At 70.0% G+C, this 45,731-nt stretch carries 42 protein-coding genes and 1 pseudogene; 31 read left to right on the top strand and 12 right to left on the bottom strand.

Annotated elements, in window-relative coordinates; translation table 11 throughout:
• Nucleotides 1-323: 323 nt before the first annotated feature.
• Nucleotides 324-1,514, bottom strand: a complete 1,191-nt coding sequence (locus QMK24_RS31080; RefSeq protein WP_283470172.1) for an FAD-dependent oxidoreductase — start codon at nt 1,512-1,514, stop codon at nt 324-326.
• 77 nt (nt 1,515-1,591) lie between these two features.
• Here QMK24_RS31080 and QMK24_RS31085 point away from each other — a divergent pair, with 77 nt between their 5' ends.
• Both QMK24_RS31085 and QMK24_RS31090 read left to right on the top strand, forming a co-directional pair.
• Nucleotides 1,592-2,170, top strand: a complete 579-nt coding sequence (locus QMK24_RS31085) for a TetR/AcrR family transcriptional regulator (RefSeq protein WP_283470173.1) — start codon at nt 1,592-1,594, stop codon at nt 2,168-2,170.
• 15 nt (nt 2,171-2,185) lie between these two features.
• Entirely contained in the window at nt 2,186-2,359 is a 174-nt protein-coding gene (locus QMK24_RS31090) for a hypothetical protein (RefSeq protein WP_283470174.1), read from the top strand.
• Nucleotides 2,360-2,467: 108 nt separating this feature from the next.
• Here QMK24_RS31090 and QMK24_RS31095 read toward each other — a convergent pair whose 3' ends face one another.
• The 4 genes from QMK24_RS31095 to QMK24_RS31110 form a co-directional block, all read right to left on the bottom strand.
• Entirely contained in the window at nt 2,468-2,905 is a 438-nt protein-coding gene (locus tag QMK24_RS31095) for a hypothetical protein (protein WP_283470175.1), read from the bottom strand.
• A 469-nt stretch (nt 2,906-3,374) separates the two neighbouring features.
• Complete coding sequence (locus QMK24_RS31100; protein WP_502962536.1) at nt 3,375-3,968, bottom strand: hypothetical protein; 594 nt, start codon at nt 3,966-3,968, stop codon at nt 3,375-3,377.
• Between the two features lie 266 nt (nt 3,969-4,234).
• On the bottom strand, nt 4,235-5,278 hold the full coding sequence (locus QMK24_RS31105) for an alcohol dehydrogenase catalytic domain-containing protein (protein WP_283470177.1): 1,044 nt from the start codon (nt 5,276-5,278) through the stop codon (nt 4,235-4,237).
• A 63-nt stretch (nt 5,279-5,341) separates the two neighbouring features.
• Nucleotides 5,342-6,271, bottom strand: a complete 930-nt coding sequence (locus QMK24_RS31110; protein ID WP_283470178.1) for a universal stress protein — start codon at nt 6,269-6,271, stop codon at nt 5,342-5,344.
• A 381-nt stretch (nt 6,272-6,652) separates the two neighbouring features.
• On the opposite strand from QMK24_RS31110, the pseudogene QMK24_RS31115 reads away from it, so the two are divergent.
• The 8 genes and pseudogenes from QMK24_RS31115 to QMK24_RS31150 all read left to right on the top strand — a co-directional run.
• A pseudogene (locus QMK24_RS31115) lies at nt 6,653-6,946 on the top strand (STAS domain-containing protein); the annotation flags it as partial.
• Between the two features lie 124 nt (nt 6,947-7,070).
• Nucleotides 7,071-7,409 carry a cupin domain-containing protein gene (locus QMK24_RS31120; protein WP_283470179.1) on the top strand — a complete coding sequence of 113 codons (339 nt, stop codon included), beginning with the start codon at nt 7,071-7,073 and terminating at the stop codon, nt 7,407-7,409.
• A 186-nt stretch (nt 7,410-7,595) separates the two neighbouring features.
• Nucleotides 7,596-7,949 (top strand): universal stress protein, encoded by a 354-nt coding sequence (locus QMK24_RS41575; RefSeq protein ID WP_349362006.1) that lies wholly within the window; start codon nt 7,596-7,598, stop codon nt 7,947-7,949.
• Between the two features lie 316 nt (nt 7,950-8,265).
• On the top strand, nt 8,266-8,433 hold the full coding sequence (locus QMK24_RS31130; RefSeq protein ID WP_283470180.1) for a hypothetical protein: 168 nt from the start codon (nt 8,266-8,268) through the stop codon (nt 8,431-8,433).
• Between the two features lie 195 nt (nt 8,434-8,628).
• On the top strand, nt 8,629-9,351 hold the full coding sequence (locus QMK24_RS31135; RefSeq protein WP_283470181.1) for a CBS domain-containing protein: 723 nt from the start codon (nt 8,629-8,631) through the stop codon (nt 9,349-9,351).
• 10 nt (nt 9,352-9,361) lie between these two features.
• Nucleotides 9,362-9,871, top strand: coding sequence for a flavodoxin domain-containing protein (locus tag QMK24_RS31140; protein WP_283470182.1), 510 nt, complete (start codon nt 9,362-9,364; stop codon nt 9,869-9,871).
• A gap of 103 nt (nt 9,872-9,974) precedes the next feature.
• The gene (locus QMK24_RS31145) at nt 9,975-10,652 is read left to right on the top strand and encodes a response regulator (RefSeq protein WP_283470183.1); all 678 of its coding nucleotides are present in this window, start codon (nt 9,975-9,977) and stop codon (nt 10,650-10,652) included.
• 131 nt (nt 10,653-10,783) lie between these two features.
• Nucleotides 10,784-11,791, top strand: a complete 1,008-nt coding sequence (locus QMK24_RS31150; RefSeq protein WP_283470184.1) for an Acg family FMN-binding oxidoreductase — start codon at nt 10,784-10,786, stop codon at nt 11,789-11,791.
• Nucleotides 11,792-11,855: 64 nt separating this feature from the next.
• Here QMK24_RS31150 and QMK24_RS31155 read toward each other — a convergent pair whose 3' ends face one another.
• The 3 genes from QMK24_RS31155 to QMK24_RS31165 all read right to left on the bottom strand — a co-directional run bounded on the left by QMK24_RS31155 (nt 11,856) and on the right by QMK24_RS31165 (nt 15,964).
• Complete coding sequence (locus QMK24_RS31155; RefSeq protein ID WP_283470185.1) at nt 11,856-13,463, bottom strand: carboxylesterase/lipase family protein; 1,608 nt, start codon at nt 13,461-13,463, stop codon at nt 11,856-11,858.
• A gap of 196 nt (nt 13,464-13,659) precedes the next feature.
• A complete protein-coding gene (gene surE, locus QMK24_RS31160; RefSeq protein ID WP_283470186.1) occupies nt 13,660-14,565 on the bottom strand; it encodes a 5'/3'-nucleotidase SurE in 906 nt (301 codons plus the stop codon).
• A gap of 151 nt (nt 14,566-14,716) precedes the next feature.
• On the bottom strand, nt 14,717-15,964 hold the full coding sequence (locus QMK24_RS31165) for an MFS transporter (protein ID WP_349307855.1): 1,248 nt from the start codon (nt 15,962-15,964) through the stop codon (nt 14,717-14,719).
• A gap of 853 nt (nt 15,965-16,817) precedes the next feature.
• Between QMK24_RS31165 and QMK24_RS31170 the strand changes: the two genes are divergently transcribed.
• From QMK24_RS31170 to QMK24_RS31180, 3 genes are all read left to right on the top strand, one after another.
• Nucleotides 16,818-17,414 carry a phosphatase PAP2 family protein gene (locus QMK24_RS31170; RefSeq protein WP_283470187.1) on the top strand — a complete coding sequence of 199 codons (597 nt, stop codon included), beginning with the start codon at nt 16,818-16,820 and terminating at the stop codon, nt 17,412-17,414.
• 190 nt (nt 17,415-17,604) lie between these two features.
• Nucleotides 17,605-19,140, top strand: a complete 1,536-nt coding sequence (locus QMK24_RS31175; protein ID WP_283470188.1) for a carboxylesterase/lipase family protein — start codon at nt 17,605-17,607, stop codon at nt 19,138-19,140.
• 162 nt (nt 19,141-19,302) lie between these two features.
• Nucleotides 19,303-20,310 carry a LacI family DNA-binding transcriptional regulator gene (locus QMK24_RS31180; protein ID WP_283470189.1) on the top strand — a complete coding sequence of 336 codons (1,008 nt, stop codon included), beginning with the start codon at nt 19,303-19,305 and terminating at the stop codon, nt 20,308-20,310.
• Between the two features lie 101 nt (nt 20,311-20,411).
• On the opposite strand, the gene QMK24_RS31185 is transcribed toward QMK24_RS31180, so the two are convergent.
• Together QMK24_RS31185 and QMK24_RS31190 are read right to left on the bottom strand one after the other, a co-directional pair.
• Nucleotides 20,412-21,179 carry a phosphatase PAP2 family protein gene (locus QMK24_RS31185; protein WP_283470190.1) on the bottom strand — a complete coding sequence of 256 codons (768 nt, stop codon included), beginning with the start codon at nt 21,177-21,179 and terminating at the stop codon, nt 20,412-20,414.
• Between the two features lie 166 nt (nt 21,180-21,345).
• Nucleotides 21,346-22,284: an alpha/beta hydrolase gene (locus QMK24_RS31190; protein ID WP_283470191.1), complete on the bottom strand. Its 939-nt coding sequence runs from the start codon at nt 22,282-22,284 to the stop codon at nt 21,346-21,348.
• Between the two features lie 316 nt (nt 22,285-22,600).
• On the opposite strand from QMK24_RS31190, the gene QMK24_RS31195 reads away from it, so the two are divergent.
• The 15 genes from QMK24_RS31195 to tpg all read left to right on the top strand — a co-directional run bounded on the left by QMK24_RS31195 (nt 22,601) and on the right by tpg (nt 42,031).
• Nucleotides 22,601-23,125 (top strand): ATP-binding protein, encoded by a 525-nt coding sequence (locus QMK24_RS31195; protein ID WP_283470192.1) that lies wholly within the window; start codon nt 22,601-22,603, stop codon nt 23,123-23,125.
• 105 nt (nt 23,126-23,230) lie between these two features.
• Nucleotides 23,231-24,856 carry a benzoate-CoA ligase family protein gene (locus tag QMK24_RS31200; protein ID WP_283470193.1) on the top strand — a complete coding sequence of 542 codons (1,626 nt, stop codon included), beginning with the start codon at nt 23,231-23,233 and terminating at the stop codon, nt 24,854-24,856.
• A 52-nt stretch (nt 24,857-24,908) separates the two neighbouring features.
• A complete protein-coding gene (locus QMK24_RS31205) occupies nt 24,909-25,391 on the top strand; it encodes an acyl-CoA thioesterase (protein WP_283470194.1) in 483 nt (160 codons plus the stop codon).
• Nucleotides 25,392-25,487: 96 nt separating this feature from the next.
• Entirely contained in the window at nt 25,488-27,884 is a 2,397-nt protein-coding gene (locus QMK24_RS31210) for a bifunctional salicylyl-CoA 5-hydroxylase/oxidoreductase (protein ID WP_283470195.1), read from the top strand.
• A gap of 13 nt (nt 27,885-27,897) precedes the next feature.
• The gene (locus QMK24_RS31215; protein WP_283470196.1) at nt 27,898-28,935 is read left to right on the top strand and encodes a carbon-nitrogen hydrolase family protein; all 1,038 of its coding nucleotides are present in this window, start codon (nt 27,898-27,900) and stop codon (nt 28,933-28,935) included.
• Complete coding sequence (locus QMK24_RS31220) at nt 28,932-30,044, top strand: cupin domain-containing protein (RefSeq protein ID WP_283470198.1); 1,113 nt, start codon at nt 28,932-28,934, stop codon at nt 30,042-30,044. Before QMK24_RS31215 ends, QMK24_RS31220 begins: the two co-directional genes overlap by 4 nt.
• 187 nt (nt 30,045-30,231) lie before the next feature.
• Nucleotides 30,232-31,140: a fumarylacetoacetate hydrolase family protein gene (locus tag QMK24_RS31225; RefSeq protein WP_283470199.1), complete on the top strand. Its 909-nt coding sequence runs from the start codon at nt 30,232-30,234 to the stop codon at nt 31,138-31,140.
• A 101-nt stretch (nt 31,141-31,241) separates the two neighbouring features.
• The gene (locus tag QMK24_RS31230) at nt 31,242-31,982 is read left to right on the top strand and encodes a maleate cis-trans isomerase family protein (RefSeq protein WP_283470216.1); all 741 of its coding nucleotides are present in this window, start codon (nt 31,242-31,244) and stop codon (nt 31,980-31,982) included.
• A 117-nt stretch (nt 31,983-32,099) separates the two neighbouring features.
• Complete coding sequence (locus QMK24_RS31235) at nt 32,100-32,939, top strand: PaaX family transcriptional regulator (RefSeq protein WP_283470200.1); 840 nt, start codon at nt 32,100-32,102, stop codon at nt 32,937-32,939.
• Between the two features lie 567 nt (nt 32,940-33,506).
• Complete coding sequence (locus QMK24_RS31240) at nt 33,507-34,454, top strand: ABC transporter permease (RefSeq protein WP_283470202.1); 948 nt, start codon at nt 33,507-33,509, stop codon at nt 34,452-34,454.
• Nucleotides 34,451-36,448, top strand: a complete 1,998-nt coding sequence (locus QMK24_RS31245) for a dipeptide/oligopeptide/nickel ABC transporter permease/ATP-binding protein (RefSeq protein ID WP_283470203.1) — start codon at nt 34,451-34,453, stop codon at nt 36,446-36,448. The genes QMK24_RS31240 and QMK24_RS31245 overlap by 4 nt, the downstream gene beginning before the upstream one ends.
• Nucleotides 36,445-37,539, top strand: a complete 1,095-nt coding sequence (locus QMK24_RS31250; RefSeq protein ID WP_283470204.1) for an ABC transporter ATP-binding protein — start codon at nt 36,445-36,447, stop codon at nt 37,537-37,539. The genes QMK24_RS31245 and QMK24_RS31250 overlap by 4 nt, the downstream gene beginning before the upstream one ends.
• Nucleotides 37,521-39,077 (top strand): ABC transporter substrate-binding protein, encoded by a 1,557-nt coding sequence (locus QMK24_RS31255; RefSeq protein WP_283470205.1) that lies wholly within the window; start codon nt 37,521-37,523, stop codon nt 39,075-39,077. The genes QMK24_RS31250 and QMK24_RS31255 overlap by 19 nt, the downstream gene beginning before the upstream one ends.
• Nucleotides 39,078-39,253: 176 nt before the next feature.
• Nucleotides 39,254-41,407 carry a telomere-associated protein Tap gene (gene tap, locus QMK24_RS31260; protein WP_283470206.1) on the top strand — a complete coding sequence of 718 codons (2,154 nt, stop codon included), beginning with the start codon at nt 39,254-39,256 and terminating at the stop codon, nt 41,405-41,407.
• 9 nt (nt 41,408-41,416) lie between these two features.
• Nucleotides 41,417-42,031, top strand: coding sequence for a telomere-protecting terminal protein Tpg (gene tpg / locus QMK24_RS31265; protein WP_283470208.1), 615 nt, complete (start codon nt 41,417-41,419; stop codon nt 42,029-42,031).
• A gap of 45 nt (nt 42,032-42,076) precedes the next feature.
• Here the strand turns inward: tpg and QMK24_RS31270 are convergent, their stop codons facing one another.
• A complete protein-coding gene (locus tag QMK24_RS31270; protein WP_283470210.1) occupies nt 42,077-42,526 on the bottom strand; it encodes a hypothetical protein in 450 nt (149 codons plus the stop codon).
• A 127-nt stretch (nt 42,527-42,653) separates the two neighbouring features.
• On the opposite strand from QMK24_RS31270, the gene QMK24_RS31275 reads away from it, so the two are divergent.
• Entirely contained in the window at nt 42,654-43,616 is a 963-nt protein-coding gene (locus QMK24_RS31275) for a helix-turn-helix transcriptional regulator (protein ID WP_283470211.1), read from the top strand.
• 58 nt (nt 43,617-43,674) lie between these two features.
• Here QMK24_RS31275 and QMK24_RS31280 read toward each other — a convergent pair whose 3' ends face one another.
• On the bottom strand, nt 43,675-44,154 hold the full coding sequence (locus tag QMK24_RS31280) for a winged helix-turn-helix transcriptional regulator (RefSeq protein ID WP_283470212.1): 480 nt from the start codon (nt 44,152-44,154) through the stop codon (nt 43,675-43,677).
• 131 nt (nt 44,155-44,285) lie between these two features.
• Between QMK24_RS31280 and QMK24_RS31285 the strand changes: the two genes are divergently transcribed.
• Both QMK24_RS31285 and QMK24_RS31290 read left to right on the top strand, forming a co-directional pair.
• Nucleotides 44,286-44,984 carry an SDR family oxidoreductase gene (locus QMK24_RS31285; RefSeq protein WP_283470213.1) on the top strand — a complete coding sequence of 233 codons (699 nt, stop codon included), beginning with the start codon at nt 44,286-44,288 and terminating at the stop codon, nt 44,982-44,984.
• Nucleotides 44,985-45,118: 134 nt separating this feature from the next.
• Nucleotides 45,119-45,607: a chromate transporter gene (locus QMK24_RS31290; protein ID WP_283470214.1), complete on the top strand. Its 489-nt coding sequence runs from the start codon at nt 45,119-45,121 to the stop codon at nt 45,605-45,607.
• Nucleotides 45,608-45,731 lie beyond the last annotated feature (124 nt).

A 45,731-nucleotide genomic window follows, 5' to 3' on the forward strand; every position in this document is an offset into this window, starting at 1 on the left:
CGGCGCCAGCCTGAGCCTCTACCAAATCGTCCGCGAGTTGCAGACCCTCCTCGCCACCTGGACCGGCGCCTGCCCCACCTGCCACCGCAACATCCCCATACCGGCACCAACCTGACCAAGCACTACTAGGGTTTGTCTCACGATCTTGACCCCTGGGATCTGTCCACTCTGCCTCCCACGGTGGCTTGGAGCAGCGTCTGGCTGCCGTTCCAGAACTACCCCTCGGCGTCGCTGGAGCCGGGTAGCACTGCTGTGCTTGGCTTCGGTGCTGAACGCTCAACAAGCGTCAACGACGAGTCTCACCGATGCTGGCCCTCAGCCTCTCACCGCTGTGTGCGGCCGGGTGTTGCCGTCGCAGCCGGAAGGCTGAAGCCGTTGAAGAGGTCGTCCAGGGCGCGTTGTGTGGTGCGGGCCGGGGTGGCTCGGACGGCGAGGTCGCGGGCGGTCACCGCGACGGGGTGGGTGAGGGCGGCGACACGGCCGGCGCGGCGGGAGCGGATCCGGATGGCGTCGGTGCGCGCGTGGCGGGCTTGGCTGTAGGCGGCCAGGGCGGCCGGTATGTCGTCCCCGTCCAGCAGGTGCGCGAGTACGACGGCGTCCTCGATGGCCTGGCAGCCGCCCTGGCCGAGGTTGGGGGTCATCGCGTGGGCGGCGTCGCCGAGCCAGGCTAGTCGGCCCTGGTGGTAGCGGGGGAGCGGGGCGGCTAGGTCGTACAGGTCGTGCTGGAGGACGGCCGCTGGGGTGATCCGCTCCAGCAGCGCGGGGATCGGGTCGTGCCAGGTGCCGTAGCGGCGCAGGAGTTCGGCGCGAAGATCGGCCGGCTGGTACCCCTCGGGTGCGACGGCGGTGGCGTAGGTGTAGACCCGGCCGTCCGCGAGCGGGACCACGCCGAACCGCTCGCCGCGGCCCCAGGTCTCGGCGGCGACGAGGTCCGGGAGGCCGTCGGCGGGCAGTACGGTGCGCCAGGCGGTCTCCCCGCTGTAGTGCAGGCCGGGATGGTCGGGGAAGTATTGGCGGCGGATCGCACTGTGGATGCCGTCGGCGGCGATCACGACGTCGGCGGTGAGGTCTCCGGCCCGGGTGCGGACCATCGGGCTGCCGTGGCCGTGGGCATCGTCTACGGCGGTGACGGCGGTGCCGTACTGGATCGCGTCTTCGGGGAGCGCGGCGGCCAGACCGGCCGCGAGGGCCGGGCGGTGAACGGCGAGCGGAGGCCGACCGTACCGGACCGCCATCGCGGCGGTGTCGGCGCGGTTCAGCCAGTCGCCGCCGGGGCGCCGCAGGCCCATCGCGGCCGGTACGGCCTGACCCGCCGCGTGGGTGGCGTCGAAGCTGACGGCGTCGAAGGCGCGCAGGGCGTTGGGGGCGAGGACGATGCCGGCGCCGATCGCGGATGGCGCGGGCGCCCGCTCGCAAACGGTGACCTGCCAGCCGCGCCGGTACAGGGCCACCGCCGCCGTCAGCCCGCCGACCCCCGCACCCACCACGACCGCATGACGCGGAATCGTCAACATGGCGCGTTCCTCGTCGCCCTCGACGCCTCTACATTCGTAGAGGCAATGGCTCCACTCTACAGCTGTAGAGTGACGCCATGTCCAGCCCTGATCGCAGAACTCGGATCGCGGACACCGCGATCGACCTCGTGGCTGCCGCCGGGCTGCGCGGTCTGACCCACCGGGCGGTCGATGCCGCGGCGCAGCTGCCGGCGGGCAGCACCTCGTACTACTTCCGTACGAGGACGGCGCTGATCAGCGCCTGCTACCAACGGCTCGCCGAGCTGGACCTCGGCGACCTCGACGGGAACGGCCCGCCACCGGCGCCGGACCGGGACGCGGTGGCGGCGGCGCTCGCCGCCCTGCTGCGCCGCTGGCTGACCACGGGGCGCGCGCGGCAGCTGGCCCGCTTTGAGCTGAGCCTGGAGGCGGCCCGTCATCCGGAGCTGGAGGCGGAGTTCCACCGGGCGGGCCTCGGTGCGCGGGCCCGGGTCGCCGGGATCCTCGGCGGGCTGGGGGCGGATCGGCCCGAGGAGTCCGCAGAGCTCCTGGTCGCCTGGACCGACGGGCTCCTCTACGACCGCCTCGCGGGTGCCCTCGCCCGGTCCCGACCGACCCCGGACCTGGCCGAACTGACCGCCGTCGCCCGCCGCATGGTGGACGCGGCTTTGACCTAGAGGGTGCCTTGGGGCGTGGGATGGGACATCACGGTCTTCGCCGTCGACTGGGAGCGGTTCGAGCAGGTGCCGACCGACGTGTGCATGGACCTGTCCCTGAACGACTCCTACCCGGCCGACAGGGTGTCCTGTCGCAGTGCGTCTCGCAGCCAGTGGGCTGCTGACCTGCTGGGGTGCCATGTCGTTTGAGAACGCTGGCCCCCGGTGTTCTCAAACGACGTGGGTTTCACGGAATTCGCGTTCGCCGTGCTGCCGCACCGTCTGGTGTGGCGTCCGCGTAGCGATGCCCGGGAATCCTCACTTCACCTTGTACTCGCACGACTTGTCGGACTTGCCACCCTGGTTGTCCGCGACCTTCTTCCCATCGACCGTGATGACGCAGGCCGCCGCGTGCAGTGTGCCATCGGAGCTGGGCACGGAGCCGGGGACGACGGACACCAATGTGCCGATCTTCTTCTCAGCGTCGGTCGTCAAGGTGACGGTCGAGGTCTTCTTCCAGGGCAGCTTCACCTTCTCCATCTTGTTGGTGTCGAGGGTGTAGTAGACCTGCGACGTGCCGGTGCCAAGAACTTCGAGGGTGACCTCGCGCTTGACCTCGCCGCTCCCGCTGTCCGGCTTCGGCTTCACGCTCGCGTTCGCGGACTTGTCGGCCCTCGGCGGGCCGTCGTCGCTGCCGCAACCTGTCAGTAGAGCCGCGGTCAGGACCAGAGCCGTCCTACTGATGATCTTGCGCATGCTTCCCCCCTTGCAGATGAGTAAGTGATCTTAGTTCTGCGTACGGCTGCCACACGTGCCGGGTCCTGCCTGCCAGCCTCATGGGCGTGGTCAAGCGTGGAGGGGGTGACGGGGCGCGTCCATGAGTAGTCGAAGCGCAGAACGACGGGCCTCACGCTGTCCGGAGCACCGGCTGTCGAGCCCGCCTGGATGGGCGGATGGACAACCTGGCTCACCCCTGCCCAGAGCGCGGTCAGTGAGAATCTGCCAGCACGGGATGAGATCGCGTGAGAATCCGACAGCTTGAATGCGACAGGACAGGCGTTCGTCCCACTTCCTTGTCCCATGGGCCGGGCAAGGGCCACCCTCAACGAGAAAGGGACGCGTGAAATGCGAACCTACACGCGTGCCGGGACGCGGACACGGCGGCGCACGGCACACCGGCGTCGCGCAGGACGTGCAGCACCCGTCCCGTTCATCCGCAGCGCGGTCAGATCAGCCAGCGGTTGCGATGGACGAAGGGCACCTTGGCCCAGATCCGCCCGAAGCCCCAGGTGTTGCCCGCGCAACCGACCGCGAGGGCGGTCATCACCAGGGCGTAGACGATGTGGTAGTCCACGATCGGGTTGGACGACATGCTCAGCGTCCCGTCCGACAGATGTCTGGCCGGCGGCCATTCGGCCGCCCACATCAGCGCCATCATCGCGGTCCCGGCAGCCGCGGCGAGCCGCAGTGCGACACCGCTCACCATGGCGACTCCGATGCCCAACAGGCCCAGCATGAACAGCCAGTTCGCCCAGCCGGCGCCGGCCAGGTCGTGGAACGCGGACTGGAACGGGCCCGCTGCCACGCCGCTGAGGAAGCCCTTGGTGGGCGAGCCGCCGTCGACCCAGCCTTTGCCCGACCCGGTCGCGTAACTCCAGCCGAACGCCTTGTCCAGGAACGCCCAGAGGAAGATGAAGCCGGTCACGATGCGCACCACGGCGAGGACCCTGGCAGTCATCGACACCCCCGCCGCCTCACCGGCACGGTGCGCCGGGATCTGCGTTCCACTGGTCATACGAGGTTCCTGCTGTACGGCCATGACGGGCCCCTTGTCACTCGGTGGTGCGCGGTGGTTGCTTGCGGCTCCAATGTCCCGCCGTACGCGGCGAATCCGCTGGGGGCCTTCGGTCCGGACCGGTGGGGCCGAACGGGTCCTCCCGGCCGAGCCGACCGGCACATCGTCGGCGTCGGACAGCCGTCTCGGGTGCGGGCGGCGAATGAAGCCGCCGCTGCGCGTCGGCCGCAGGGCATGGCGGAGGCGCGCCGGCCGGTTTCGGTGGCGCGCCTCGCTGTGCCCGGTGCCACTCAGTCCCGGAACAGGGCGACTTTCAGGGCGGCGTTCTGCTCGGCCTGGCTGAAGACGTCATAGGCCTCCTGCATCTCGTCGAGTCCGAAACGGTGGGTGATCAACCCGGCGATGTCCAGTTGGTCCGCGGCGAGCATGTCGAGCAGCAGTGGTGTGGTGCTGGTGTCGACCAGGCCTGTGGTGATGGTGAGGTTCCTGGTCCACAGGTCCTCCAGGTGGAGGGTGACGCTTGTGCCGTGGACGCCGACGTTGGCGACCCGTCCTCCGGGGCGCACCACGCGGGTGCACAGTTCGAAGGAGTCGGGGACGCCGACCGCCTCGATGGCCACCTCCGCTCCCCGTCCGTCCCGGCTCAGGGCGCGGACCGCCTCGTCGGTGGCCTCGGTGAGGCTGAGCGTGACATGGGCGCCGGCGCGCTTGGCGGCGTCCAGGCGGCTGGGTGCCGGGTCGATCGCAATGATCTTTCCGGGGCTGTAGAGCCGCGCGGTGGTGATGACGGCGAGTCCGACCGGCCCGGCGCCGACGACCACGACGGTGTCCCCGGGGCTGACGTTGCCGTTGCGGACCCCGACCTCGAAGGCGGTGGGCAGGGTGTCCGCCAGGAGCAGGGCCGCCTCGTCGCTGACGTGTTGGGGGATCCTGTGCAGGGAGTTGTCGGCGAACGGGGTGCGGACGTACTCGGCCTGAGTGCCGTCGATCAGGTGGCCGAGGATCCAGCCACCGCCACCGGTGCACTGGCCGTAGGTCGCGGTGCGGCAGTAGGAGCACCGTCCGCAGGCGGAGATGCACGAGACCAGCACACGGTCGCCGACGGCCACCGTACGCACGCCGGGTCCGGCGGCGACGACGGTGCCGACGGCCTCGTGGCCCAGGATCCGTCCGTCGGTCACCTCGGGGACGTCACCCTTGAGGATGTGCAGGTCGGTGCCGCAGATGGTGACCGCGTCCACCCGCACCACAGCGTCCTCCGGGTCCTGGACGGCGGGGTCGGGGACGTCACCCCAGGTGCCCTTGCCGGGGCCGTGGTAGGTCAGTGCCTTCATGGCTGCTTGCCTTTCCTGCCGTTGTGAGTGGGTCGGCCGGGCGTGGTTCCTGGGACGGCTCCGTCAGTCGTGGGGTATCACCGCGACGGGGGCCTGGGAGTGGTGCATCACCGCATGCGTGACGGAGCCGATGTGCATGCCGCCCGTATGGGCGCGGATGCGTCGGCCGACGACCACCAGACCGGCGCCGGACGCGGCCGTCACCAGATGGTGGGCGGCCCGGCCGACCAGCGCCTGCGCGGTGACCTCGACACCGGGGAACTTCTCGCGCCAGGGGCGCAGCGCGTCGGCCAGCGCCAGCGCCTTCTGCTCGGCCAGTCCACCGCCGGCATCCTGGTCGGCGGGGATGCCGGGACTCCCGAAGCTGTAGTAGGCCGGCAGGTACCAGCCGTGGATGACGCGCAGCGGCGCCTGGCGGCGGGCGGCGGCGTCGAATGCGAACTCGATCAGAGTGTCGCTGGGGCGCTCCAGATCGAGACCGAGCACGATGTTGCGGTACGGAGACCGCGTCGAGGGAACACCGGAGCCGTCTGCCCGGTGCTCGTCGTCCTCCACCTCGCCGGCCCGTACCAGGACCACCGGCCCGGTTGCGCGGCCGACCACCGAGAGCGCCACGGAACCGACCAGATAGCCGGCGACTCCGCTCATGCCGCGTGAGCCGATGGCCAGCAGGGCGGCATCCTTCTCGGCACCCAGCAGCGCCGCCACGGGCTCGTCGGCGATCCGATCGGCGCTGATCTGAAGATCCGGATGGCGCCGCCGCAGTTCGGCCGCGGCCTCCCGCGGTACGCGATCGGCCCAGTGAAGGTGCGGGGGACCGGGACTGCCGAGCACCGCTCGGGGGGTCTCCGTGTCGGGTTGCCATGTACTGGCATGGACAAGACGCAGCGGCAGTCCGCGGCGCAGTGCCTCACGGGCCGCCCAACCCGCCGCGGCCAGGCTCTCGGGCGAGCCGTCCAGGCCGGCGGTGACGGTGGTGGCGCTGGTGACCATGGTGCGTCCTCCTTCGGATGGTGTGCGTCCAGCTTTGCCGCGCTGAGCGAGCCGCAGGAGGGGCTGCAGGTCCCTTCGTGGGACCGACCGGCCCTTGCCCGGTGCGGGCGTTCGGCGGTCGCCCGGTGCTGACCAGGTCCTCGACCCCGACGACCGGACCCGATCACGTCGTCCGGTGGTCCCTGAAGCAGGGCCGGTCGGACCTGCCCGGACGGGCAAGGCCGCGCCATGCTGGCTGCGGAACGGGGGTCCGCCCGCCCGGCAGAGCAGAGCCGGCTTCGATCACCACGGCCGACAATGGCTGACGGGTGACGCGGCCCGATCGTCGTTTCTTCGCCCCGCGCGGACGCGCATGGTCCGCTGCCCAGGAACTGAGGCACGATGCTCACCGCACCCTTGCTGACAGCGCAGCGACACGACACCGACGGCCGGGCTCTGATTACCGTGACCGGCGAACTCGACCTCGCCTCGACACCTCCCCTGCGCGCGGTGCTGGACAGCTGTCTGCGCGACGGTATTCTCCTCATCGACGTCGATTTGTCCGCAGTGTCCTTCTGCGACGTCAGCGGTCTCAACACCCTACGGGCCGCACAGCGCACCGCCGCACACGGTGGATCCCTGCGTTTGCACCACCCCCGACCGAATCTGACCAAGCTCTTCCTCCTCACCGGCACCAGCCGCCTCATCGCGGCTGCCCACCCGCCCTTCGGGGCACGGGCGGCCCTGCCTCGACCGCCCCGGACCCGGCGAGGCGACAACCCGCCCTGCTCGCCCAAGCCTGAGACCCAAGGAGGCCGAGATGGAAAAGATGTCCTTGACGGCGCTGGCACGTCAGCAACTCGAGAGCGCACACCAGGTGTCCAGCGGCCGCAGCGCCCGTACCGTCTACGGCGGTCACGAACACGTACTGCGTCAGACCCTCATCGCGCTGGTGGGCGGCAACAAGCTCGACGAACACGAGAACCCGGGCGAAGCCACCGTCCATGTCCTGCACGGACGGGTCAGCCTGGCGACAGCCGACACGTCGTGGGAGGGCTCACCCGGAGACCTCCTGATCGTGCCCGACAGCCCGCACACGCTGGAGGCACTCGAGGACAGCGTGGTGTTCCTCACCGTGGCCAAGCTCGACCGCTCCTGAACGGCGGCGCCACGAGTTCACCGCACCCCGTCGTCCGGTGGTCCCTGAAGCAGGGCCGGTCGGACCTGCCCTGACAGCGACAACCGCACCATGCTGTCTGCTGTGACCGGGGGCCGGCAGGCGCCGGCCGTGCGGCCCATCTGACGCATGCAGAGCGATCCGACAGCGACGGTCGGAGTGGTTTCCATGGAGGAGCGCTATGTGTTGGTGGGTGTCGACGGATCCGGTCCGGGCCTGGCCGCCGCCCGCTGGGGCGCTGAGGAGGCAGAACGGCGAGGCTGCGCGCTGCGGCTGGCCTGCGCGCGGACGGAAGCGTACGAGGACGCCCAGCTGTTGTCCGCGACGGCCGGGCGGCAGGCCGCCGGTTCGGGGAGCGGTCCTGACGTCGATGCCAGCTCTCTCACGGAGTCGACGGAGCGCTGGCCGCCGTGCGGTTACGGCATCCCCGGCTGGTGGTGGCGGAGCTGCGGGGGACGGACAGGGCGACGGGGATCTCTGCGATATCGGCGGCGGCAGCCGCGGCCGAGATTCTGGTGCTGAGCGCGCTCCATCGCGAGAATCTCCAGGTGGCGGCGTGTGCGCCCTGCCCGGTCGTCCTGGTCCGCGCGGCGGTGGACGGAGAGGTCGTCCGCGGGTTGGATGCGCGCCGGCCGGCGGACACGGCCACCGGGTTCGCCTTCGACGCGGCTCGGCGACGCCGCACCCGGCTGCGCGTCGTACACGCCTGGCGGCTGCCGATGCCGTCCGCCGGCCGGATCCTGTACTCCGTGCTTGAGGACGATCGCGCGGAGTGGGAGGACGGGGAGGTCCAGACACTCGCCGATGCGCGCGCGTCTGGCGGGAGAAGTACCCGGAGGTGGAAGTGCTGCCGGACGTCCGGCTGTTCCCCGCCTCATGGGCGCTGGTGAACGCGTCCGCCCGGGCCGGACTGCTGGTGCTCGGGCGCGGTCCGCGAGGCCTCGGCCCGGTGGCACACGCGGTGGCGGAGTTCGCGGAGTGCCCGGTGGCCCTCGTGGCCCAGTGACGGGCAGCTGTGTCCCGTCCGTGCTCCGCGTCAGTGCCGTTTTCGTCCGATGGGACCGGATGGCCCATGAAGCGGGGCCGGGTAGCCCCTGGGGAAGTGGCCGCCGGCGGCGGACGCTGGAGACACCATCCGCAGGAGACCGGCCCTGAGACGCACCCGATGTACGGCTGCCGGCACCGAGGAGGAGTACGAGCGATGAAACACAACAGGATCTCCGACGTCATGACGAGCGACGTCGTCAAAGCGGTCTACGGCACACCGTTCAAGGTGGTCGCCGAACGGCTCTCCCGGCACCGCATCAGCGGCCTTCCGGTGGTGGACGGCGACGACAAGGTCATCGGTGTCATCTCCGAGTCCGACCTGATGACGCGGCAGGCCGCGGTCGCGGAGGACGGTCACCAGTCCCGGTGGCCGCGGATATCGCGATCCGCCCGTAAGGAACTCGCCAAGGCCCGGGCACTGACCGCGGGCCAGTTGATGTCCCAGCCTGCGGTCACCGCGCACGCCGAGGACTCGATCGCCGAGGCCGCCCGCATCATGGCGCAGCACCGTGTCGAACGCATGCCGGTGATCGACGAGCAGGACCGGCTGGTCGGCATCGTGACCCGGCGCGACCTGCTCCAGGTCTTCCTCAGGCCCGACGCCGAACTGCGTCGCGAGGTGATCGACGAAGTCCTGGTTCGCACCTTGTGGCTGGCACCGGAGATCATCGGCGTCAGCGCCCGCGACGGCCTGGTGACGCTGGAAGGCCGCCTGGACCGTCGCAGCGAAGCCGGCATCGCGGTCCATCTGACCCGCCAGACCGACGGCGTGGTCGCGGTCATCGACAAATTGACCTACCGGCTGGACGACTCCCATATCCAGCCCACCGAACAGGCCATGCACGGCGTGGCCGACGACTTGATGCGAAAGCTGTGAGAGGCCGGCCATGAGTGAGCGTGTACTCGTCGCGTACGGAACGAAGAACAACTCGACCGCCGGGATCGCCGAAATGATCGGCGAGGCGTTGCGCGGTGAGGACCTGAGTGTGGACGTGCTGCCCGCGGCCACGGTGGCGGACATCAGCCCGTACGGCCCCGTGATTCTCGGCGGCAGCCTCTACGCCGGGCGCTGGCACCGGGAGGCCGTCCATTTCGCCCGGCGGCACCGCAAGGCGCTGAACGAACGTCCGGTGTGGCTGTTCAGCAGTGGCCCGCTCGACGCAAGCGCGAGCGAACGGGACATCCCCCCGGTGTCCGGAGTACGGCGCATCGCCGAACGCCTGGATGCCCACGGGCACGCCACGTTCGGTGGTTCCCTGGACGAGAACCCCCGGGGACGGTTCGCCCGGATGATGGCCGGGTCCGGCCGCGCCGGTGACTTCCGCGATCCGGAGCAGATCCGCGTATGGGCGGTCGGCATCGCGCGGGAACTCGCCCGGGAGGCCTCGACACAGTGAGGGAGCCGATCTCCTGGAACCCCGCCGGGCGGCATGGTCCATTCGGCCCTGTCGTCCACGTGGCCGCGTAGGACACGATGGAAGGGAGTGACAGGGGACCGACATGAGCGCCGTACCGAAGCCGATCAGGGTGTTCCTGGTCGACGACCACGAGGTGGTCCGCCGCGGAGTGAAGGACCTGCTGGATTCGGAGGAGGGCATCGAGGTCGTCGGCGATGCCGGCACCGTGGAACGTGCCTTGGCCCGGGGCCCCGCGCTCCGCCCCGATGTCGCGGTCCTCGATGTGCGGCTGCCGGACGGCGACGGCATCACCCTCTGCCGGGAATTGCGCTCCCGGATGCCCACGCTCGCCTGCCTGATGCTCACCTCGTTCGATGACGACGACGCCCTGCTGGATTCGATCATGGCCGGCGCGGCCGGTTACGTTCTCAAGCAGATCAGGGGATCCGACCTGGTCCAGGCCGTGCGGACCGTCGCCTCCGGCCAGTCCATGCTCGACCCGGGTACCACGGCCCGGCTGATGAGCAGCCTGCGCGGCGGCGACGCCCAGGGCGAGGCCGCGGACGACCCGCTGTCCCAGCTCTCCTCGCGTGAGCGGGAGATCGTCTCGCTCATCGGTGAGGGTCTTACGAACCGGCAGATCGGAAAAGAGCTCTACCTCTCCGAGAAGACCGTCAAGAATCACATCTCCCGGCTGCTGGCGAAGCTCGGCGTGGAGCGCCGGATCCAGGCAGCCATGCTCTCCTCCCACCTGGAGTACCGCTCCGAGGACCAGCACTAGGGCTAGGGCTCGGGCTAGGACAGCGCTGGGCCGACCGGCCCCCGGTTCGGCCCGGGTGGCCCCTGCCTCTCTGCCGGTCTCCGCGCGAAGATGGACATATCAGCATGGAGACCATCCGGGAGGAGACCGTTATGCGAACCGTGTCTGCCAGGGTCCCCGCACTCGATGCGTCGACGTTGGAGCAACTGATCTCGGCCGCTGTCGCGGCGCCGTCCATCCACAACACCCAGCCCTGGCGATACCGCTTCGTCCCGGCCACCAGCACGCTGGAAGTCCGCGCCGCCACGGAACGCACCTTGCGTCACACCGACCCCGCCGGACGCGCCCTGCACCTGTCCGTGGGAGCCGCCGTCTTCAATCTGCGGGTCGCGATCGCGCACTTCGGCTGGGAACCCGTGCTGCGCCTGCTGCCCGATCCCGCGGAGCCCCGGCTGCTCGCCTCCGTACGGCTCGCAGGCCCGCCGCGCACCGGCTCGGCCCACCGCGGGGACCTGTACGACGTCATCCGGCGCCGCCACAGCAGCCGGCTGCCGTTCTCCGACCGGCCGCTCGCGGAATCGCTGCGGGCCGAACTCGCCGACTGCGCCCACCAGGAAGGGGCCGTTCTGCGCTTCCCCGACACACAGGAGGCCGGACGGCTGATCCAGCTCACGGCCGAGGCCGAGCGGCGCGACATCAGCAACCAGGGGCGCTGCGAGGAGAGCCGCCAGTGGATCGGCGGAACCGAAGACGGTGCGCTGGGGATTCCGGACGCGGCGATCGGACCGCTGGACGCCGAGGGCCACCTTCCGGTCCGCGACTTCTCCGCCCTGCGCCGCTCCGGGCTGCCTCCCTCGCAGCCGTTCGAGAAGCGGCCCGTGATCGCGGTGCTCTCCACGGTGCACGACCGCAGCGCGAACTGGCTGCGCGCCGGCCAGGCTCTGGAGCACGTCCTGCTGCTCGCTACGGCTGAACACGTACGGTGCTCACTCCTGCACCAGGCCCTGGAGTGGTCCGACCTGCGCTGGGCCCTGCGGGGCAGCGCGAGTGGACCAGGCCATGTCCAGATGCTGCTGCGACTGGGATACGGACCGCAGGGTCCGGCGACGCCGCGTCTCCCGGCCGCTGAGGTGCTGCGGGACAGCGACAAGAAGACGTAGCGACGAGGCGATGTAGCGATGAGCGGGTGTGCGGGTGGCGGTACCTGGACGGTGACCGGGCGCTTCAGGCAGTCACCGAGGGTATTGCCGGCGTGGACTGCCAGAAGCCGCATTGGTGGTCGGCGGCGAACGAGGTGGACGTCCGGATCGCCTCAGGGTTCAGGGTGAGGACGCTGTCATCGGGCCCGGCCTGCGGCCATGCGGCCTGCCCGGGGACATGGGGATCGCCGGAGCGGGCGAACGCGCCCCAGTAGCGCTTCATGTGATCGGCCAGCTCGGCCTGGACGACCGTCAGGGGCCTGTCGCTCATGGTGAAGTCGTGCAGGTAGGCGAGTTCGGCGCTGTGGCCGTTGGCCATGTCCAGCCCGGGGACCTGTGCCCCGTACAGGGTCGGCGAATCGGGGTCGTCGAACTCGTAGGCGTAGGTGGGTACTTGAGTGGAGAACAGCTGGGCCGTCCAGTAGGTGTGGCAGGCGAAGGTGGAGTCGGTGAGAAGCGCCGACAGCGCGAAGTACGGAGTGGGGTACTTCGAGAGCGGATAGCGCCCCAGAACCTGGGACGCCGCCGGCCCGTAGTCCGCGGTCACCTTGTCCAGGTACTCCTGCGCGGTCAGATACGGCTGGGTCAGTGCGACGAAGAGTCTGCTCTCGGCGCGATTGCTCCCGATCAGTACCGGCACCTTGTTCCAGGTCCCGGAGGCGATGGCCGATGCGGGCTGCGCCGGCAGCAGACCATCGCCGAACGCGGGCCCGGAGGTGGGGTGGGTACGAGCGGCCGCGATCAGATCGGCGACCGGCGCGGCCCGCAGACAGACGGAGCGGGCCGCCGGTTGGGGACAGCCGGCCGCGGCGGCGAAGGCCCGGCTCTCGGCCTCCGCCCGGGCGCGTCCCGGGGAACGCAGCAGAGTGCACGGTCCGCTCTGCAGCACGGCGCGGGTGAACAGTCGGGCCGCCTGCGGCGCCGCCAGCATCGCGCACACCGACCCGCTGCCGGCGGACTGTCCGGAGACCGTGACATCGGCCGGATCTCCGTCGAACGCCGCTATGTTCTCCCGGGTCCACTTCAGGGCCGCGATCTGGTCCATCAGGCCCCATGAGCCGGAATCGAGAGCGTTCTGCCGGGCGAGTTCGGGAAGCGCCAGATATCCGAGCTGGCCGAGCCGGTAGTTGATGCTGACCACGATCGTGTGAGTGAGGTCGGCCATGGTGCGTCCGCCGAACTGGGTTCCGGTGCCCTGGCTGTAGGCGCCTCCATGGATCCACAGGAGCACCGGGAGCCGCTCCCCGGGCCGGGCGCTCCACGGCCGGTAAACGTCGAGGTAGAGGCAGTCCTCACTTACGGCTTGGGGATCGCGGAGTCCGAACGGGGAGAACTGCGGACAGGCGGGCGCCAGGTGGGTGGCGTCCCGCACCCCGCTCCACCGCTGGGGCTGCTGCGGTGGTAGGAAGCGCAGTGCTCCCACAGGTGGCGCCGCGTAGGGGACGCCGAGGAATTCCTCGGCGCCGTCGTGGATGTGTCCGGCCAGGCGGCCCTGGGCAATGGTGACGACCGGGTGCGCGGAGGGGGCAGGGGGAGGATCCGCCGCAGCCGGCAGCATCTGGAGGAACAGTGTGGCCAGGGCGATGAGCGTGGCCACCAACAGCGACGGACGGGGTGAGCGCGGTCTGTTCACGGGTTCTCCAGCAGTCGGGGAGCCCCGGCCGGCCCAGCGCGCTGCTGCCCCTCCGCAGTACCGGTGAAGGCGCAGTGTGCGAGGCCGGCCGAGGCACGGAGTGCAGAATGAGGTCAGCGGCTGGATGTGACGGGGAAGACGGAGGTCCGCCCTGGCTGTCCCGGCCGGCACGCGACCCGTCGGTGGTGCGGGGCTGTTACGGCCGCAGGCCGGCGAGCAGCGCGGCGGTTGTGGCGAAGTCGGCGATGCCGGAGTTCCAGTCGGGGTTGATCGGGGTGATGGACACCTTGTCGGCGAGGAGGGCCTCCACGTCGCCTCCCTCGACGGCGGGCTGCATGACCACGCTGACGCTCACCTTCCAGGTGCCGTCCCCGGCGTCGGTGAAGTGCGGTGCGAGGACGGGCTGCGGGTCCTGAGTGGTGACGGCCGCTCCGTGGGCGATGCCCGTGCCGTCCGCACCGACGACGGGGTGGTCGACGTTCAGGCCGAGACCCTCGGGCAGCAGCCGTCCCGACTTCGCGTGTGCCCGCAGCCGGTCGATGAGCTTGACGGTGAAGTCACTGGTGGGCTTCATGGCGTTGAGCGTGGATTCGAGTACGGGCGCGGCCAGGCCACCGGTACTCACCGCGATCGCGGGAACGCCGTGCTCCAGCGCCGCCACGGCGCCGCCGACGGTCCCGGAGTGCGTCGCCAGAGCTGCGACGTTCGGCCCGAAGTTGGTGCCGGAGACCACCAGATCGGGCGCTTGGCCGGAGAAGACCTCGGAGAGGCCGAACGCCACCGCGTCGCCGGGAGTGCCGTCCACGGCCCACACCTTCGGCTCGGGGTGCTTGATCGTGATGGTGGTGGCGGTCATCATCTTCGTTCCCGCGCCGCTCTGGTTGGTGAGCGGGGCGACGATGGTGACGTCGTGCCCGGCGGCGGTCAGCCGCTGGTACAGCGTACGGATCCCCGGGGCGTTGTACCCGTCGTCGTTGGTGAGCAGGATCCGCAGCGGCCCGGGCGGAGTGACCTGCGGCGAGGCAGCCGCGGGCACCGTTCCGGCAAGAGCAGGCGTACACAGCAGCAGGGCTGCCAGCGGCAGAAGTCGCGTGCGTCTCACGATGTGCTCCTTGGGGTTCAGGGGGTTGGAGTTCAGGGTTGGAACCGGCGGGCGCACGCCCCTCGACAATGCGCCCGCCGGGGCTCTGGGCAGACCCGTCCCGGTGCGGATGCGGGTCTGCGGGTGGGTGAACGAGTAGGTCAGCGGCGGGTCAGCGGACGCTGCGGATCGGGAGGATCGCCAGTGCGCCGAGCAGCGACAGGGCGCCGCCGACCAGGAACAGCGGGGTGTACCCGCCCAGGGTGGTCACGACCGCGGACGCGACGAACGGAGCGATGATCTGCGGTCCGGCGTTGGCGATGTTGAGTACGCCCATGTCGCGGGCGGCGTCCTCCGCGCGGGGCAGCACCAGAGTGACCAGGGCGGTGTCGACCGCCATGAAGCAGCCGAACGCCAGCCCGTTGAGCGCACTGAAGACGAGCATCCCGGTCCAGGTGGGACTGACGACGGGGACGACCATGACCAGCCCGGCCAGCGCGGCCGACACACCCACGAACACCTTGCGCCGGTTCCAGCGGTCCGACAGCAGACCGCCGACCACCGTGGACAGGGCCATCGCGGCCATCGACACGGGGGTGAGGATCGCCATCGCCGCGGCCGGCTTGAGACCGGCGGGCAGCGCGATGTGGTCGTCCAGGATGTACAGCTGGTAGCCCACGACGGAGAAGTACCCCAGCACCATCAGCGCCCGGCCGATGAAGGCCCAGCGGAAGTCGTGATGGGACAGGGCCGACAGGAAGGCGGCGAGCTGTTCGCGCCGTGGCACGGACGGAGCAGGCTCACGACGGGGCACATCGCGGCACATGGTGGTCAGCAGGAGCGCGGCGCCGGCGATCATGATCCCGAACACCAGGTAGCCGGTGCGCAGATGACCCGCGGTCTGCGAGGCGATCAGCACACCGACCGTGCCGCCGATCGGCAGGGCGAGCCCGACCAGAGCGGAAGCCGTTCCGCGGCGGGCCGCGGGGATGCGGTCGGGCACCACGGCGGTGACCGCGGCCTGATAGACGTTCATCGTCGCCTGTACCAGGCACCAGCCGATGCCGACCAGCAGGGCGGTGTGCACACTGCCCAGGAACGCCAGACCTGCCAGCGAGGCGAGGGCGCCGCCCAGGATCCACGGGTTCCGCCGGCCGGTCCGGTCCGACAGCGCGCCGGCGATCGGATTGAAGGCCGTTGCGAAGACCGCGCTGATCCCGCCCACCACGCCCAGGATGGCGACCTTGTGTGCGGGATCGATGGCCTCGATCTGCGTGGGCAGCAGGACGGCGCCGACACCCATGTACACGGCGAGCATGGCGGAGTTGGCCATCAGCAGCAGGGTGAGGAGCCCGCGCTGCCGGGGCGTTGTCGGTACGGCGTGCGGGCGGGACCGGATCAGTTCGTCGGTGGTCATCATGACGACCGCCGGAGGCTGCGGACCGTGCTCTGGGCGCGGTGGCGATTGTTGAGGTGGTGCATGTCGACTCCTCGGGGACGGAGCGCGAAGGGGAGACGGGCCGCGGGATCGCGCTGCGGCGGCGGAACGCCGCGAGTGATGTCAATCAGTGAGTTACACGTGTTACTAGCGCGGTGGAACCCTGTTTAGCACTCGCTGCCGTCCTGCGCCAGACCTCTGTGCGAACCGCGTCGTGGATCGTGATGCGGGAGTGGGCGGCCGTCCTTGGCGCGCCCGGCCCGGGTGATCGCGCTCCGGGAGGGGGGCGGGGATGGCGCCGGAAGGCCTGCATCCGCCCGAGGAATATCGAGAGCTTGTGGCGACAGTCACATTTGCGCAATACTCGGTCGCGACGGTGAGGCCGACACCCGTGGCGGTCCCATCCGCCCGCGCTTCCCGCTCGGCGTTGTGGCCCGGCGATCGCCCGGGAGTGACGTCATCCTTCCTGCGTCCTCGCTTCCGCGCCGCTCCCACGAGGAGCGTTCGGCGGAGTGCGAGCCCGGAAATCTGCGCGCCTACGCGAGCTGACCGCGCACAAGCCGTTACGCGTTCCCCGTTCGCTGAAGACGTCTGGGCTTCCCGAGGGCGCCAGGCAGGCGCAGCGCCGCGAGTCCTCCCGGCGCGCATCCGACCACTCGACGTGCTCTCCGTGGCTGTCCGCCGGGGAGTCGACTGTGATGAAGGGCTGTTCATGTTCGATACGACTCGCGCCGCTGATCCGCCACCGCGACCGGTGGCACCCCCTCGGCATCATGTTCCCGCCGCCCCGCCACGCGGTGCTCTGGCTGCGGGAGCCGCGCTCCTGCTGACGGCCGTGGCCGCCGGGCTGACGCTGCGGATGCACCGTCCTCCGTTCTTCCAGGGCCTCGACGAGCGCTGGATGGCGTGGATGAACGGAGGGAGCGGCGGTGCGGCCACCGGCCTGGCGGATGCCCTCGACCGGCTGGGCGGGCCGATGGGCCTGATCTTCCCGATCGCGCTGATCGGCTGCCTCTGTGTCTACGGGCGATGGAGATCGGGGATCTTCGTGTTCGTGTCCACGGTGCTCGCGAACGTGGTGGTGGTTCTTCCACTGAAGCGCCTGGTCGACCGTCCTCGCCCTCCGCACCCGTGGGTCCTGGTGAACGACGGATCGTTTCCGTCCGGCCAGGTCTTCGGTGCGACGACGCTCGTGATCGTCATTGCGGTGGTCGCTTTCCCGCTCCGGGCGCGACGCTGGTGGTGGCCGGCCGGCGGCGTCTACATCGCCGCGATGATGTGGAGCCGCACCTGGCTGCACGCGCAATGGTTCAGCGACACCGTCGCCGGAGTCCTGGCCGGGGCCGGGACCTGCCTCCTGGTCTGGCTGGCTTTCGAGCCACTACTGAGAGCGGAGGCGGTGCGCGCCGTGGCCGACCGGCTGTGGGAGTGACGGTGCGGTCGCTCGGCGGCGCGACGTATATATCGAACTATTGACGGTCGTCCAATAATCGACATAGTCTGCGAGGGGTAGTCAGGTGCCGGCGCAGGACCGTATGACCGAAGCCCGGCCGGTCGGCCGGGCGGAGGCGGAATCAACTCCCCATCCGGCCGAAAGCCGGCGACCGAGGAGGAACCATCACATGGGTACCGACCAGGACCACACCCCGCCCGTAGTGGCACTGCCTGCCGGCCGGCTGCAAGGCGCGGTCGAAGGGGAGGTCGCCGTCTTCCGGGGAGTGCCCTACGCCCAGCCCCCCGTGGGCGATCTCAGATGGCGTCCGCCGCAACCGCACCCCGGTTGGAGCGGTACGCGGGACGCCACCACCGACGGGCCCAGCGCACCTCAGATGTTCATGGAAGGCGGCGACCCGGTACTCGGCGGTCATGGCTCGCCGCCCTTCGACGACGACTGTCTGACGCTCAATGTGTGGACGCCCGCGGTGGACACGGCCCGTCGGCCGGTGCTCGTCTGGATCCACGGCGGCGGCTTCGTGTCTGGCTCCGGCTCGCTGCCCAACTACTCGGGCGAGACCTTCGCGCGCAACGGCGACCTCGTCGTGGTCAGCATCAACTACCGTATCGGGCCGCTGGGTTACCTGTACTTCGGTGCGGAGGACGGAGCTGAGTCGGAGTCCGCAAACTTCTGGCTCACCGACCAGGTCGCCGCATTGCGCTGGGTGCGCGACAACATCGCGTACTTCGGCGGGGACCCGGACAGCATCACCGTCGCCGGTCAATCGGGCGGAGCGGTCTCGACCGCGGCACTGGCCGGGCACCCAGAGGCCCAGGGTCTCTTCCAGCGCGCCATTCTGCAGAGCCCGCCCTTCGGCCTGCACATCCCTGCCCCCGCCGAGTATCTGCAGCGCACCGCCGCCTACTTGCAGATCGCCGGTGTGAAAGACGTCGGGGAACTGCGCACGCTGCCGTGGCCCCGGCTGATCGAGGCGGCCGGCGGGCTGTTCGGGCAGAGCATGCGCTGGGGCTACTGGCCGACACCGTTCCTCCCCGTGCGCGATGACGCGACCCTGGGACGGCATCCCGCCGAAGCGCTGCTGCACGGCGCCGCGACCGATATCGACGTACTGATCGGCTGGACCCGGGAGGAGGCCAACTTCGGCTTCGGTCTGGACGAGGGATATGCCGCGGCGACCAAGGAGCGGGTGGTCGAACGGATCGCGGAGACCTTCATCGACGCGGCCGAGGTCTACGCCGCTTACGAGCGGTCGCGGCCGGGCGCGCGTCCGGTGGACGTGCTCATGGACATGATCTCCGACGAACTGTTCCGTGTGCCCGCCGTCGAGCTGGCCGAGGCCCGGGCGGAACTCGGGCGCCCGGTGTGGGCGTACCAGTTCGACTTCCCGACCCCCGCGCATCAGGGCCGGCTCGCTGCGGCGCACTGCCTGGAACTGCCGTTCGTCTTCGACAACTTCGACCAGTGGTCGCGCGCGCCCTTCCTGGAGGGGATCGATCCCGTCGTCCGCGACGGATTGGCGCGGAGCATGCACCGGGCTTGGATCTCCTTCATCCGGACCGGGGACCCCAACCACCCGGACCTGCCGGACTGGGGCCGTTACGACATGCCGTGCCGCTCCACCATGCGCTTCGACTCCGTCGTCGCGTCCGTCGGCGATCCGGCCGGGGACGCGCGGCGGCTGCACCACCGTGCCGCCCGGTAGGAAACCGGGCCCCGGGTCCGTCCGTCCGGTATCGACTCGCATGAGTCGCGCGAACGCGGTCACCGGCCGCTGACCAGCAGTGCTCCCGCTCGTCGGTTTTGACGCGTGTAACCTTGTGCTGGAAAGCCAGTCGCCGGACCGTCGAAATCGATCAAGGACATCATGGCCAAGGACACGACCACCCCGGGGCCGATCACCAGCGCGGATGTGGCCCGCTTGGCGGGGGTGTCCCGCGCCACTGTGTCCTTCGTGCTCAACGACACCCAGGCCCATCGCGTGCGCGACAGCACGCGCGCCCGGGTGCTGGACGCCGCCGCACAGCTGGGATACGTGCCGCACGCCGCTGCCCGTTCCCTGCGCGCCGGCCGCAGCAACCTGGTGCTGATGCCCACATCGGTCTCGGCCATAGGCCGTCTGGTCAGCAACTGGGTGGACGATCTGCACAGCGAACTCGACCGTCACGGATACACCGCCGTGCTCCACGCGGGCCGGTTCCCCGATGCGGTCACCGCCGCCCGGGCCTGGGCCGAACTGCGGCCCGTGGCGGTAGTGGCCCTCGACGGGGACCGTTTCACCCCACAGGCGGCGGACCTTCTGCGCCGCGCCGGTGTGCGCGGCCTCCTCGCCTTCGCCGCCCGACCGGTGGAAGGCGCCTACACGATCGCCTTCGACCACAGCCGCATCGGTGCGGTGGCCGCAGAACACCTCATCGCCCGCGGCCGCAGCCGGATCGGGGTGCTCATGCCGGAGGAGCGTGGCCTCGACGCCTTCGCCCGGCCGCGACTGGCCGGCGCACAGCAGGTCGCCGCGAGTCACATGGCCACCGTCACGGCGTTGGACATCGCGTACACCCGTGAGTCGGCGAGCGACTTGGCCAAGCGCTGGCGGGGGTTGGGTCTGGACGCGGTCTTCGCCTACAACGACGAGTACGCCGCTCTGCTCATGCACGCGCTCCAGGACGAAGGAATCGCCGTCCCGGACGATGTGTCCGTCGTCGGCTCCGACGACCTTGTTCCCTCCGCACTGCAGCGGCCCCCGCTCACCACCGTCCGCCTCGACCTGCCCTCGGCCGCGCAGATCGCCGACCTCCTGCACACGCTGATCGAGGACGGCAGTGCCCCTCCGGTGCCCGGCATGGAGCCCGTCCTCGTCGCGCGAGAGTCCTCGTGAACCGGTCCCGGGCCGCCGGGAGCCGTCGGTCGCGGGCCTGAAACCCCGCAAGCTGCTCGCCACGGCCTGCGGGGAGTGCGGGTGCAACGGACGGCAGTTGCCTAGGACTTGAGCGGGTGCGTCCCACACGTTTCGGCCCGTTCCGGCCTGCGGCCCTGGCCCTCCCGGGCCAGCAACGGTGCGAAGACCCGCCACAGCAGCAGCGCGACGCCGGCGCCGGCCATGGCACCGGCCACGGTGTCGCTGAGCCAGTGGGCATGGAGCCAGGTACGGCTCCACATCATGGCCACGGTGAACAACGCACCGCCGAACCACCACGCCCGCCGCCGGGAGGCCGGGACGAGCAGCGCACCGACGATCACCACGAGCAGCGCTGTTCCGGCCGCGTGCCCGGAGGGGAATGAGCCGTGGTCCACCCGGACCAGGGGATGCGCGGGCCGTGGCCGGTCCACCCAGTACTTGAGGATCTGGACGACGGCCATGTTGCCCGCCAGGTAGGCCGTCAGCAGGTAGAGCAGGGACCACCAGCGTTTCCGCGCGATCAGAAAGATCAGCAGCGCGAGAGGAACCACCACGCCCAGGGGCCCGCCGAACCAGTTGAGGACGGCGGCCGCAGCGGCGTAGAGACCGTCGTGCGGGCCTCCCATCCAGCTGAGCCAGCGTGCGTCCAGGCCCTGGAAGAGCGGTCGCGCGGGATCCGCGTGGATCATGAAGCCCAGCACTGCGGTGACCAGGAGGAAGACCACGCCCAGGGCGAGCGCACGGGCGGGCGGGGGAGCGGGGGAGAAGCGGCGGCGTCCGGACGTCTCCGCGGCATCGGTTGTGGGGGCGGGCACTTGGGCGGCGGTGGGGGCCGATATTCCTGACATGAGAGTCTCCAGCGGCCACGGCGCGTTGCAGGGCCGGGGTATGGGCAGGGTGAGGGGAGTGGTACGGGGCGCCACAGGGCAGCGCCCCGTACCGGGTCATCCAAGCGAAGACCGGTTACCCGGTCGGATGGAACAGGGGCGGACAGGCCGTCAGGCAGGCTGACGGTCAGGCGCCCAGGTGGCGGGAGAGGAAGGCAGCGCCCTCGGTCACGATCGGTGTGACGTCCGGGGCGCCGAGGAAGATGTGGTCGGCGCCGTCCACGGGCTGCAGCGTGACATCGCCGCCAGCGCTCTTCAGCGCCTGGGCGAGCAGCTCGCTCTGGCTGTAGGGCACAAGGCCGTCAGCCGTTCCGTGCACCAGGAGGAACGGCGGGGGAGTCCCCCCAACCGCATACGTGACGGGGCTGGCGGTCCGCGCCAGCTGCGGCCACTGTTCGGCGGTGCCGCCCAGCAGCGCACTGAACGGATTGGGGTACTCCGCGCCTGGCGGGGAGGGCGGCATGGGGTGCGAGAGCAGCGCTTCCAGATCGGACACGCCGTACCAGTCCACGACGGCCTGGACGGCGCTGTGTTCGTCGCGCACTCCTTCGGTGCCCTCCAGCGCTTCGCTCTCCGGGCTGTCGGGGCCGACGAGCCCCGCCAGCGCGGCCAGATGGCCGCCGGCCGACTCGCCCCACACGCCGATCCGGGCCGTGTCGATGCCGAAGGCGTCGGCGAAACGCCGGACGTAGCGGATGGCGGCCTTCACGTCGTGCAGCTGCGCCGGGAACGGCGCCTCGAGGCTGTGCCGGTAGTCGATGGACACCAGGGCCAGCCCGGAACCCAGGATCGCACCGTGCAGCAGATCCACCGGAATGGTCGGCGGCGGATAGCGCCGGTCGCCCTCCAGCCAGCCCCCGCCGTGAATCCAGATCACGGCCGGGACCGGTCCCTCGGCCGTGGGCACGTGGACGTCGAGGAGGCGCGGCCGGTATCCGGGAGTGGTCGCGTAGGTGGCCCCCTCGAAGTGGCGCACCCCGTCGTCGCCCAGCACGACAGAAACGGGAGCCAGGTAGGGAGGCGGCGGCCATCCCAGGTCGAGCTCGGCCGGAAGCGATTGAGTCATGTCCGCCCCTTTTCCAATCAGAGTTGATGCGGTGGTGGCGCTCCACGGCGCGGCAGGCGTGCGGCGTACGGCGTGCGTCGTGCGGCGGGAATCGGGGAGGTCGCGCGGCTGCCGCGGTCTCCGGGATCGCCATGGCCTCGTGAGGTTTGTCCGAAATGCCTTGTGTTCGCGACGGGAGGTGCTTAGGATGTTACACGTGTAACAGGACTCCTCACGACCATCGGTGCCCCTCGATTCAGCCACGCACCGCAGTCGGCCTTCTGGGGCAGTTGCACGAGACAACCCGGCGCTGTCGCCCTTCCCCCGGGAGCTCCATATGCTCACCGCCCTCGCCCGACCCGCATCCGCATCCGCATCCGCACCCGCATCCGCACCCGCACCGGCCGGCACCGCGGGCACCAACCGGGCCTCGGGATTTCCCCGCCCGCCATCCGCCGGGCGGACCTTCGTCGCCTGGGCTCCGAGGCCCACCGCCGCCGTCGTCCCGCGGATCCGCACGTGTACGCGTGCCGTTCTCGAGGGCTGGCGGGTCTCCGGCGCAGCCGTCGACACCCTGCTGCTGGCCGTCAGTGAACTGGTCGCCAATGCCGTGCAGCACGCCGGAGCCGTGACCGACCGCCTGTGCGTCACCGTGAGCTTCGGCGGTGGATGGCTGCAGCTCGATGTCGCCGACGGCGATCCGGCGCTGCCGCGTTTCGCCGGGCCGGAGGCCGACCCCGATGACGAGAGCGGCCGCGGCCTGATGATCGTCGGTCTCCTGGTCGCCGAGGCGGGCGGCGAAGTGGCTGTCATTCCCCGCGATCGCGGCAAGGCCGTCCGGGTGCGCATACCCGCGCCCTGAAGAGGTTTGTTAACAAAAATCTATATCGCGAAAGATTGACTGTCGTTAGTTAAGCGAGATACTTGCACCACTCTCCCCGCTGCCCCGAGATTGAGGTGCCGCCCCATGGAGCTCTCCCCTTCCGCGCATGCCGACCCCTTCTGTCGTGATCGGCTCCCGCCCTTCCACCTCTGGCCCGAACTGCGATTCGATCTACCGGAGTTGCACTACCCCGACCGGCTCAACTGTGCCCAGCGACTGCTCGACGACGCCGTCGAGCGCTGGGGCGCGGACCGGCTCTGTCTGCTGACTCCCTCCGAGAAGTGGACCTACGGCGAACTGCTGCGCCGCGCCAATCAGGTCGCCCAGGTGCTCACCGAGGACTTCGGCCTCCACCCGGGGAACCGCGTGCTGCTGCGCGGACCGAACAACCCGTGGCTCGTCGCCACCTGGTTCGGTGTGCTCAAGGCCGGCGGTGTCGCCGTCACCACCATGCCGCTGCTGCGTGCCGCCGAGATCACCGAGCTGCACGACATCAGCCGGCCGGCTGTCGCCGTGTGCGACCACCGCTACCTCGACGAGCTCACCTCGGCCGATACCCCCGGCCTTGCCGTGCTCGCCTACGGCGGTCCCGAGGAGGGGGACCTGTCGCGGCGCTGTGTGGTCAAGAGCGGCGACTTCTCCACTGTCGCCACCGCTGCGGACGATGTGGCCCTGATCGCCTTCACCTCCGGCACGACGGGGCGGCCCAAGGCGACCATGCACTTCCACCGGGACGTGCTGGCCAACGCGGACACCTTCTCCCGCCACGTCCTCAAGCCCCGGCAGGACGACGTGTTCACCGGCACGCCGCCGCTGGCCTTCACCTTCGGGCTCGGCGGGCTGGTCGTCTTCCCCCTGCATGTGGGCGCGGCGACCCTGCTCATCGAGCAGGCCACTCCGCAGCGACTGGCCGACCTCGTGGCGGAGCACGGCGTCACCGTGCTCTTCACCGCACCCACCGCATACCGGGCGATCATGGCCGCGGGAGCGGTGGACCGACTGGCCGGACTGCGCCGGTGCGTGTCCGCGGGCGAGGCGCTGCCGGCGGCCGTCTGGGAGGAGTTCCACGCCGCCACCGGACTGCGCATCATCGACGGCATCGGAGCCACCGAGATGCTCCATGTATTCATCTCCGCAGCCGACGAGGACATCCGCCCCGGTTCCACCGGCATACCTGTTCCCGGCTACCGGGCGGCCGTGGTGGATGAGGAAGGCCGGCCCGTCCCCGACGGGCAGCCCGGTCTCCTCGCCGTCACCGGCCCCACGGGCTGCCGGTATCTGTCGGACCCACGCCAGACGACCTATGTCCGGGACGGCTGGAACGTCACCGGTGACACCTATATCCGCGACGCGGAAGGCTACTTCTGGTACGTGGCCCGCAGCGACGACATGATCGTCTCCTCCGGGTACAACATCGCCGGTCCCGAAGTCGAGAAGGCGCTCGTGGCCCACCCCCACGTCGCGGAATGCGGCGTCGTCGGCGCACCGGACGAGCAGCGCGGAATGCTGGTCAAGGCGTACGTGGTCCTGCACGCGGGCATCGCGGCCGACGAGGTGACCGCCAAGGAACTGCAGAACCACGTCAAGCAGGCCATCGCGCCGTACAAGTACCCGCGGGCGATCGAGTTCGTCACTGAACTGCCGCGCACCAGCAACGGAAAGCTCCAGCGCGGCGAACTGCGCAAGCTCGCGCGCGGCTCGGCGCGCTAGGGCCTGTCCGAACCACGGCAAGAAACCCACGACAAGAAAGCAGGGCACCACCATGGACGTTTCCAGCCCGCAGCAGACATCGCCCCCCGCCGCCGGATGCGCGGACGCCGTCGCGCAGAACCTGCCCAGTGTCGTCGTCGAGCGCCGGGTCGAGTGGCCCGACACCGACGCGGCCGGGCACTACCACCACTCCACCGTGGTGCGCTGGGTCGAGGCGGCCGAGGCCGTCCTGCTGCGGCGCCTGGGGCTGGCCCATCTCTTCGGCAGCACCCCCCGGGTCCGTTTCGAGGCCGACTACCGGGCGCGGCTGTGGTTCGGGGAGACCGTCCACACCGAACTGCGCGTCACCAAGGTCGGTACCAGCTCCCTGCATTACGCCTTCACCGTCCGCGGTGAGGGGGAGGGGACCGCCGCCACCGGACGCATGATCATCGCGCATTCGGCCGCCCGTGCCACCGGGTCCACGCCCTGGCCCGACGACGTGCGTGAGGTCCTCACCAAGGCCGGCCCGCAGGCCCCGGAGTGCTTCGCCTGACCAGCGGGGCGGGCTCATCCCGACTCGATATATTGTCTTCTTGACGGCCGTCTAAAAAACGGCATATCTTGTTCCTGGAACCACAAGGAGGACGCCGTGCGCGTAGCAGTCATCGGAGGCGGGCCCGGCGGGCTGTACTTCGCGGCCCTGGCCAAGCAGCTCTCCCCGCTCTGGGAGGTCACCGTCTGGGAACGCAACGCGCCCGACGACACGTTCGGGTTCGGGGTGGTCTTCTCCGACGAGACGCTCGACGGCATCGCGCAGGCCGACCCGGAGATCTTCGATGCCATGTCCGCGGACTTCGCCCGCTGGAGCGACATCGACGTCCGCTACAAGGACCGGGTCCTCACCTCGGGCGGGCACGGCTTCGCCGCCGTGGGACGCAAGCGGCTGCTCCAGATCCTGCAGGAACGCTGCGCCACCCTCGACGTGGACGTCCGCTATCGCACCCCGGCCCCACCGGTCGCGGAACTCGCCGCGGAGTACGACCTGGTGGTGGCCTGCGACGGTGTGCGGTCGGCGACGCGTGACACCTACGCGGAGACCTTCGTACCGGACCTCGACGAGCGGCACAGCCGCTATATGTGGCTCGGCACGGACAAGGTCTTCGAAGCCTTCACCTTCATCGTCGCCGAACAGGACTTCGGCACCCTGCAGGTCCATGCCTATCCGTTCGACGACACCCGCAGCACCTTCATCGTCGAAATGGACGAGGACGCCTGGCGGCGCGCGGGCTTCGAGAAGTTCGCGGCCCGCGACCACCCGCCGGGGACCAGCGACGAGGACAGCATCCGGCTGTGCGAGGAGATACTCGCCGGCCACCTCGACGGGCACCGTCTGCTGCCCAACAACTCCAAGTGGATCCGGTTCACCACCGTGCGCAACCGGACCTGGCGCCACGACAACGTCGTACTGCTCGGGGACGCCGCCCACACCGCGCACTTCTCCATCGGCTCCGGCACCAAACTCGCCATGGAGGACGCACTCGCCCTGGCGGCCTGTCTCCATGAACACCCCGGCGTCTCCACCGCGCTCACCGCCTACGAGGCCGAACGCAAGCCGGTGGTGGAATCCACCCAGCGCGCCGCCCAGGCCAGCTTGGAGTGGTTCGAGAACATCGGCCGGTACACCGGGCAGGACCCGCATCAGTTCGCCTTCAACCTGCTCACCCGCAGCCGCCGTGTCACGTACGACAACCTCCGCGAACGCGATGAGGAGTTCACCAGCACGGTCGACTCCTGGCATACCACGGCCCACACGGCGATCACCCGGCCCACGGGTACCTCCGTCCCGCCGATGTTCCGTCCCTTCCAGCTCGGCGGCCTGCACCTGCGCAACCGTGTGGTCGTGCCGCCCACCGCCCTGTACACCGCACGCGACGGCATCCCCGGTGAGTTCGAACTCGTGCACCTGAGCACCCAGGCGCTGGGCGGCTCCGGCCTGGTCTTCGCCGGCATGACGGCCGTCAGCCCGCAGGGGAGGGCCACGCCCGGCTGCCCCGGCCTGTACTCCGGGGAACAGGAGGCGGCCTGGCGCAGGATCACCGACTTCGTTCACCGGCAGTCGGACACCTGCGTGGGCATCCAGCTCACCCACGCCGGCCGCCGAGCCGCGACCGGTACCCCCGGGCGGGACGGCAGGTGCGCACCGCTCGGCGACGAGGGCTGGCCCCTGATCGCCGCCTCCCCGCTCGCCTGGGACGCGGCCAGCACGCTGCCTCGCGAAGCCACCCGCGACGACATGGACCACATCGTCCGCGACTTCGTCAGCGCCGCGGAGCGCGCCGACCGCGCCGGATTCGACGCACTGGAACTGCAGTACGGCCACGGCCACTTGATGTCCGGCTTCCTGTCCCCGCTGACGAATGTGCGCGCCGACGTCTACGGCGGCTCCCTCGGCAACCGGCTGCGTTTCCCGCTGGAGGTGCTGCGGGCGGTCCGCGCCGCATGGCCGGCCGGCAAGGCGCTGATCATCCGTATCTCCGCCGCGGACTGGGCCGAGGGCGGTACCAGCGAAGCCGACGCGGTCGCCATCGCCCGGGCCCTGGCCGACGCCGGTGCGGACGCCGTGGACATATCCACCGGCGAGGTCGTCGCCCACGAACGCCCCCGGTACGGCCGCAGCTACCAGACGCCCTACGCCGACCTGGTCCGCAACGCCACCCGTATCCCCACCATCGCCGTCGGCGCCATCTCCACCTATGACGACGTCAACTCGATCATCCTGGCCGGGCGTGCCGACCTGTGCGCCGTCGGCCGGGCCCAGCTCCACGACCCGCTGTGGACCCTGCACGCCGCGGCGGCCCAGAATTACACCGGACCCGCCGCCCCCTGGCCGCCGTCCTGGACAGCAGGCAGCGGAAAGCCCCCCGGCGCCCGCAGCGACCGCATCGCCCCGCGCCTCCAGCTGCTCCGCGAACCGGCCGCCCCCGTGCACCAGCGTTGGCTTCCGCACTCAGAAGCCGCCGCACCCGCGCCGGCGACCGCCCGCTGACCTGGAGGATCCAATGGACACCCTGCCCCGCTTCACCGCCGCCGCCGTCCAGGCTTCACCCGTCTATCTGGACGCCGCGGCCACCGTCGACAAGGCCGTGGCCCTCATCCACGAAGCGGCGGCCAACGGCGCTTCGCTGATCGTCTTCCCCGAGGTGTTCGTCCCCGGCTACCCCTACTGGAACTGGACGATGAACCCCGTTCAGGGGTCTCCGTGGTTCGAGCGTCTCTACCTCTCCTCCATCGACGTTCCCGGACCACACGTGGACGCTCTGTGCGCCGCGGCCCGACGGTACGGAGTCGTCGTGGTCATCGGCGTCAACGAGCGCGGCCCGCACAGCCTCGGCGTTCTCCACAACACGCTGCTGACCATCGGACCGGACGGGGAACTGCTCGGCGTGCACCGCAAGTTGGTGCCGACCTGGGCCGAGAAGCTCACCTGGACCGGCGGTGACGGCAGCTCCCTGCGGGTGCACCGGACTCCCGTGGGCCCGCTCGGTGTGCTGGCCTGTGGTGAGAACACCAACACACTGGCCCGCTTCACGCTCCTGGCCCAGGGCGAACTGGTGCACGCCGCCAGCTACATCGCGCTGCCGGTGGCCCCGGAGGACTACGACATGGCGGACGCCATCGCGGTCCGTACCGCCGCGCACAGCTTCGAGGGCAAGGTCTTCTCCGTCGTGGCCTGCTCCACCATCTCCCCGGAGATCGTGGACACCATCGCCGGCGACGATCAGGAGGTACGCCGGATGCTCGCCCGTCCGCGCAGCGCGCTGTCCGGAATCTTCGGCCCCGACGGGCGTCCGGTCACCAAACCGCTGATCGACGACGACGGCATCGTCTACGCCGAGATCGACCTCGCCAAGTGCATCCAGCCCAAGCAGATGCACGACATCGTCGGCCACTACAACCGCTTCGACATCTTCCAGCTCCACGTCGACAACCGCCCGCGCCCCCCGGTGACCTTCTCGGCAGACCCCGCGCTCCGCGATGCGGCACCCGCCGTCGCCCACCCCGCGACGGAAACCACCACCCCGCAGGAGGAAGCATGACCACCGAGCACGACGACACCATGCTTGGCCGGGCGCGCGTTTCCGACACCCCCGAACTCACCGCCTACTACCGCGAACTCGCCGAACTCCGGTCGGGCGCGCTGTGGACCGTCGCCAACGACATCGAGCCCTGGTATCCGCAGCCGAAGTCCGTGCCGGTCCTGTGGCGCTACGACGAACTCAGGCCCCTGGTCCACAAGGCACTCGACCTGGTCAAGGCCGACGACGCCGGCCGGCGCGTCGTCATGCTCGTCAATCCCGGCCGCAAGGACGTCAGCGCGGCCGTCGGACTCCTCTACACCGGCCTGCAGATCATGGGCCCCGGCGAAGCCATGACCGCCCACCGTCACCAGGCCGCCGCCCTGCGCTTCGTCCATGAGGGCACCGGCGCCTGGACCGTCGTGGACGGACAGAAGCTCAAGGTGGGACCCCGCGACTTCGCCATCACCCCCAACGGCACCTGGCACGAACACGGTAACGACAGCGACGAAGCCCCTGTCATCTGGCAGGACGGCCTCGACATCCCGCTGGTCAACGCCCTGGACGCGGGCTTCTACGAGGTCCACCCCGACCTGTACCAGACACCCGGAGACGTCATCAATTCCTCCGTCCTCACGTACGGTGGCAACCTGCTGCCCTACGGCATGGAGAAGTGGACCAGGCCGTACTCACCGCTGCTCGCCTACCCGTGGGAACCGACCTACGAGGCCCTGCGCAACCTCGCCAAGGCCTCCGGGGGATCCCCGTACGACGGAGTGATCGCGGAGTACACCAACCCGGTCAGCGGCGGCTCCGTCATGCCCACCATGGGTGCCCATATGCAGCTGCTGCGCCCCGGCCAGAGCACCCTGGCCCACCGGCACACCGGCTCTGTCGTCTACACGGCGGCGAAGGGTCGGGGCGTCTCCGTGATCGCCGGACAGCGCCTGGAATGGAAGCAGGGCGACATCTTCTGCGTCCCGTCCTGGGCCTGGCACGAGCACATCAACCTCGACCAGTCCGCGGACGCCTGCCTGTTCTCCTTCAACGACTTCCCCGTCATGCGCTCACTCGGCTTCTACCGCGAAGAGGCCTACACCGACAACGGCGGGCACCAGCCCACCGTCTGAGCCGCGCTCCCTCCGCAACCGCCGGCCCTGACACCGGTGGCGGAACGGCAGCGCCGCCGGGGACCTTCCTGTCGCGCCGACACCGTCCCCGGCACGGTCGGCGGTGCCCTCCTGACGAGGGCACCGCCGGCCCACCCCCTGGCCTCATGGATCCCCTTCCCTCACAGCCCACCGCAAGGAGCACCCGATGCGACTGATCACCTTCACCCTGGACGACTCGACCAACCGGCTGGGCGCCCAGGTCGACGACGACCGGGTGGTCGATCTCGCCGTTCTGGCCGGCCACGCGAACGTCCGACTGCCCCCGGACCTGCTGACGTTCATCCAGGCCGGTGCCGCCGCCCACGACACCGTGCGGCGCCTGCTGGCCGGCGACGCCGCCACCTGGCCGGCCGAAGCCGTCCACCGGATCGGCGATATCTCGCTCCGCGCACCGCTGCGCCCCGGCAAGGTCGTCGGTGTCGGTCTGAACTACGTCGAACATGTCGCGGAGTCCAGCCGCAGCCTGGACACCGACAAGGAACTCCCCAGCCGTCCGGTTCTGTTCGGCAAGCCCGCCACCGCGGTCACCGGCCCCGGGCAGCCGATCCTGCACAACGCGAACCTGACGACACAGCTGGACTGGGAGTGCGAACTGGCTGTCGTGATCGGCCGTACCGCCTTCCGGGTTCCGGAGGAGGACGCCTGGGACCACATCTTCGGCTACAGCATCATCAACGACATCAGCGCCCGCGATCAGCGCCGCTCCGGCCAGTGGTTCTTCTCCAAGGGGCAGGACTCCTACGCCCCGTTCGGCCCGGCAGTGGTCACCGCGGGCGATGTGCGCGACCCGATGGCACTGGATCTGTCGCTCCGGGTCAACGGCGTGATCAAGCAGAAGTCGAACACCCGGCACATGCTCTTCCCGATCGCCCGGCTCATCGCCGACATCACTTCGGGCATGACCCTGGAGCCCGGCGACGTCATCGCCACCGGCTCCCCCTCGGGTGTCGGCGCCGGTATGGTCCCCCCGGAGTTCCTCCAGCCCGGAGACCTGGTCGAGGCCACGATCGAGGGCATCGGCACCCTGGCCAACCCGGTGGTCGACGCCCGCTGACCGATCACCACCGCCCGCATCACCGTCCAGCAGAGGAGTGCCCTCCCGTGTCCCACCGCACCTACCGGATCGGCCAGATCGTGCCGAGCTCGAACGTCACCATGGAGACCGAAGTGCCGGCCATCCTGCGCGCACGGGAGACCGTCGCGCCCGAACGCTTCACCTTCCACTCCAGCAGGATGCGCATGACCCACGTCACGCCCGAACAGCTCCGGGCCATGGACGCCGACTCCGACCGGTGCGCCGTGGAGCTGTCCGACGCCCATGTGGACGTGCTCGGGTACGCCTGTCTGGTGGCCATCATGAGCATGGGCCTGGGCTATCACCGCACGTCCGAGGAGCGTCTGCACACCCGCACCGCGGAGAACGGGGCCTCCGCGCCCGTCGTCACCAGTGCCGGGGCCCTGGTCAACGGACTGCACACCCTCGGCTCCAAGAAGATCGCCCTGGTCGCTCCGTACATGCGCCCGCTCACCCGGACCGTGGTGGAGTACCTCACCCACGAGGGCTTCGAGGTGCTCGACTACGAGGCGCTGGAAATCCCCAACAACCTCGATGTCGCCGCGCACGACCCGGGCCTGCTGCCGGACATCGCCCGCGCCCTGGACTACGAGGAGGCCGACGCCGTCGTGCTCTCCGCCTGTGTGCAGATGCCCTCCCTGGGCGCCATCGAGGAGGCCGAACAGCTCCTGGGCAAGCCCGTCGTGTCCGCCGCGGTCTGCACCGCCCACCAGATGCTGCGTGCTCTCGACCTCCCGGCCGTGGCCCCGGGAGCCGGTCATCTGCTGTCCGGCGCGTACGCCGACGCGCCCCTGGTCCAGCAGGCGGCGACCGCGAGGTGACCACCCCGGGGCCGTCCGGGTCATGACGCCGCACGCGCCCCCTCCCGTCCCGATCCCCAGCCGGGCCGCGGGCGCCCGGCTCGATAGGATTGCCGCCGCACACAACGGAAGGCGATCATGTCGGACAGCCCCACCCGGCCCAGCTCTGTGATCAACACCGTCTACGGAGCATTCCTGCGCCGTCTCGGTGGATGGATCTCCATCGCCGACCTGATCACCCTGATGTCCGAACTGGACGTCGACAGCCCCGCGGTGCGCTCGGCGATCTCCCGGCTGAAGAAGCGCGGCGTTCTCGAACCCGAGCGGCAGGGTGCCACCGGCTACCGGGTCAGCCCCGCCGTTCACCGCGTCTTCGACGAGGGCGACCGACGTATCTTCGGCAGCCTGGAGCCCGCGGACCTGAGTGACGGCTGGGTGATGGCCGTCTTCTCCGTACCGGAGTCCGAACGCTCCCAGCGGTACCAGCTGCGCACCCGTCTGACGTGGCTGGGCTTCGGGAACATCGCCTCCGGCGTCTGGCTGGCGCCCGGCCGGCTGCTCGACGACACCCGCCGTACGCTCGTCCGCCTCGGGCTGGACGACTATGTGCACCTGTTCGCCGCCGACTACGCCGCGTTCAGCGACCTGCGTACCACCGTCAGCAGCTGGTGGGACTTTCCGGCGATCCAGACGCAGTACGCGGCGTTCACCGACACCTACGCGCCGGTCGCCGAGCGGCTGACCCGGCAGAGCGACCTCGACACCACTGAAGCGTTCCGTCACTACGTGCCGATGCTCACGCAGTGGCGCCGCCTTCCGTACCTCGATCCCGGGCTCCCCACCGAACTGCTCCCCGCGGACTGGAACGCGGTCGCCGCGCGCCAGGTGTTCCAGCAGCTGCATCTCGTACTCGCCGAGCCGAGCCTGCGTCATGTACAGAAAGTCACCGGTCTCGCCGAAGTGACTCCGCGGGTCTGACGGACAGGCCCCCGTCGACGACCGGAGACCGCTCCGTCATCCCTTCCATTACACCTGTAACTCTTGGATGCCCATGAGGGTGCAGTTTCATGTGACCCCCCTGGACGGGCGCCTGTAACACGTGTAAGCAGTCTCTTGTCGATGCGCGTACTCCGGCACGGGGTGTGCGGTGCGCGATGAGGGAGGCGGTGGTTACCCAAAGTTTATAGAGAGTGTCTAGCGACAGTTATTTTGGCGCGATAATCTCTTGAAGGGTCGAGCCTCCGGGCCACCCGTTCTCGTCACGGAACCGCGCCGTTCGGCGCCGGTGTCGGGCCATCACATGAACCCGAAGCGATGGCCGACCGGAAGGGCTTGGCGTAATCCGCCCATGAGCCCGCAGATTCTCTGACGCGCCAGGTTCCGCACGATGCGATGCGCATGCGCTGCGCAGCGCCACCGCGATCCCGCTTGTCCGCCGGCGCGATGCACATGCCCGTCGCAAGACCGCTCCGGTGCGACGCCGCCCCCGCAGGGCTCGAAATCCCTGATTGACCGACATGTTGCACGACTCCCTATGAGGTGAGCATGGCAATACTCTGGCTGGCGGTCAGGCGACTGCTGTCGTCGACTCCGCTGCTGTTCCTGGTCTCCGCCCTGACCTTCGTGCTGGTGTCCCTGGTCCCCGGCGACCCGGCCCGCACGATCGTGGGCCAGCACGCCACGGCCGAGCAATACCAGGCGGTGCGCGGTCAGTTGGGCCTGGATGAATCCTTGCCGGTGCAGTACTGGCACTGGCTGGTGCACGTCTTCCACGGCGACCTCGGATCCTCCCTCTTCAGCGGGGAGTCCGTGACCTCGGTGCTCAACAGCCGGCTGCCCGTATCCCTCTCCCTGATCATTTCGGGCACCTTCGTGTCGGGGATCCTGGGCGTGTCACTGGGCCTCCTCAGCGCGCGACGCGGGGGATTCCTGGTCAAGGCCGTGGACGGGCTCTCCCTGTTCGGCCTGGCGGTACCGGCGTTCTGGTTCGCACTCGTCCTGATCGCGATCGGATCCGTGCGACTGCACTGGTTTCCGGTCACCGGCTATGTGCCGTTCGCCGATGATCCGGTCCAGTGGGGGCGGTCGCTGGTCCTGCCGGTGCTGTCCCTGTCACTGAGCGCGGTGGCGATCATCGCCAAGCAGACCCGTGACTCCGTGCTGGACACCTCCGGACGCGACTTCATCCGGGTGATGCAGGCCAACGGCTTCTCGAAGCGTTCGATCCTCTACCGGCACGTGCTGCGCAATGCGGCCCTGCCGGTGGTGACCGTGATGGGTGTGGTGCTGGTCAGTCTGCTCGCCGCCGCGGTGTTCGTCGAGACGGTGTTCGCGATGCCCGGGCTCGGCAGCCTGACGCAGCAGGCGACCGTCCAGCACGACATCCCCGTCATCCAGGGCGCCGTCCTGTACATCACCGTGCTGGTGGTGCTCGTCAACCTGCTGGTGGACCTCGCCTACGGCCGACTCGACCCGAGGGTGCGTGCCTCATGAAACAGCTGACGACAGCGGCGGCCGGAAAGGCCGCACATCCACCCGGTCTGGTGCGCAGGATTCTGCGCCGACCGGCGGGCGCGGTCTCCATCGGATGGCTCGTGCTGCTGATCGCGGCCACCGCAGGCGCGGCACTCATCTGCCCGCACGGGCCGTTGGACCAGGACCTCGCCCATGTCCTGGGCGGCCCCTCGGCGGATCATCTGCTCGGCACCGACAACCTGGGCCGCGATCTGCTGAGCCGGCTGTTGTTCGGCGGCCGTTCGACGCTCCTGGCCACCGGGGAGGCGCTGGTGGTCTTCCTCCTCATCGGGGTCACCCTGGGCCTGGCGTCAGGATTCCTGGGCGGCTGGGTGGACTGGCTGATCACCCGTACCGCCGACCTGCTGTTCGCCCTGCCCGGCATCATCATCGTGCTGGTCGTGCTCTCCGTGTTCCCCGGCAACCTGCACGCCGCGATGATCACCTTCGGCGTACTCGGGAGCCCCGGCATGATCCGGGTGCTGCGCTCCCAAACCCTCGGCATTCGCGAGGAGTTGTATGTCGCGGCGGCCCGGGTCGCCGGTCTGACGCCCGGCCGGATCCTGCGGCGCCACGTACTGCCGCGCATGACCAGCATGGTCATCGTCCAGGCGGCGCTGTTCGCCGCGGTCGTGGTCATCATCCAGTCCGGTCTGGGCTTCCTGGGCCTGGGGGCACAGCCGCCCAACCCGTCCTGGGGCGGACTGGTGGCCGATGCCTCGCAGGCCATCGACCGCGCACCGTGGATGCTCGTCCCGGCCGGGGTTCCGCTGGTCCTCACCGTGATGGCCCTGGGACTGCTGGGCGATGCGATCCGCGACGCGTCCGTCGAGGGCTGGTCGGTCTCCAAGCTGGCGGCGCCCGCTGCCGCACTGCTACGGGCCTCAGCGGCTCCAACGGCTCCAACGGCTCCGATCGCTCCAACGGCCTTGGCTGATAGGCCCGATACGACTGATACGGCCGTCCCGTCGTGGGAAACCACCGCCGCGGATCCCGGCGCACTGCTGTCGGTGCGCAACCTGTCGATCGAGATCGGCGGAACCCTCGTCGTCCAGGGCGTGAGCTTCGACGTCCACGCCGGCGAAACGCTCGGCGTGATCGGCGAGTCCGGCTGTGGCAAGTCGGTGACCTCACTCGGCATTCTCGGTCTGATACCCGGCGGCGGGAGGATCACCGCCGGCCAGGTGCTCTTCGACGGCGTCGACCTGGCCGGCCCGTCCGCCGCCCTCGCCCTTGCCCACGTGCGCGGATCGGGCATCGCCTATGTCTCCCAGGAACCCATGGTCGCCCTCGACCCCACGTTCGCCGTGGGACACCAGCTCGCCGAAGCCGTCCGGCGCCACCGGCGCTGCGACCGGCGCGAGGCACGCAGCCGGGTGGCCGACCTCCTGCAGATGGTGAACATCCCCGATCCGGCCACGGTCGCCAGGCGCTACCCGCACCAGCTCTCGGGCGGAATGGCACAACGGGTGGCGATCGCGCTGGCGCTGGCGGGCGGCCCCAAGCTGCTCATCGCCGACGAACCCACCACAGCACTTGACGTCACCGTCCAGGCCGAGATCCTCACGCTGCTGCGCACACTCCAGGCCGAGACCGGGATGGCCGTACTCATCGTCACCCACGACTGGGGCGTGGTCGCCGACCTGTGTCACCGGTCGGTGGTGATGTATGCCGGGCAGATCGTGGAACAGGCCGAGGTCGAGGAGATGTTCATCCGGCCCCTGCACCCGTACACCGCAGTACTCCTGGCCGCCAACCCCCATCTGGCGGGCGACGGCGGGCCCTTGCCGACCATTCCCGGTACCGTGCCGGCCCCCAGGGACTGGCCGCACGGCTGCCGCTTCGCCGCCCGCTGCACCCTGGCCACCGACGCGTGCACGGACCAGCCCGTGGTGCTCACGGAGCCGGCGCCCGACCGGCTCACCCGGTGCATCCATTCCCAGCAGCTCCTCGTGGAAGGCACCCGGTCATGACCCAGCCGCTCGTCCTCGACATACGGGATCTGACGGTCGAGTTCCGTCAGGGCCGCCGCACCCCGCCGCTGCGCGCGGTCGACGGCGTGTCCCTGAGCATCGCGGCGGGGGAGACCGTCGGGCTGGTCGGCGAGTCCGGATCCGGCAAGTCCACCATCGGCCGCGCCGTGCTCGGCCTCAACGCCGTCCATTCGGGCCAGGTCCACTTCGAGGGCGCCGACATCACCCGGGCCCGGCCCCGCGTCCGCCGAGGGCTCAGCGCCCGGCTGCAGGTGGTCTTCCAGGACCCGTACTCCTCCCTCAACCCGGCCCGCACCATCGGACAGACCCTCGCGGAACCGCTGCTGGTCCACCGCAAGCACGATCAACGGCACACCGGCGCGCGCATCACCCAGATGCTGGAGCGGGTCGGCATGCCCCCCGACACCGCCGCCCGCTACCCCGGCCAGTTCTCCGGCGGACAGCGCCAGCGGATCGCCATCGCCCGCGCTCTCATGCTGGAGCCGAGCCTGGTCATCTGCGACGAGCCGGTCAGCGCCCTTGACCTGTCCATCCAGGCCCAGGTGATGAATCTGCTGGCTGAGCTGCAGAGCGACCTGTCCCTCAGCTATCTGTTCATCGCCCATGACCTGCCCGTGGTGCGACATCTTTCGCACCGCATCGTCGTCCTCTACCGCGGCCAGGTCATGGAGTCAGGGCCGTCGCAGACCGTGTACGCCGACCCCGTCCACCCCTATACCCGGGCGCTGCTCGAGGCCGTTCCCGAACCCGACCCGCGCGTCCAGCGCGCCCGCACGGCAGCGCGGGGGACCGCCGATTCCACCGGTGCGCCCGCTGTCGGCGGCTGCGTCTTCGCGCACCGCTGTCCGTACGCCATCGACAAATGCCACAGCGAACGGCCGCTGCTGCGGCCCGTTCCAGGGGGCGGCGGGAGCGGCTCCGCGGCCGCCCGCTCGGCCGCCTGTCACCGCGCCGCGGAACTGGCCGCGGCCGAGGGCGCGACAGTTCCGACCACTCCCACCGTTTCGTCAGTTTCGGCTGTTTCGAGAGTTTCGAGAGTTAAGGAAGCGACATGTTCAGAAAGCGAATGACCAGTGGGCTGGCGACGCTGGCCGTGCTCGCCGTTTCCGCCACCGCGTGCAGCGGATCCGGATCCAACTCCGGCGCAGGAGGCGGCGGCCAGGGCGATACCCTCACCGTCGTCGCCCCCGGTGCCCCGGCGAGCCTGGACCCGGCCAAGGCCAACGTCGGCTCCGACAACTGGTTCGTCAATCTCACCTACGACACCGTTCTCAGACAGGGGGAGAACGGCCGGACCGGCGCCGGGCTCGCCACGAAGTGGGGCTATGTCGGCACCGGCAACACCGCATTCGAGTTCACCCTGCGCAGCGGGCTGCAGTTCGCCGACGGCACCCCCCTGGACGCCAAGGCGGTGGCGGCCTCGCTGAACTACAGCCGGAAGAACGGTCTCAACGTCTCCTGGACGTCAGCGATCGATTCGGTCACCGCGACCGGTCCTCTCACCGTACGGATCCACTGCTCCAGCCCGCACCCCAACCTGCCGCAGCTCATGACCCAGATACTGATGGTCGGCTCGGTGATCAGCCCCCAGGGCCTGGCCAGTCCCACCAAGATGGGCACGCAGTCCTTCGGCGCGGGCCCGTACGTCCTGGACACCGCGCACACCGTCTCCGGCGACCACTACACGTATACGCCCAACCCCCACTACTGGGACAAGAAGAAGATCCACTGGAAGAAGGTGGTCATCAAGGTCGTCGGCAACCCGAACTCCGGACTCCAGGCGGTCAAGGCAGGCCAGGCCGACGCCATGGCCATCACCGCCAACCAGGTGGACACCGCCGATTCGGGAGGTCTCCAGGTCGTCGGAGCGCCGAATGTGTTCCTGGGCGTCAACCTCGTCGACCGCAATGGCACCCTGGCCAAACCCCTGAAGGACCTGCGGGTGCGGCAGGCCCTCAACTACGCCGTCGACCGGGACGCCATCACCAAGGCCATCGTCCAGGGCCACGGCCACTCCACCGACCAGATCTCCCTTCCGGGCCTGGACGGCTTCGCGGCCGACTACGACAACCACTACCCCTACGACCCGGCCAAGGCGAAGCAGCTCCTGACCGAGGCCGGATACCCCAACGGCTTCTCCTTGACGATGGAGACCCAGGGCTTCTTCGGCATCGACCTCGTCACTCAGGCCGTCGTCCAGCAGTGGAAGCAGATCGGCGTCACCGCCGATGTCACCACCGACACCAGCGTCGGCCAGTGGCTCGCGAGCGCCACCTCCCAGAAGTACCCGCTCCTGGGCTTCGGTTACGGCGGCGCGACCAGTTACGCACTATCGCTGGACTGGATGCTGCCGCACGCCACCGCCTTCAACCCGTTCGCCTCCTCCGACCCCAAAATCACCGGCAAGCTCGCCGCGGCGGCCGCCGCCGCGCCGGCCGAACAGCCGGTGCTGTACCAGGACGTCATGCGTTATGTCGTCGACCAGGCGTGGTTCGTCTCGGTACTGCGCATGGACGGGCTGTACGCGTTCAACAGCAAGAAGCTGACGGGCCTCACCGCGGCGCCCAGCTACATTCCCGACCTGGCCTGGAACGTGGCACCCAAGTAGTCGGCCCGGCCGCCCGGCCTCCGCCAAGGCCGGCCGGCGGAACCGAGATCCCCGGCCGGGCTCCGGCCGGGGACCTCATCGTGGACCGAACCTCCTCTGCCGACACATCAGCTAAATGAACGTCAAATGTCCGCGAAAAGTCGGTTCCAATGTATGATCGGGCTCGGAGGTGTTGCATGTCCGAGCTGTTCGACGCGGTGGACGCCCTGATCGCCAAGCGGTCCGTTCTGCCCTCGCCCGCTGAGCGGGAGCGGCTGCGCAAGGCCCACGGCCTGACGCAGGACGAGCTCGCCGACGCCCTGCGGATCCGGCGGGCGACGGTCGTGTCGTGGGAGAAGGGGAAGACCGAGCCGCGGCCTCCGCAGCGCGAGGCCTACGCCCGTCTCCTGGACAAACTGGCCGAGCTGTACCCGGTCAACGCCGCCGCACCCGAACCGGTCATGGCCCCCTCTGCGCCCCTGCCGCCGGTCCCGCCCGCCCCCGCTCCGGCGGCTGCGCCGGTGGCTGCTCCCGCCACGAGCGCCAGGCCGGCGCCGACGTCAGTACCGCCGCGGGCACCGACCCCGACGCAGGCCTGGCGCAACCCGGTGAAGCAGCCGGCCCCAGTTCGTACGGCGAAGCCCGCCGCGGTCTCGGACCCGGACTTCCCCAGCGGTCCGCTCGCGGTACTGGACGGCGACGGCACCGCGTACTGCGTCGGTGGCCTCATCCTGGAGTGCCCGGCGACATCACTCCCGGCACTGGTCGACTGGACGCTGACCCAGTCGGGTCTCGGCGCGTCACGGCTGCACCGCTCCGGCAAGGACCTCGACCCGCTGATCGTCCTGACCGAGTCGGCGGCCGTACGGTTCGGCCTCCCGGCCGGGCTCCCGGACGATCCGGAGACCCGGCGTACGCGGCGGCTGCCGGCGGATCACAAGGTCATCGCGCAGATCACCAAGGCGAAGTGGCAGCTGACGAAGCGCGGGTTCGGACCGTGGGCACGGATCTACCGTCCGTCCGAAGGCGGCAAGCGCAACTGCGTTCAGCTGTCGATCCCGTCCTGGGGAGCGCTCGATCAGCGGACCTGGGGCATCGCCTCGACCCTCGCGCCGGCCGACTTGGCCCAAGTGCTGGGCAGCTACGCGGCCCGAGTCATCACCCCGCGCGGCTCCAGCGCCGTCGCCGGCCTGGAACTCATGACCGCGCTGCGCCCGCCGACCCGCGCCGTCCGAGACGAGGCCACCGACACCTGGGTGTCAGGGCCGGTGCCCGGCTCGCTCACCCGGGCGGTCGACCCGGCGCCGCCCGAGGCGCCGGACGAGCACCCGGTGGTCGCCGCGCTGTACCCGCGCAACCACCAGCGCACCCCGGCCGAAGTCCTCGATGAAGAGGCGTACGACTGGATCCGGGACCCGGAGGAGCTCACGGATGACGAGTGCGAGACGCGGTTCGCCGTCGGTATCGACGTGAACACCGCCTTCCTCGCCGCCGCCAACCGGCTGATCGTCGGCCTGGGTGAGGCGGTCCACGTCAAGCGGCCCGTCTTCGACAAGAAGACGCCGGGCAGCTGGCTGGTCGACCTCGCGGGCATCGAGCTGGACCCGCGACTGCCCAGCCCGTTCACCCCGCACGGCATGACGCCGACGGGTCCGGCCTGGTACGCGACGCCGACCGTCGCCTACGCCCAGGAGCTCATCGGCCTGCTCGGTCTCCAGCTGACGATCCATCCGATCGAGGCGTATGTACGGCCGCAGAGCGGCACTTACCTCGACCCTTGGTATACACGGCTGAGCGACGCGTACAAGGCGACGATGGCCGACCTCCGTGTCACATCCGACCTGGCCGGGGCGGACTTCCTCGCCGCGATGGAACAGCACAAGGACGTCGACCCCGGGCAGGCCGCAGTGCTCTCGGCCATCAAGGCCACGGTCAAGGGCGGCATCGGCAAGCTCCGCGAGCGGCCGCAGGGCGCGAAGTACCGTCCCGGCGAGAGCTGGCCGGCTCTGGAGCGCCCGACCTGGCGCCCCGACATCCGCGCCGCGGTCATCTCCGCGGCCCGTGTCAACATGCACCGCAAGATGCTCAGGATGTCGGTCGCCGGCCTCTACCCGATCGCGGTCCTCTCCGACTGCGCCGTCTACCTCTCCGACGGCCCCACGCCGCTGGACTTCCTGCCGCACACCGAGGACGGCAAGCCGCTGCCGGGCACATTCCGCCTCGGGGTCTCGCCCGGGATGGTCAAGCACGAGGGCACCCAGGAGCTGATGTGGGCCGTCCACATGCTCGACGAGGGCCACAACCCGGCCCGGCACATCAAAGGCGTGGACGCCGCCGACGACGGAGAGTAGGACAAGGCCGTGGGACTGTTCGATGACGCGCTGGAGAAGGCCGAGCAGGAGACCGTGCACCGCCCGATCCCCCATACGACCTACGGCAGGGTCCAACACCTGCTGAAACAGGCCCGGATCGCCGACCGCAGGCAGATCAGGGCCACCGGCGGGAAACCCGCTTCCAAGGCCGAGCTGGCCCGCCGGGTCGCCCAGGTGATCGGCGTGTCCCAGCGCACCGTGGAGCGCTACCGGGACAAACAGATCAAGCATGCGGCCGGCGATCACGCCGCCAAGCTGGCTGCCGCGGTCCGTAAGACGTGGCAGCCCCGCGTCAAGGACCAGGCCCGGAAGAAGGCCGCCACAACGGCCGGCATCACGGTGGAGACCAGGGCGCGCTTCGGATTCACCGCCGCACCCGGCACCACCGACGACGGCCGCATCCGTCTGATCACCCAGCACCTCCCGCCCGAGTACGCCGCCCGCCTCTTCGCCGCCCAGGACTCCGGCGCGCCGCACGACCAGATGAAGGACATCGTCGCCGAGGGACTGCAGGAGATCTACTTCAAGGACAAGGGGCGCCGAGCGGACGGACTGCTGGTCGAGTTCAACGCCATCGAGTACGTGGAAATCGACTACTCATAGCGCCGGGACGCTTGGTTCATCAGCGGGAACGGAGGCTCGAAAGGGTCAGCGGCGGGTGAAATCCATGATCCAGTTGGTCACCCAGGTCGTTCCCCCGTCGAGGGAGAACGCCTGCTCCCAGCGCACGCGCTCATCGGCGATGTCCGACCAGATGAAACGCACCCGGACCTCCTTGTCCGCATGGGTGTCGTCGCCGTAGAACTCGCCCCGGCCGTCGGCGAACCGGCCGATGACCGGCGGGAACAGGGTGCCGGTGCGCTTGCTGGACCAGTACAGGGACCACTGCTTGAGCTCGGGATCGTACAGGCGCAAGGTGAGGCCGCTGAAGCCCTTCGTCGCGAAGTCGATCTCGTCGAAACTCGCCCCGCCGTCGAAGTGCCGGGAGGCGTGGCTGACGGCCGGGAACTCCTCCCACGGGCTCGTCTCATCGAGGAAGTCCGTGAGCCACCGGTTGGCGACGTCCCAGGTGCCGGTGAGGAAGTCGAAGTTGTCCATGAGCAGTCTCCTGAGCTGGTGCCGGGGGAACGGAGTGGTGCGGAAGTGCGGTAGGCGTGGCCGTCGGCGGGTTCGCCGTGCAATCCATGACTGGACTGTAGAACCGGTTCACTGACATCTTGTGTCAGTGAAGTCCAGCCGCCTTCTGTCGATCCTTCTGCTGCTCCAGACCCGGGGCCGGATGACCGCCGCGCAGCTCGCCGAGGAGCTGGACGTGACGGCTCGCACCATCTACCGCGACGTCCAGTCGCTGCACGTGGCGGGCATTCCCCTGTACGGAGACGCCGGGCACGCGGGCGGCTACCAGCTGCTCGCCGGCTATCGCACCCGGCTGACGGGGCTGAACGCGGGCGAGGCGGAGGCACTCTTCCTCTCCGGCATCCCGGGACCCGCCGCCGAGCTCGGGCTCGGTTCGGTCCTGGCCGCCGCCCAACTCAAGCTGCGCGCGGCACTCCCGCCCGAACTGCGCGAGCAGGCCGACCGGATGCGGTCCCGCTTCCACCTCGACGCGCCCGGCTGGTACTCCGAGGACGCCGAGGTCCCGCATCTGCCGCAGGTCGCGGACGCGGTGTGGAACAGCCGGGTACTCGATATCCGGTACCGCCGCTGGAAGGCGCCGACCGATGTCGACCGGCGCCTGGAACCGTACGGCCTGGTACTCAAGGCGGGCCGCTGGTACGTCATCGCGGCGGCCGGACCGGGACCGCGTACCTTCCGGGTCGACCAGATCCTCGATCTCACCGTGAGCAGCGAGACCTTCCAGCCACCCGAGGACTTCGATCTGGCCGAGTACTGGCAGCGCTACCAGGCGGACTTCCACGCCCGCCTGTACCGCGCCGAGGCGCTTGTGCGGATCGCCCCGCACGCCGCACCCCGCTTCACGGGAGCGGCCGCCCTGGCCCTGACCGACACCGGGACCCCCGAACCGGACGGGTGGCTCCGCGCGGTCCTCCCCATCGAGTCACTCGAGGCCGCCCACGGAATGTTCCTCGCCCTCGGCGCGGACGTCGAGGTCCTCGGACCCCCGGACCTGCGCGCCCGCATCGCCGAGACCTCCCGAACCCTGGCGGCCCGCTACGCCTCCGGCTGACCGGCGCGGCGGCCCGGCCGTACCGGTGCTGGTGATGGTGATGGTGATGGTGATGGTGCTACGAAACAGCGATCAGGCCCGGGCCGGCGGTGATCTCGATGTCGCGCTGGTCGACGTCATGACCCGCGTCGCAGCGCAGCCGGGCGTGCACGGGTGACCCGCACTCGCGGTGCGTGGCGCGTACCGAGGGCCCGGTGGAGTCCGCTGCCCAGTCATCGCCCCACTGCCGAAGGGCGGTGATCACGGGCAGCAGTTCGCCGCCTTTGCGGGTCAGCCGGTATTCGTCGCGGGTGCGCTGGCCTGGCTCCTGGTAGGGCACGCGTTCCAGAAGGCCCTGCGCCGTCAGCTCCTTGAGCCGCGCGGCCGCCACGGGCTCACCGATGCCGACGCGTCGCGCGAAGTCATGGAAGCGGCGGGTGCCGAGGAATGCCTCGCGCAGGATCAGCATCGCCGATCTCGTGCCGACGATCTCCAGCGCCCGCGCGACCGAGCAGTTGGTCATCGACCAATCGTCTCGGTCCTCCAGGAAGTCAGCCATGACTCCCAGCCTAAAGGCTGACTTGCCTAAACACCAGTCTGGTCGTAGGGTCCATCTAGCTTCTATAAACATAAGTCAGATGGCATGGGACGCCCGATGCGCTCCAGCGCCCTTGGACAGGAGATCCCGTCATGGACATCGCCAACACCACCGCGCTGGTCACCGGGGCCAATCGCGGCCTCGGACGTGCCTTGGCCAAGGAGCTGCTCGCTCGTGGCGCGAACGTCTACGCCGGCGCCCGCAACCCTGAGCAGGTCGATCTGCCCGGTGCTCGCCCGCTCGCCCTGGACATCACCGACCCGGCGTCGGTCGCCGCCGCCGCCCGGGCCGCCGGTGATGTCACCCTGCTGATCAACAACGCCGGCTCGTCCACCGGTGCGGATCTGCTCACCGCGGACCTGGAGAAGATCCGCCTCGAGATGGAGACGCACTTCTTCGGGACACTTTCGATGACACGGGCCTTCGCCCCCACGATCACCGGCAACGGTGGTGGCGCGATCCTCAACATCCTCTCCGTCCTGTCCTGGTTCAGCCTGCCCGGCATCGGCGCCTACTCGGCTGCCAAGTCCGCCGAATGGGGTCTGACCAACGCCCTGCGTCTGCAGTTGGCGGACCAGGGCATCCGGGTCGCCGGTCTGCATGTCGGGTTCATGGACACCGACATGGCCAAGAGCGTCAACGGGCCCAAGCAGGACACTTCCGATGTCGCCCGCACCGCGATCGACGCCCTCGCCGACAGCGCGTATGAAATCGTCATCGACGACATCAGTCGCGACATCCAGGCCAACCTTTCCGGCGGTGTCACAGCCCTGTACCCGCAATTCCCGTAGGCCCCGACCTCCCGCCGTAACTGAGCGCGCAGAAGCCCACGATGGGAAAGGTGCGGGTCGGCCACACGCCGTTCACGCCCGCCGGATAGGGTCGCGCCGCTGGTAGGACGGACCGGAGAGGCGAAAGAGGACCCGTGGACGGCGCAGACGAGGCCGCGGTTCAGCGGGTGGGGCTGGGGACGATCGCCCGGGAGTGGGGCCGGATCGACTGCGTCGGCTTCGGGGGCCCGCCGACGCATATCGCCCTGCTGCGGAAGCTGTGCGTGGAACACCGGGGCTGGATCAGTGCGGCCGAGTTCGAGGACGGCATCGCGGCGACCAATCTGCTGCCGGGCCCCGCCTCGACCCAGCTGGCCATCTTCACCGCCTGGCGACTGCGCGGCCTGGCCGGAGCCCTGATCGGCGGAGTGTCCTTCATCGTCCCCGGACTCGTGCTGATCCTCGCCCTGGCTGCCCTGTTCCTCGCCGGCGACCCGCCGCTGTGGGTGCGCGGGGCGGCCGCCGGAGCGGGCGCGGCCGTGGCCGCCGTCGCGGTGCAGGCTGCGGTCGCCCTGGTCCCGGCGAGCTGGAAGCGGGCCGGGACCAGTGGGCCGCCCGGGCCCGCTGGACCGGCTACTTCCTAGCAGGCGCGGCGGCGGTCGCACTCGTCGGCCCCTGGATGGTCCTGGTCCTGGTGGCCGCCGGCGCCCTGGAAGTCGCGATCCGCGCCCGCCCGGCCCCGCCGAACCCCACCCCGCCGAACCCCAC

Source organism: Streptomyces sp. PH10-H1, assembly GCF_030063355.1.
Taxonomy (GTDB): Bacteria; Actinomycetota; Actinomycetes; order Streptomycetales; family Streptomycetaceae; genus Actinacidiphila.

Coding starts and splice junctions, on each gene's coding strand:
- QMK24_RS31105 (WP_283470177.1), bottom strand. CDS start 5,278: ATGAAGGCACTGACCTACCACGGCCCCGGCAAGGGCACCTGGGGTGAC.
- QMK24_RS31270 (WP_283470210.1), bottom strand. CDS start 42,526: ATGGACAACTTCGACTTCCTCACCGGCACCTGGGACGTCGCCAACCGG.
- QMK24_RS31165 (WP_349307855.1), bottom strand. CDS start 15,964: ATGATGACCACCGACGAACTGATCCGGTCCCGCCCGCACGCCGTACCG.
- QMK24_RS31190 (WP_283470191.1), bottom strand. CDS start 22,284: ATGACTCAATCGCTTCCGGCCGAGCTCGACCTGGGATGGCCGCCGCCT.
- QMK24_RS31220 (WP_283470198.1), top strand. CDS start 28,932: ATGACCACCGAGCACGACGACACCATGCTTGGCCGGGCGCGCGTTTCC.
- QMK24_RS31150 (WP_283470184.1), top strand. CDS start 10,784: ATGCGAACCGTGTCTGCCAGGGTCCCCGCACTCGATGCGTCGACGTTG.
- QMK24_RS31230 (WP_283470216.1), top strand. CDS start 31,242: ATGGAGACCGAAGTGCCGGCCATCCTGCGCGCACGGGAGACCGTCGCG.
- QMK24_RS31240 (WP_283470202.1), top strand. CDS start 33,507: ATGGCAATACTCTGGCTGGCGGTCAGGCGACTGCTGTCGTCGACTCCG.
- QMK24_RS31180 (WP_283470189.1), top strand. CDS start 19,303: ATGGCCAAGGACACGACCACCCCGGGGCCGATCACCAGCGCGGATGTG.
- QMK24_RS31255 (WP_283470205.1), top strand. CDS start 37,521: ATGTTCAGAAAGCGAATGACCAGTGGGCTGGCGACGCTGGCCGTGCTC.
- QMK24_RS31100 (WP_502962536.1), bottom strand. CDS start 3,968: ATGGCCGTACAGCAGGAACCTCGTATGACCAGTGGAACGCAGATCCCG.
- QMK24_RS31110 (WP_283470178.1), bottom strand. CDS start 6,271: ATGGTCACCAGCGCCACCACCGTCACCGCCGGCCTGGACGGCTCGCCC.
- QMK24_RS31245 (WP_283470203.1), top strand. CDS start 34,451: ATGAAACAGCTGACGACAGCGGCGGCCGGAAAGGCCGCACATCCACCC.
- QMK24_RS31185 (WP_283470190.1), bottom strand. CDS start 21,179: ATGTCAGGAATATCGGCCCCCACCGCCGCCCAAGTGCCCGCCCCCACA.
- tap (WP_283470206.1), top strand. CDS start 39,254: ATGTCCGAGCTGTTCGACGCGGTGGACGCCCTGATCGCCAAGCGGTCC.
- QMK24_RS31175 (WP_283470188.1), top strand. CDS start 17,605: ATGGGTACCGACCAGGACCACACCCCGCCCGTAGTGGCACTGCCTGCC.
- QMK24_RS31285 (WP_283470213.1), top strand. CDS start 44,286: ATGGACATCGCCAACACCACCGCGCTGGTCACCGGGGCCAATCGCGGC.
- QMK24_RS31280 (WP_283470212.1), bottom strand. CDS start 44,154: ATGGCTGACTTCCTGGAGGACCGAGACGATTGGTCGATGACCAACTGC.
- QMK24_RS31205 (WP_283470194.1), top strand. CDS start 24,909: ATGGACGTTTCCAGCCCGCAGCAGACATCGCCCCCCGCCGCCGGATGC.
- QMK24_RS31200 (WP_283470193.1), top strand. CDS start 23,231: ATGGAGCTCTCCCCTTCCGCGCATGCCGACCCCTTCTGTCGTGATCGG.
- QMK24_RS31145 (WP_283470183.1), top strand. CDS start 9,975: ATGAGCGCCGTACCGAAGCCGATCAGGGTGTTCCTGGTCGACGACCAC.
- QMK24_RS31080 (WP_283470172.1), bottom strand. CDS start 1,514: ATGTTGACGATTCCGCGTCATGCGGTCGTGGTGGGTGCGGGGGTCGGC.
- QMK24_RS31195 (WP_283470192.1), top strand. CDS start 22,601: ATGCTCACCGCCCTCGCCCGACCCGCATCCGCATCCGCATCCGCACCC.
- QMK24_RS31095 (WP_283470175.1), bottom strand. CDS start 2,905: ATGCGCAAGATCATCAGTAGGACGGCTCTGGTCCTGACCGCGGCTCTA.
- QMK24_RS31135 (WP_283470181.1), top strand. CDS start 8,629: ATGAAACACAACAGGATCTCCGACGTCATGACGAGCGACGTCGTCAAA.
- QMK24_RS41575 (WP_349362006.1), top strand. CDS start 7,596: ATGGAGGAGCGCTATGTGTTGGTGGGTGTCGACGGATCCGGTCCGGGC.
- QMK24_RS31215 (WP_283470196.1), top strand. CDS start 27,898: ATGGACACCCTGCCCCGCTTCACCGCCGCCGCCGTCCAGGCTTCACCC.
- QMK24_RS31085 (WP_283470173.1), top strand. CDS start 1,592: ATGTCCAGCCCTGATCGCAGAACTCGGATCGCGGACACCGCGATCGAC.
- QMK24_RS31235 (WP_283470200.1), top strand. CDS start 32,100: ATGTCGGACAGCCCCACCCGGCCCAGCTCTGTGATCAACACCGTCTAC.
- QMK24_RS31225 (WP_283470199.1), top strand. CDS start 30,232: ATGCGACTGATCACCTTCACCCTGGACGACTCGACCAACCGGCTGGGC.
- QMK24_RS31120 (WP_283470179.1), top strand. CDS start 7,071: ATGGAAAAGATGTCCTTGACGGCGCTGGCACGTCAGCAACTCGAGAGC.
- QMK24_RS31250 (WP_283470204.1), top strand. CDS start 36,445: ATGACCCAGCCGCTCGTCCTCGACATACGGGATCTGACGGTCGAGTTC.
- QMK24_RS31140 (WP_283470182.1), top strand. CDS start 9,362: ATGAGTGAGCGTGTACTCGTCGCGTACGGAACGAAGAACAACTCGACC.